The sequence below is a fragment of the Exiguobacterium sp. s46 genome, from assembly GCF_018618875.1.
Lineage (GTDB): Bacteria > Bacillota > Bacilli > Exiguobacteriales > Exiguobacteriaceae > Exiguobacterium_A > Exiguobacterium_A abrahamii.
The window spans coordinates 287,755-332,666 of the sequence record NZ_JACSMY010000002.1; the positions used below are offsets into that span (position 1 = coordinate 287,755).

The following is a 44,912-nucleotide window of genomic DNA, read 5'->3' on the forward strand; positions in this document are numbered from 1 at the left end:
TCATAGAGATGAATCGTCGCGTTGTCCTGAATACTGCATCGTTTCCCAATTGTAATCGGTCCTTCGTCACCGCGTAAGACAGCGTTGAACCAGACGGTAGACTCGGAACCGATCGTGACGTCTCCGATCAGATAAGCACCAGGAGCGATGAATACATCGGAGGCAACGTTCGGATGAATCGATTGATACGGAATCTTCATAACAGAATGACCTCGTTTCTATAATAAGATGAACTGCTATTCATTCCATGTCAGTATAGCATGTGAGTGAAGTCGAGAACGGAGGAAAGATATGTTTCCGATTTGTGAGCTCTTTAAAATTCGATATCCTTTAATCCAAGGAGGAATGGGTAACATTAGTCATGCGGCGCTCACGGCAGCGGTGTCGAATGCCGGAGGACTCGGAACGCTCGGGTGCGGGACATTGTCGGTCGATGAAGTGTCGTCGCGGATTCACGAGACACGAATGCTGACGGATCAACCATTTGCCTTGAACATCGCGATTCGTGTGTCTCCCTATACGGAAGCACTGATTGATCTCGCGATCGCAGAAAAGATTCCGGTCGTCTCCTTGTCGGCAGGAAATCCGGCACCGTACATAGAGCGACTTCAAACTGCTGGCATCAAAACGATCGCTGTTGTCGCTTCAGTCAAACAGGCGTTAAAGGCAGAACAAGCAGGCGCTGATGTACTCGTAGCGGAGGGAGTTGAAGCGGCAGGCATCAATTCACCGCTCGAGTTGACGACGCTGACCTTGATTCCGCAACTCGTCGATCGGGTCAACATTCCGGTCCTGGCAGCGGGTGGGATTGGTGACGGGCGTGGATTGGCAGCTGTTCTGTTACTTGGTGCGGCGGGTGCCCAGCTCGGAACACGATTGATCGCGACGGAAGAGGCGAAGGTTCATTCGGCATACAAGGCGCACTTAATGGATGCGACCGATACCGATACACGCATCATCGGACGTTCCGTCGGATTCGTCCGACGTGTCCTTGATGGTCCTTACGTCGAACGACTCACAGCAGAGACACCTGCTGCTTTTCTCGATCAGACGAATGAGTCGTATCATATTACGGGCGCTCTTGAGGGCGATGAGGAGAAAGGGTATGTCAACGCTGGACTGGTTGCCGGATTGATTCATGATGTGCCGACTGTTGCGGAGTTGTTTACGCGCATGATGACGGAAGCAGAGGAACAGCTGAAGCAAACGACGACTCGTTTTACGACATGAGCATATAGTGAGGGACCCGTGATTCTACTTGTGGACAGCGGGTTTTTTCATGTTTTTTTGAAAATGGGACATTTGTCCTTTTCAAGTAGGGCACGAGTAAGGTCTACTCTAGTGTAGAGATTAAAGGAGGAGATGACGTGCAAGGAGTCGTGTTTGCTTTGATGAGCGGTCTGTTCATCGCCCTGCAAGGCATATTCAATGCGCGCCTTGCGACAGGCGTCGGACCGTGGTTGTCCGTATTGATCGTCCACTTTGTGGGTCTGATGGGTTGTTTAGTCATTTACAGTTTCGTACGAGATCGGAAAATCGGTGGCTTCCGTCAGTTACCGTTGATTTATGCGAGCGGCGGTTTGATTGGCGTGCTAGTCGTCGTAACGGAACTGACAGCAATCCAAACACTCGGGATGACATGGGCGATGTGTTTATTACTCGTCGCACAGATTTTATGTGCGTTTGTGATTGATTTAAAGGGATGGTTCGGTGTCTTAAAAAAACAAGGAAATCGTGGTCAGTGGGTTGGTGTGGGTCTCATGCTTGCAGGAGTTGCGATTTTCTCACTTGCCTAAAGGGAGGGAATAAACATGAAAACCGTCATTCAACAGTACGGACTGGATACGATTTTGACGGAAGAGACGCGCGCTTGGTTGCGTCAAGAAACCTTCCAGAAAGGGGAACTCCTCTGTACGACAGGGACAGCGATCGACCGGATGTACTTCATCGTCGCAGGCAAGGTCAAGATATCTGCTGCCTCGTCAGAAGGGAAACAACGGATTCTGCGATTCAAGACACCACTGACAGTGATCGGTGACGCTGAATTCATCAACGAACGGGAAGTGCTGAATACAGTCGAAGCAGTGACCGATGTCGAGGTGTTGAGCGTACCGTATGCGATTTTACGCGAGCACAATACAACGAACGTCTTTCTGCAATTCTTATTACGCACGATCACAGCGAAGTGGTATGCCGACTCGAAATCAGCGTCGCACCATGTGTTGTATACAGTTGAAGAGCGATTTGCAGGGTATTTGTTGTCGATCGCTTCTGAAGCCAGTGACAGTTTATTTTATCAGGAGATGCGGACGTCGAACTTACATGACGTCGCCGACTGGCTTGGAACGAGTTATCGCCATCTCAATCGGATCATCACGAAATTGTGTGAAGAGGAGATTCTCGTTCGACGACGCGGGAAAATCATCATCGTCGATCTGGAGCGGATTCGCGAGAAGGCGAACGGCAACAGCTATGAGTAGGGAGGAACGAACATGATAATAGGCATCGTGTGTGCCGTGTTTGCAGGGATGTTAATCAGTTTACAGACGGTATTGAATGCTCGGATGAGTGACGCGTTTGGCGCTTGGGCGACGACGACGCTGGTCTTCTTCGTCGGTTTCATCGGAGCAAGTGTCACGTATGTTCTGTTTCGTGGTGGAACAATCGGACAGATTCAAAACGTATCGCCACTCTATTGGTTTGGTGGACTTGTCGGTGTCGGCGTCGTTTTTTGTGTCATGCGTGGGATTCAGTTACTTGGTCCGTCCGTCGCAATCTCTGTCGTTCTGATTTCGCAGTTAAGCTTTGCTCTCGCTGTCGATACGTTCGGCTGGTTCGGTTTACCACAAATTGATTTATCGTTCGGTCAACTCGTCGGTCTCGCTGTCATGGTATGTGGGATTTTCGTCTTGAAGCGGTATCAAGTCGTGGCGCCGGAAGAGAGGGCGAAGGATATACCGAAGCAAGTCTCTTAAAAAATCTGATACTAGTTCGATCGACTGACGAACGTTTCTGTCATCCTCGCTTTCCGCAGGCGGGAGGTAAGCCGCGTCATCCCGCATTCTATGCGATTTGCCGGGTCTTACCTGACCCTGACGAAAGCGCGACTCGCGCTTTCTTTCCCTGCAGGAGTCGAGGATGAACACTCACGTTCTAGATTGACTAAATAAAACATGCGCGTTTCTCGCTAATTCGATCGGGAGATTCGCATGTTTTTATGTGTTGTGACTTGATCTCAATCGAATAGATGAACCATTCGTCTTCTGAAGTAAAGTGAGAGAACAATAATGAGAAGACCACAGTACAATATGATTGTCGTGATCGAAACGTGAAACGACAGTAGAAACGAGAGGAGCGCGTAAGATAATGGAATGAGACCATTTGACGCGGCATTCACGACACTCATGACACGTCCCATCGTCTGTTCCGCACACTGAGACTGGATGAACGTAATGAAGCGAATATTGATGATCGAAGAAAGGACACCAAGTGATAACAGGATGATCAGGTACAACAAGATCTGCTGCGCTTGACTAAGCAGGAAGAGAAGCAGACCTAAGGCGCCAATTAATCGGACCGATGAGGTAAGCCCATTTACTTTCGTTTGCGTAAAACCACTCCAGAGCGCCCCTCCGAGCATTCCCATTTGATAAGCACCTTGCATATAACTTAAATCCATCGCATCTCCTTGGAGCACATCATGAACGAGTAAGGGGATTCCGAGTAAGAGTGGTCCAAAGAAAAAGAAATTGACACAGATGACAAGAAAAAGTGTCTGCTTGAGTTGCTGAAAGTGAAAAACGTAATGCAGCCCTTCTTTTAGTTCAAAGAGAGCTGAATGCTGAAGCGATCGCTTGATCTTAGATTCACGAATACCATACGTGAAAAGGAGCGTCAGACAGAGTGTCCCGAAAATTACGAGAAAGACGTGCGAGTAAGAAGAATAGCTGAGAATGACTCCACCAAGAATCGGACCTGAAAAGAGGGCGATTTGATTAGATGTCTGAATCAGTGAATTGGCTTTAGTGAGTTGTTCTTTCGGAACGAGCGTAGGAAGTAAGGAAGCATTCGCCGGCGAAAAGAATGCATCCACACTACCGAATAGAAAGGCGAATCCTAAAATCGTCAGCAATGTAAGCTGATCGGTATGAAGTAATGCGAGAAGACAGAGAATGAAACTGATTCGTAAAGCGCTCGAGATGCGCATGATCGTCGAACGTTTATAGCGATCGGATAAGACGCCACCGAATAACATGAGAAAAATACGGGGTAACAAGGTGGCCATGAGGACGAATCCAAGATATGACGCCTGGTTTAGCGTATGGATGACATACCATTGTTCAACAAACAGATAGGTTGATAGGGAGAGGGCAGAGCACATACCGGACCCCCATAAAAATAAAAAAGATCGATTTTTAAACAGCGATTGTTGCGTATCCATTTCAATAGGCAGCATGTGGCACCTCCGGTTTAGACGTCGTCATTCTCAAATAGTGGTTCATCAATTGCAAAGGCAGTCGTCATGATATAGAAGTGTTTTTTATCTTTTTTGTCTAGTGAAGGGGACCGTGTGAACTCGTCCAATAGAGCACGATATTTTGTAGCAAACTGCCGAAAATCGGCTTCAGACATCGCCAGTTCCTTTTGAAGTGATAAGCTCATCCAGTCCTCGATGTTCGAAGATGAAGGAGAAAAAGTAGCTGTCGGAGCCGTAAGAACGCGTGTCTTTGCCCGGTCTAGTACCTCAAGATACGACTGCCGGGTCGCTTCATTCGTCTCGACGAAGTTCAGTAGATGATCGGCAGGAATGTATCCTCGAGCAATCGCTTGATAGTATTTCAATAGATTGCCGCCCTGTTCTTCCGTACGGACGAGACGAATCAAGTCATGCTTTTCAAGTTCCCGTACGTGATAGAGGACCTTCGCGCGGGATAACGTCAGCAAGTGGGCTAACTGATGTACCGTGTGTGGTTTTTCGACGAGAAACATGAGGATTTTTGTTCGTAACGGATCACTGATCACTTTTAACTGTTCATAGTTCTCTAACATGTGAATCGCTTTTTGTTCCATGCACTGATCTCCTTTTTAACCGGTTAATTTTTATTAACCGTAAAACAAAAGGCTTCTTTTGTAAACGATTACAAATTTATGTAAGGGTGTTGGTAAAGAAGACATCATTTTTTTACATACAAAAAAAACTGATTCCACGACATCTCGATCATCCTCCACTTTTTACTGAAAGTAGGGTAAGAACGAGATGTTTGAAATCAGTTTCAGCTACTGTATATGGTTCGAAGTGATTAGACCGTCGTCGTATCTTTCCATTCCTGCTCGATGAAAGCATCGCGACCAGAAGCAGCACGATCTTTTTTATAGTGTTCTGGATTTTTCTTATGGAAGTCTTGATGGTACTCTTCCGCCGGATAAAATTCAGAAGCGGCATCGATCCGCGTCACGATCGGTTGTTTGAAACGATTGCTTGCAGCAAGGGCGTCACGGGAAGCGATCGCTGCTTCGTGCTGTGCATCCGTATGATAGAAGATCGCTGGTGCGTACTGCGTGCCGCGATCTTGGAATTGACCTTCTGCATCCGTCGGATCCGTTTGTGGCCAGTAGAGTTCGAGCAGACGCTCGTACGGGAACAGGCTCGGATCAAACGTGATTTGGACGACTTCGAGATGTCCCGTCGTTCCTGTTTTGACTTGCTCGTATGTCGGATTGTCGACGTGTCCGCCCATGTAACCTGATACGATTCCCTCGATTCCTGGTAATTCTTCAAACGGTGTCACCATGCACCAAAAACATCCACCTGCAAATGTTGCTTTTTCCATCTGTCTCTTCCTCTCCGTGGGAAATCCCCATTGTATGTCTGACAGCGAGAAAACGAAAACGACTCCTTCGCTTGGTTGCAAAAGGAGTCGCCGCTTTTTATCAACCAAAGCTTTCGCTTTGCTGGTCGTAGCACCTTGCTATGCGCAGGTTGCTGGGACGTCATCGATCCAGATCTCTCGGTCCACTCTTGATAAGGGTATATGAAGTTGATGTCATTCGTTATCATTGTTGTGATGATACCATTCACACAGAAATAAAGTCAATCCTTAGGTTTTAAGGCACGTAAAACCGTCGCTCCGAGTGTCTTCGCACCAATCAACAACGCCTGTTCGTTGATTTCGTACTGCGGATGATGCTGTGGATAGTTGACGCGACCGTCCGTATATCCGGAGCCAGTGAAGAAATAACTTCCCGGGACATGTGTTAGATAATGCGCGAAGTCATCCGCAGCCATCATTGGTGTGAGTGCCCGGACGGATGCTTCCGGTAAGAAAGAAGCGGCTTCCTGAACAAGTTTTGTCTCGTCCGGATGATTCCAGAGCGCCGGGTAACCCGTCGTGAAGTCGATTGAATAGGTAGCACCGATGCCGGCACATGTCGTTTTGGCGACAAGATCGACTTCTTGCCGGAGCTGATGCCGCAATGTCTCATTGAACGTCCGAATTTCACCGACGATGCGTGCTTCACCCGTGACGATGTTCGGCGCCGTTCCCGCATGGAAAGAACCAATTGCAAGAACTGCCGGCTCGAACGGGTCGACCCGTCGACTAACGAGATGCTGTAAGTTACAGACGAGCTGCGCTCCAGCGACGAGCGCATCTTTTGTTTTATGTGGTGCTTGGGCATGCCCGCCTTGACCATGAACGATGATTTCGAATTCGTCGATCGCACATAATGTATGTCCTTCCCGAAACCCAATCGTACCAACCGGTAAATCATTTTCGAGATGTGTCGCAAAAATCGCATCGACACCTTCGAGGACACCGGCTTCAATCATTTGGATGGCTCCACCGGGAAAGACCTCTTCACCATGCTGGTGAATGATTCGAATCGTTCCTTGCAATTGATCACGTAACGGATAGAGCGTAGCAGCCAGGGCCATCACCATTGCCGTGTGACCATCATGCCCGCAAGCATGCATGACACCGGGATGGATCGACCGGAAGGCAAGCGTCGTCTCTTCTTGAAGTGGTAAAGCATCGAAATCTGCACGGACCGCAATCGTCGGACCAGGCTGTTTGCCTTCGATCGTCGCGACGACACCACGACCTCCGACGGCTGTTTGATAAGGGATGCCCTGCTCCGCGTAAAAGTTTGCAATTCGTTCTGGTGTGCGGACTTCCTGGAAAGAGAGTTCCGGATGTCGATGAAAATCACGACGTAACGCGATCATCGTCGGTTCGAATTGTTCAAGTGCTTCAAAAAGTTGAGTTTGCATCTTCAAGCTCCTTTGACGTGTGTCTTTTCGTGAAAATGGGTACAGATACAGGTAATCACGAAAGGGGATAATGAAACATGGGAGAAATCGTCGTCAACGCTGTACTTACAATCAAAGCAGGACTTGCGGATCAAGTCTTCCCGATTCTACAAACGGTCTATCATGCCTCACAAAAAGAAGAAGGGTGCTTACGTTATTCCTTACATCAATCGATCGAGGATGAGCATCAATTCATGCTGTATGAAGTGTATCGGGATGAAGAGGCACTTGAAGCGCATATCGCATCCGATCACTATAAAGCCTACCGTGAACAGATCGAGTTATACTTGATGGATCGACAAGTAACGAAATACGTCGAGATGACATTTTAACGTATTGCGATAAGAAGAGACGAACCCGTCGATTTCGACGGATTCGTCTTTTTTTGTCTTACATCGATTTAAATCCGAGGAAATGCTCTTGCCAACGCGGTTCATAAATCGAGTTGATTTGAAGTTGTGAACCGCCCGCATGGATGAAGTGTTCGCTATCGAGCATGATCCCGATATGCGATGGACCATCCGTGTAGGTATTCTGGAAGAAGACGATATCCGAGCGTTTACCACTCGAGATACTCGTCCGGCGATTCGTAAAGAAAGCACCGTACCAGTAGCCACGAACGTTCGTCCGACCACCGTATTTTCCAGCCTTGTTCGTCGCATAGTGAATCAAACCGGAACAGTCAAAACCACCGTTCACGGCATCTTGCGAACCCCATGTGTATGGTGTGCCGATATGTTGAACGGCTGCTTGGATCAGCTTTTCACCACGCGTATTATTCTTTTTAACGACCCGTTTATCGGACGTGATCGTCACAGCGGATACAGGAAGATAAACAGGTGTCCAGCCTGACTGGATGACATAGAAGTTTCCGACTCGATGACGCGGATAAACCCGTTTGCCTTGTTCAACGAGTCCGTTGCCTTTTGGACTTGTCGGACTCGCAAAGAACGACGTCGTCTGTTTGACCGTATAGATTTTCGCCCGGTCGATCGCTTTTTGTGTCATTCCCATATCGGGTTTGCTCGTGCTGATATAAGGGTTGAGGACATAACCGGTTTGACCATTTGCCAGGCGAACTTGCCAAAAGTCATCATCAATCGATTTCAGACCAATCAGTTTTGTTCCTTTCTTCAAATAGGCAGCTGGGCGACTGTAAGCAACGTCGGCAGAGAAGAGTGGCGTCTGGTCCAGGTGGACATAAAATGTCGTGCCTTTTTTTGCTTTTGCCGTCGGCTTGTTCAGTCCGATACGACTCGAATCGACGAAACCAAAGGCATTTTTATATTTGACGCGTGTATAATAACCGCTTTTTCCGTAGATCGAAATCGAGGTACCTTTTTTTAGTGTGCCGATTTTTTTGCTCGAAAGTTTTGCCTGCGAACGAATGACGACATCGTCTTCCGTCACATAGCGTTGACCAGTGACGTCATACAGATCCGGCTTTTTCGTCACGAGATCCGTCGTCTTGACGTAGCCGTAGACCGATCCTTTTTTCAAGCGTGTGTAACTACCGCTTGTGCCGTAAACCGTTAGTTTGTCAGCTCGTTTGACGGAATACATAATTTTGCTCTTCGTCGAAGCAGACGTGTAGACGGACAAGTTGCGTTTCGCGTATCGTGTCCCGGTTGATGCATAGACTTTTCCAGTACCGAGATCAGCTGTCTTGACGTAAGCATGAACTCCACGGAAGATGATCCGGCTATAGGTACCGCTTGTGCCATACACCGTCAGCAGCGTATTCGTTTGGTGTTGCTTCAAGACAGGACTTGAAGATTTGGCGTCCGAATAGATTGGCGTAACGCGCTGAACATAGAGGCGTGCAGTCTTCGGATAGTATTTCAACGTACCGAGATGTGCCGTCAACACATAGGCATACTCGTCGTTTCGTTTGATTCGTGTAAATGACCCCTCGATGCCGTACGTCTGAAGCGAAGTATTCACAGGAATCGATTGTACGACTTTTCCTTTCGTAGTCGCAGTAGCATAGACCGTCGTCTGCTGTTGGACGTAACGTAGCCCGGTTTCCGGATGGTTCACGACCGGCGCATCAGCTAAATCAGCCGTCAATACGAAGGCGTAACCCGTCTTAGTCGTAACACGCGTAAAAGTACCGATCGTACCGAACGTTTCGAATGCTTGATTTTGAGTGACAGCTGTCTTCGCGCTCGTCGTCTTCGGTTCAACGAAAAGAGAAGTCGTTCGTTTGGCATAACGCAGTCCTGTTTCCGGATAATTTTCGACCTGCGCATCAGCTAAATCAGCCGTCAATACGAAGGCGTAACCCGTTTTAGTGGCCACGCGTGTAAAAGTACCCGTCGTACCGAACGTTTCGAATGCTTGATTTTGAGTGACAGCTGACTTCGCGCTCGTCGTCTTCGGTTCAACGAAAAGAGAAGTCGCTCGTTTGGCATAACGCGTTCCAACTAATTTTGGAAGTTGCTCGAGTTGTGTCGTAGAGACGTAGACGTATTGCTCGTTCCATTTCAGACGTGTGAACGTGTCGAAAGTGCCGTATGTATCGATTCGCTGATAGGCGGGAAGTGTCGTCACGACGGTGGAATCAAATGGTGAAGCAACTAATGAGAGTGGACTTTTCGACGTCAGTGTTGCTTGTTTTTGAAAGACAGGTGCTGTTTGCGTTAACGCGTTGGTTGCGACATAAGCAGCGCCTTCTTGCCAACTGACACGGGTAAAGTCACCGTCCGTGCCGAGTGTCTTGAATGCCGTTCCTGCTGGTAGTTGTTGGATGACCGTTGCGGAATCAGCCGTTTGTAGCAACGCAGCATCCTCTTTCAAATAAGCCGTTCCGATCGTCTCGGTGACTGTTTGTGTTTCTGCCGTCGGTTGAGCAGGTGGCGATTCAGCGAAAGCGGGTGCGGGTAAAACCGAGCTCAACATTAACGTTGCGGCAAGTCCAGCAACATGAGCAGTCCATTTTTTCATCAAGAGGTTCACTCCAATTCTTAAAATTTGTCATTATGAATAGTGTAGCATGCGCTTGTTTAAAAATTGATAAAAATCAAAAAAATAGGAGATTGTCCATAAAAAAACGGTATGCCTCGGCATACCGTTTGAAGTCATATGTTAGTTATCTTCTTCGTGATCCACTTGCCATTCCCAGTCAAGCATGCCGTAAATCAAGGAATCGCGCCAGTGGTCTTCGAGATAGACCGTCTCGCGAAGCTGTCCTTCCTTCGTCATGCCGACCTTTTGCAACACGCGTTCGGAAGCGACGTTCCGTGGGTCACACGTTGCCGTGATGCGGTGTAGTTCTAGTTTTTCGAAACCGAATTGGAGAAGGAAAGAGGCGATTGACGTCGCGTATCCGTTCCCCCATTCATCAGGCGAGAGGACGTATCCGATTTCGGCGATTTTATTATCAACGTCTGTGATGACGAGTTCACCGGCACCGATGACGACGTCACTTGGAAACGTCACGGCAAAGACATAACGACGTCTTGGTGTCTCGAGTTCACTTTCAAGCGCATCGTGTAGGAATTGTTTCGTATCCGTTTCGGTATTCGGTCCCCATGATTGGAATTGACTGACGATGGGTTGTGAGGCATAGGCGTGAACCGCTTCTACATCTTCTGGTGTAAAACGACGAATCCGAAGTTGATCATTGATTTTATAACGCATGCAGCATCCTCCTCTTTCAGATGAAGTCACTTTGATTCTATTTGACAGATGGGGAACGGATTCCTGTTTGACACGGGAAAAAGGGCGTGCTAGGGTGGTTGTATCGAATGGAATAGGGAGTATCCTCTAGGGTTCCGTACGGCTGGACCGAGGGAGGAACATGGACGTTTGTCCATGCAACGGAGGGATAAAAGCCCGGGAGTAAAGCGAATCATCTCGCTTACTCCCGGGCTTTTTCATTTGAATTTACCTATCAGGAGGCAATTACTATGGCAAAGTATTGGATTGGGATCATCGTCGCGGCATGTTTTGAAGTCGGCTGGGTCATTGGATTAAAACATGCGGCAACACCACTTGAGTGGACTGCAACGATCGTCTGTATCATCGTTAGCTTTACCGTGCTGATCAAAGCGAGTAACCATTTACCGGTCGGAACGGTCTATGCTGTCTTCGTCGGTCTCGGAACGGCAGGGACGGTCGTGACGGACATCGTGTTATTCGATCAAGCGGCTTCCGTGATGAAATTAGCATTGATCGCTGTCTTACTGGTCGGCGTCATCGGTCTGAAGTTAGTCAGTGGAGAGGAGAAATCAGCATGAGTTGGATTTATTTAATCATTGCCGGAATCTTTGAGATGTTTGGTGTCGTCTTGATCAATACGTTCAATCAAAATAAGAATGCGAAGAATCTACTGTTGATGGGAACAGGATTCGGACTCAGTTTCCTATTCTTAACGCTTGCAATGAATGGTTTACCGATGGGAACGGCGTATGCGGTATGGACGGGAATCGGAGCGGCGGGCGGTGCGATTCTCAGCATGGTGCTCTATAACGAATCAAAAGACTGGAAGCGACTGGTTTGTATCGGTCTCGTCTTAAGTGCGACGATTGGTCTGAAACTCGTCGGCGAATGATTGTTTACATGTCAAACAGATGACGTTTTAACGGAACGCATATTTTTTGGCATATTTTAACGCAAAAGAGGAAATACTCCTTATAGAAGTCACGCATGACAAATCGTGTTAATAAGGGGAGAACATCCATGAAAACAAAACAATATATCGGAACGTTCTATTCAGAGGAAGAATTGATTTCAAAAATGGACGAACTGCATATTCAAGGACACCGGGAGGAAGACTTCTACGTCATCGTCAAGGAGAAGTCGAACATCGCACTCGTCCGTAGCCAAATGGACGCAGAAATCGCGACGACGAAACCGTCTTGGATTGATCGGATTCGTGGGAACAAAGGTCGTGATCAAGAAGTCGATGATCTGTTCGGGTCACTTGATCTATCAGACAATGAGATCGAACAACGCAAAACGGAAGTCGAAGGTGGGGGCTTCGTTCTGTTACTTGAAGTCCAAGACATCCAGTTCGATCCACATTTAAATACAGACAATACGCATCCTGATGTAAAAGTCCGTTATGGTAGTGGCGAAGAGACGCATACGTCATCAGATGCGAACTCCAATGCACAGCTCGGCTCCGGTAATCCGCTTGATGTTGATAAAGATTCGAAGGAAGAGCATGCAGAGATTGATTTGCACCGTGCCGGTACGGACAAGATGCCGCAAGACGAGCAGGCAATCGATCATTCAAAAAAACTCGACGGGAACCGGGAACCGGACATCGCGATGCGTCGGGATGACGATTTCCGCCGGCCGGAAACAGAACGCGAGGAAAAAGAACATGATGCAACGCAAGACGGCGAAGAACGTCGTCAATCGAAACATCAATCGGATGACATCGCCAAGCAAGATCATGGAAATAATTTAGACCGCTAAAATAATAGATTAGAATCACGCATCAGGGTCATCATCAAAGAAGGTACCTTCCGGATCAATTCCGAAAGGTACCTTCTTTTTGTATGGAGATTAGACGAGAATCGTCTCGTCTTATTTATGATCCGGATTTGATCCTGTACGCACGTTGGCGTTCAATTGATCAATCGCTTGCATATCAACGTCTGATAAGCTGAAGTCGAAGACATCAAGATTTTCGCGAATGCGGCTTGGCGTGACGGATTTCGGAATCGCGACGATGTCGTGTTGCAAGTGCCAACGGAGGACGACTTGAGCTGGCGTTTTCTGATGACGATCGGCAATATCGACGATGACCGGATGCGTTAACGCGTCGCGTCCTTTCATCAATGGACTCCAAGCTTCAACGACGATACCGTGCTTGCGGCAAAAGTCTCGGATCGCTTCTTGGCTAAGGAACGGATGGAGTTCAATCTGATTGACGGCAGGAACGATTGATCCTTCGGCTAAAATTCGTTCCAAGTGCGGAATATGGAAGTTCGAAACACCGATGGCACGCGTCTTTCCTTCTGCATAGAGATGTTCGAGCGCCCGCCATGTCTCGACATAACGATCTTCTTTTGGCATCGGCCAATGAATCAGATACAAGTCAACATAATCGACACCAAGCTTTTGCAGACTCGTCTCGAAAGCGGCAAGTGTCTCTTCATAGCCGTGATCGGAATTCCAGACTTTCGTCGTTAGAAAGATCTCTTCTCGGGGAATGCCCGAGTCACGCAGCGCGCGACCGACACCTTCTTCGTTCTCGTAAATCATCGCCGTATCGATTGAACGATACCCGGCGCGGAGTGCTTCGCTGACCGCTTCATATACTTCTTCTTCCGGTACTTTAAAGACACCATATCCGAGTTGGGGCATGCTGATGCCGTTATTTAACGTAATCTGTTGCATCGATTCATCGACTCCTTTGTAGTAAATTCTTCTCTTTTCTAGTGTACGCGCTCCTCCTGTAAAAATCGAATGATTGCCGAAGTGAGTTCTTTTGCGTATACTGAGCGATAACAAATATTAGGAGGCGATCCTGTGATTCGACAAGCTGTTTTACAATACATACATGAGCAACACGCACTCGATCAACTCGAAGAAGTGATAGGTGATCGTTCAGCAGTCCTGATTCATGGACGTCAAGCCTATGAAGCAGCCGCTTTTGCTTTACCAGCATTACCACGTTTTTTATTTGAAGGGCATTGTACGGATCAACAGGTGGAAGCTTTCAAACAGGTATGTGCTCCATACGATGTGATTCTCGCGCTCGGAGGTGGGAGTGTCATCGATACGGTAAAACAAGTCGCGTTTCAATTGAGACGCCCGATCATCATCATTCCGACGATCGTCTCGAACTGTGCTCCGTGGACTCCGCTCAGTGTCATGTATAACGAAGAGGGACAGTATATCCGATTTGATACGTTCCCCGTCGTGATTGAAGCCCTTTTACTCGATCATCGGATCATCGCAGCGAGTCCGTATGATTATTTTGTAGCGGGGCTCGTCGATACGCTAGCGAAGTGGTATGAAGCACGTGCCTTAAGCGGATCATCGGCTGAAGATCCCGTCATCGAGATGGCGCTTCGGACAGCTGAACGTTGTAAGGATCTTATCTTGTCGACGAATATAACGGAAACGCGTTTTCGTGAGTATCCCGTTGAAATGCAACATCTCGTCGAAACCGTCATTCCGTTAGCCGGAAGCATTGGTGGTTTTGGTGACGCGGCGACGCGTGGTGCAATCGGACACGCAGTGCATAACGCGTTATCGCCTCATCCAGAAACGCATGCGTTCTTGCACGGGAGTAAGGTCGGTTACGGACTACTCGTTCAAGAGAAGTTACTCGGACATGATGATGATTATGCAGAGTTGCGTGACTATCTTCTTGCACAAGAACAGCCGACGGCACTCGCAGACTTCGCATTATCGCTCGATGTCGTCGAAACACTTGCTTTACGGACATCGAAAGAGGAATTGTGTCGTCTGTTGCGTCCGATCGTGTCAATGGAACAACTAGTGGATGCTATTACACGGAACGAGATGGTTTTCGTTTCGACGACTTAACATAAAAAGACGCACATGTGCCGAATAATCATCAAACGGTCCATGTGCGTATTTTTATTGTGCTTTCGCAAAGCGAGCATAAGGAGCAGGGCGACCGAGTAGGTATCCTTGACCAAGATCGAAGCCGAGTTCGCGGCAAAGATCGAGTTCTTCTTGCCGTTCGATGCCTTCCGCTAAGATTTGAATCCCCATTTCTCGTGTCAGATGACGGGCTTTTCGTAAAAAGGCTTCGTTTTCTGAGTTCGTATCGCAGTGATCGATGAAGGAACGATCAATTTTAATATAATCCGGTTGAAGCAAGGACAACATATCGAGTGTCGAGAAACCAGCGCCTACATCGTCCAGTGCTACTTGAATGCCTTGCTTCTTATACTGTTCGAAGACGTGTTTCAAATGGTTGACGTCTTCAATTTTTTCCGTTTCGACGACTTCGAAGACGAGCCGACTCGGATCGACTTGATAACGTTCGACGATCTCAAACGTATGGCGCAGGCAGTACTCCGGATTATAGATCGTCGAAGGGAGAAAGTTGATGAACGTTTTTGTTGTGCCACCGATATGATGCGTCGCACGGATGGCTTCTTCACGCGCCCGCTGATCAAGACGGGAATGAAGTCCCATCTTCGAGGCCGTCGAAAACAAGACACCAGGCGAGATCGGCGTGTTATCATCTGCTGCTCGCAATAAGGCTTCGTTCGCGACGAGCACGTTGCGCTGGATATCATAAATCGGTTGTAAATGGCTTGTCATGACCCCATGCTGGATGAAATCAATCGCAGACCGATGCTTCAGTTGTTCTAGAAGTGCTGAAGCTAGGATGGGTGCTGTCACATAACGCGATTGTGTGGCGCGACACGACACCGGATAATCCGCTACACGTAAGAGCGATGTCAGTAGCTGTTCGAGCTGTTCGAACGATTGATAGGAATAAATTTCTGGCGTTGGTGATTGAATATGGAGTGCTCCCGCTTCAACGAAACGGATTGATGTCGTACATTCGGCGCAAGGATGCCACATAAAGGGATGTCCACCTCTCAGTACATCAAAAAAAGATGTATTTATTAAATTGGTTAATTTCTTTACCCTAAGAGAAAAAGAAATTAAACCTGTTCTTCATAATCATTGACCTCATACAAAAAAGAGAAGGGAACGACGGACACAATTCCGTACGTTCTCTCCTCTATCGGTCACATTCTTTCATTGTGAAGTGTAAACAAACCAGAAAGTGAGATGCAAGACAGCAACCATTGGAACGAGCCATTGGAACTTCGTTTTCCGTGTCTTGTGCCGAACTGTGTACATACCGATCCAAGAACCGAGCGCACCACCGAGGAAAGCAATCGTCAATAGTGTCGCTTCGGGTGTTCGGTAAGCATGTTGCCGCGCCCGACGTTTATCCTGCCACATCGTTACAAATCCGATGAGTGTCAGGAGGAGGTAATACCCTAAGATGATCCTCATGAAAAAACGACTCCTTTTCTACCGTTCGGCACCACCACCGCCGGAACTTCCGCCACCACCGCGACTGCCACCATTTCCACCGCCACCACGCATGATCGCGGAGAAGATGTTCAAAATCGCAAAGAAGAACATACCACCGGTGAACTTCATATCGAGGAACAATAAGATCAGTAATCCAGCACCGATCAGAATCTTCGTCCAAAGCGGAAGTCCGTCGTCATTTTGTGTTTTCGGAGGATCCTGTGACTCAAGCGACTGGTCCTTTGAAATGACACTGACGACCGCTTTATATGTTTCGGATGCTGCTTTTCCATACTCACTGTTTTCCTTGTAAGGAACAGCATACTGATCGAGAATACGTCCGGCTGTGATGTCTGTCAAAATCCCTTCGAGTTTATAACCGACCTCGATCCGGAATTGGCGATCCTTTTCGTTCGGAGCGACGACGACAAGAACACCATTGTCTTTTCCTTCTTGACCGATGCCTTGGCGCCGGAACGTTTCATTGGCGTAAGAGCTTAAATCCTGTCCCTTTAGATCGGGAACCGTCTTGAGGACGACTTGTGCTGTCGTATATTGTTCGAGTTCCTGACCGAGTTGCGCGAGTTCGGCTTCTTCCGAAGGGGTGAGCAGCTGAGCATCATCCTGAATGAAGAAGGCTGCTCCCGTCCGTTCTGAAACGGCACTAGCTGTTGGAACGAAGAGGAAGAAGACGAGGAACGCGCTCAACAGAAGTCGCGTCCACCGCCGAATCATTTCGAATCACTGTTAAAGTCGACGGTCGGATTTTCCCGGTCGCTGTCTGAAATCTCGTAATACGGCTTTTTCTCGAATCCGAAGGCGGATGCGTAAAGTGTCGTTGGGAAGCTCCGACGTTTTTTGTTGTAGAGGGTTACAGCATCATTGTAATCCTTGCGGGCGATCCCTAGACGATTTTCTGTTCCTTCCAGCGTGTCCATCAAGGATTGGAATCGTTCGCTTGATTTAAGTTCCGGGTAAGTCGTCTGCAAGGCAATCAATCCCCGAAGCGAAGACGTGACTTGTTGGTCGGCTTCGATCCGTTGTTCAGTTGACGCAGCACGCGCAAGACCCGCTTGGGCTTCTGCGACTTTTCCATATACTTTTTCTTCTTGACCCGCGACACCTTTAACAGTTTCAACGAGGTTCGGAATCAAATCCGCACGACGCTTGATTTGGTTGTCGACTTGCGACCATTTATTCGATACATCTTCTTCTACATTGACGAGGCTGTTGTATTGTCCGATTGCTAAAAAGGCAATCACGGCGACAACAACGACTCCGATGATTAATGGGAGTTTTGATGTACTCCGACTTCTGCGTGCCATGTGGCATTCACTCCTTTAGTTATGTCTCATCCCTATATACCCTTAAGCGACTGAATTAGTTTCAAAAAAATGAAAAACCGTCAGCTAAAATAGCTAACGGTTTGAACTTACATGTAGACGATGACAGCTAAGATAGCTGCTAAGACAAGACGGTAGATGGCGAACGGAACGAGTTTGATCTTGTTGATCAGCTTCAAGAAGAAGCGAATCGATAAGAGGGCAAACACGAACGACGCAACGAAACCGACAGCATAGAATGCGAAGTGGTTCGGTTGAATGTTCTCCCAGTTCTTAACGAGCGAAAGGAAACTAGCACCGAACATGATCGGTACAGCCATGATGAACGTGAAGTCGGCTGCCGTCCGGTGATTCATCCCGAGGAAGACCCCTCCGGAAATCGTTGAACCTGAGCGGGAGAAGCCAGGCCAGAGTGAAATACATTGGAACAGACCGACGAGTGCTGCTTGGCGATATGTAATCTGATCAAGCGATGTCGTTTTTGGTTCCTTTGGTCCGAATTTATCGGCTGCGATCATCAAGAGGGCACCAACAGCAAGACCGATGATGACCGTTTCAATCGAGAAGAGGTTCTCATCGATGAAATCTTCGAATAACAATCCGAGAACAGCTGCTGGTAGAAGACCGATCAAGACGTGACGTAGCTTTAATTTGTGTGTCCCTGATGCGTCGTGTTCGCCTTCAATCTTATACAAACCGATCAAGCTGAAGAGGCGTTTCCAAAAGACGACGACGACCGCAAGAATCGATCCGAGCTGAATGACGATTTTAAAGGTGTTCGCCGAATATTTACCGAGAAAATCGGTCGTTTGCAACCACATGTCATCGACGATGATCATGTGACCTGTGGAAGAGACCGGTGCAAATTCCGTCATCCCTTCGACGAAACCGAGTAAGAGCGCTTTTAAAAGTTCAATGATTGTCATGATAATCTCCTTCTATATGATGTGCTAGTTAAAAACATATCATGTTTTATTCTTGTGAGATAGAACTAATTGGAATATCGGGCGCAGGTCTGAGAGACGATCGTATGTGTAAGACGCGTTGTCCGATTTAAATTCGTTTGGATAAGATAATAGATGGATTTAGGTATCATCGGATAGATCAGGAAATCCGGTCATTTTCATTCATACTAAAACGGCATGAAGGAAAAGGGAATCTTTCTGTTAGGACACAAGGTCAGAAAAACTTCAAATCGATTGGTTTCACTGGAATATGTCTGGATCTACAAACAGAAAAACGAGCAGGAGACAGTATCGTCCACTACTCGTTTTGAAACGGGATCATCCTAAAGCGACGTCAAGAATCATCATGACCGTAAACCCGACCATCAGACCAAGCGTTGCTAAATCGGATCCGTTTTCTGCTTGTGATTCCGGAATCAATTCTTCGACGACGACGAAAATCATCGCTCCGGCAGCAAACGATAACGCATACGGTAGAAGCGGTTGAACGAAGAAGACCGCGGCTGCTCCGACCATCGCGGCAATCGGTTCGACGATTGCTGACAATTGACCGTAATGGAAGGCGCGCCGACGCGACATTCCTTCACCGCGTAGTGGAATCGATAGGGCAGCTCCCTCCGGCATGTTTTGTATCCCAATACCGAGTGCGAGCGTCAAGGCACCGGCGACGGTCGCCCCGTCCATGTTTAAGGCAGCGGCGCCAAAAGCGACACCAATCGCAAGACCTTCGGGAATATTGTGCAACGTGATCGCAAGAAATAGTAACGTCGTTTTCTTGAGTCCTGTCGAAGGACCTTCCGCTGTCTCGAGTGGTGCAGATAAGTGCAAATGCGGCGTAACGAAGTCGAGGAGACGGACGAAAAATCCACCAGCGAGAAAACCGATGGCGGCAGGAATCCAGGCGATTCCTCCATCCTGCTCCGTGAACTCGATCGCAGGAGCAAGCAGCGACCAAAACGACGCGGCAATCATGACGCCGGCAGCAAAACCGAGCATCATGTTCATGACGCGTTTTTCAATCGTCGTAAAGACGAAGACGAGTGCCGCACCAAGTGCGGTTAACCCCCACGTCATCATTCCGGCAAGCAATGCTTGCACGACGACGGGGAGGGAAGTAAACCAATCCAACATGACTATTCCTTCTTTCCGGGGACGATTTAAAGCATCCATCTGTATGAGAGCTTACCCGTTTTCGATCCGGACGATTCGTGTGAAGGGAATTTCAATGACTTCACGTCCGCGCAGAAAGAGAACGGAACGTTCGGGTTCTAGTCGTTCCACGAAACCGACGACCGTCACGTAGCTACTTTCCTTATAATACGTGATTTCAAGTTCGTTTCCTTCTATTAAAGCTTCTTGAAGCAGAAAGTGCCATGATTCTTGCAACTGTTCATCAATTTCAGGCAAGTCGAGCTGATGCATCTGGACATAATATTCCCGCAACAGTTGCAAATGTTCCGGCATGAGAAAAGGAATCCATTTTAAATTTCCTCGATCACGATACGCTGTCATGAAGATCACCTCCCGGATGACCGCCGACGAAACGAAGACGACGTTTGGCGACACTCGTATCAAGAAACGAGACAGCGAGGCGAATCGTTCCTTTTCCGTAGCGGAGGTTGACGACATCCATTGCTTTTAATAACCGTCGTCGTTTCCAGAGCCGCGCATTATCCTCGAACAAAGACAACTGTAAGGTGCCTTGATCGGCAGTCAAATGCCCCACTGCGACGGATAAAAAACGAACAGGTTCTCCGTCGAGCCAATTCGGTTCGAACAATTGTAAGACGTGACGCAGAATGATTCGTTCATCGGATGTCGGATAAGGCAACCGCACTTGACGGGAGAAACCACTTCGGACGACGTTTCGAGAATAGCGGACGCCGATGTGAACGGTCCAGCCGACTTGATTCGAAAAGCGACAACGTGCGGCAACATCCTGCACGAGTTCATTGAGCACATTCCGAATGCGTTCGAACTGATAATAGTCCTGCATTAAGGTCACACCGTGTCCGATCGTCCGTTGAGGGGCTTTCTCGAACAGATGACGAGGCGCAAGAAGTGTCGGTGACGCGTCGAGTCCCCAAGCGTGGTGCCATAGTTCGGCACCGATGACACCGAATCGTTCGTGCAACTCTTCGACAGGGCGCATGGCAAGATCACCGATTGTTTCAATCCCCATCATCTGCAGATGTTGTTCCATACGGTGTCCGACCCCCCACATCTTCCGAATCGGAAAATCATGAAGACGTCGTGCGACATCAGCATATCCACATCGCGCGATGCCTTCTTTTTTCCCGATTAAATCAAGCGTCAGTTTCGCGATGACGTTATTTGGACCAATCCCGATCCGGACGTGGATGCCGGTCTGTTTCAGGATTGCTTCTTTAATTTTGAGGGCAGCTTGCAGGTCGGAACCAAATAGGCGATCGGTTCCGGTCATGTCAATGAAACTTTCGTCAATTGAATAGACGCGGATGGCTTCAGGTGGGGCGAATTGGTGCAGGACATCCAGGACACGAATCGACGTCTTCATATAAGCGAGCATACGTGGTTCGACAAGTCGAATCGTACGACGAACAGCGTATGGCAATTGCTCGATTTCATATAATCGACCGGCTGTCTTGATTCCAAGTGCTTTTAAGGCAGGGGTGGCAGCGAGAATGACGGACCCGCTTCGTTTTAAATCGGAGACGACCGCTAGGCGTGTCGTCAAGGGGGGGAGATTGCGATACTGGCATTCACAGCTGGCGTAGAAGGACACACTGTCGACGCAAAAAATCCGTTTATCTTGTGGTAAAACGACGGAAGGAAACATCTGAATCACTCCTTTACACAAAAGAACGTATGTTCTTATTTTGATTTTCCTTGACTATAGCACGGTCTCAAAGTGTCTCAAAATAAAAACTGTTGAAAAAAGGGGAATTCGAACGATTTCTCCTCATATAAAAGGAGTTTGGTACACTAAGGGAGAGAAAAAAGGGGGAACCTTCATTGAAAGAGACCGTTATCCGTTTACCAGAATTACCGAAGACGCTTCAGTCAGAGACGTTCGATCAAGTCGAAATCGATGATCCGTATCTGAAAGGAGCGCGTTATGAGAAAGAGTCGATGCCGAGTGAACTGACAGAACGCATCGATGCCTATCAAGTGTGTTTTCAAAATGTCTCGTTCGCGAATCTTACCTTTGACCGTGGTTCGTTCGAAGATATTCGTTTTGAGCAATGCGACTTAACCGGATGTCACTTCCAAGAAACTCGTTTTCACCGTGTGTCCTTCGTCGGATGCCGGATGACGGGTGTTCAGTTCGAAGATTGTACGCTGGACCATTTAACGATTCAGGAAGGGCTTGCGGATTACGTACAGTTCATTCGCAGTACGGTCCGTCATCAACACTGGAGCGAAACGACGATGAAAGAAGCACAGTTCTTCGAAGTGAAGCCGACCCAGTGGAAACTCGAAGCGGTCCGACTTACGGATAGCCAATGGATTGAAACACCGTTAAAAGGTCTTGACCTCCGGCAGACGGAACTCTCTGGTATTACGATCGATCCGCGATTTTTACCAGGTGCTGTCATTACGGAAGAGCAAGCAGTTGCCTTTGCTCGTTTGTTAGGTCTCGTCATCCCATAACAAAAAGAAGCCCTTGTTTCGATGGATATTCGAAACAAGGGCTTCTTTTTAATGAAAGTTACTGTTCTTAAAATGACATCGTTTCGCCATCCTCCGGAATCAGGAAATGGGCAGAGAGATGGAAAGCAGTTAAAAAGTCAGCAATCATATCACGTCGCAAAAGACAGTGGTTGACGGACTCGAGGTGCGAGACGATGATCGTCGCTTCCGCCGCCGCTTCATGAACCGCAAGGAGATCACGCTGTGACATCGTGATCGGCTCTCCGGTCAAGAACTGGGCGGCGCCACTGTTGACGACGATGATATCGGGCGTATGTTGTTCGATCGCATGCGCGACCTCGTCACACCAGATCGTATCACCTGCGATATAAAGTGTCGGTTCGTCCGGATGGGTGAGGACGAGCCCAGACACACGTCCCATCCGTTCGCCGATTTCACCGACACCATGCTGTCCACCTGTTCGATGGACCTGGATATCACCGATCGTTACACCGGAATCGAAGGAAGAGACGTTCGTGAAGCCGGCTTCTCGGATTTGCTGCGCGTCTTCTTCTTGCTGCGCATAGAGTGGCAAATGCTTGGGTAGAAGTTGTTTTGCAGAATCGTCGAAATGATCGGCATGCAGGTGTGTGACAAAGACAGCGTCAGGATCGAGCAGTGTGTTGACATCGACCGGTAAGTCGACGAGTGGATTGGCGACGGCATTTGGTGTTTGACCGAAGGGAGGCAAGCTGCCTTTTTCGCCGAGGAACGGATCAATTAGTAAGACTTGATTGGCATACGTGACAACGAGTGTTGCATTACGAATTTGTTGAATATCCATTAGGTTCATCCTCTCTCAATGACTCGGATTGACTATTCCCTGTCTGGCATTCAATGAATCCTATCGCAAGCGTTTCTCCATCGCCATGACGTCGACATATTCGCCGTTCAACTGTCCTTGTTCCTTAAACGTTCCGACGATCCGGAACCCGGAGCGGATATAGAGTTTTTGTCCGATTTTATTGAACGGGAAGGTAAAGAGGATCAGCTTATGCATATGATGATCACGGGCATGTTGTTCAATCGTTTCGAGCAAACGTGTGCCAATCCCTTGTCCACGATGTGTCCGAGTGATATAAACCGAAATCTCACCGACGGATGCGTAGACAGGACGCGGATTATACGGATCGAGGGAAATGAAGCCGAGGACACCTGTGTCATCTTCAGCGACATATCCAGCATATCGATCGGTGCGTTCCGCATACCACTGGGTCATGAAGGATAAGTCCTTTTGGTCGGTCTCAAGCGTTGCGATCCGATCTTCGATACCTTCGTTATAGATGGCGAGAATCGCTGGTAAGTCGTGTTCCATTACGGGACGAATATGCATGACGCTCACTTCCTCATCGCTTTTCCTCCATTATATCGGTTACGTATCAATGTAGTGATATGTTTGTGCGATAAGAAAAGCGCTGATTCCCTTCATATGAAGGAAAACAGCGCTTTTATCGATCTTAAGAGACCGTTGACGTCTCATTCTCGTAAATCGGAACCCAGCCGTCTGTCGTGACGAAGATCCGAACAGCGACGACTTTACGATCGTCTTGAAGCGTAAAGTAGTGGCGTGTGTTAACAGGAACGGAAATCAAATCACCAGGATTGAGTTCGATGTTATAGTAGCCGACTTCTTCGTCTTTGATCGCGAAGACGCCATGACCGCTGACGATGAAACGAACTTCATCATCCGTGTGATGATGTTCTTTCTGGAAGTTGACGAGCAACTCATCAAGGTTCGGTGTCGTATCCGAAAGTGAGATGATATCAGCTGTCTGATACCCACGACGTTCTGATACGTCTTTGATTTCGGGAGCGAACGTATCGAGAATCGTTTGTTTGTCTGCATCCGTCAGTGTGAAGTTCTCAACGAGAGGCGCTGGAAGTTTCGAAACGTCCCACTGTTCGTAAAGAACGCCGCGTGACGCAAGGAAGTCAGCGACTTCCGTTTGATCCGTATACCGTGTGTTTGTTTCTTGGAATAAGACTGTTGCCATGAGATGATTCCTCCTTTTAATGAATGGATTGACGGCATGATTGCAACGTCAACGTGTAATTGAATAAAAACTCGAAGGCTTCGAGGTGTTTCTTTGCTTCAAAGGCGGTCGGTGCCCAGACCGTGATCCCGTGATTGCGGATCAGGACGGCACCACTGTCCGCTGTGACATGCGGTGCAAAAGCAGCGGCAAGCGTCGGAATGTCCGCATGATTCGGAATGATCGGTACCGTGACCGTCGCATCCTCTTCCCAGTGTCCGAGTGCCTTGATGATTTCTTGACCGGAAAAGGTGATGCTGCCTTGATCGCCATAGAGTTCCGAAATCACATTGTTCGCAATCGTATGGACATGCAGAGAACAACCGGCGTCCGTTCGATTGAACACTTCGACATGGAGCAATGTCTCAGCGGAAGGACGCCCGGATTGCTCACCAATCAATTGACCGGTCGCATCGACATGAACGAAGTCGTCAGGAGTCGTCTGCCGTTTATCTTTTCCGCTTGCCGTCACAAGGAATTCAACCGGGACACCGGACGTCCGAATGGCGAGATTGCCACTCGTACCAGGGAACCAATCGCGCGCCGCAAGCTCTTGTTTGATGGCGCGTAGCTCTTCATACCGTCGCATGAATGTCATGTTGTCACCTCCGCTCGTGTTAAATCATGAACGATGTCGTGGAACGTCTCAAACGGTGTATAGGCGATATCGTTCTCTTCACACAACGTGATCAGATAATCACGGGCATAGACACGATCCGCTTCTTTCGCGAGTTCGAAGTCCGTCACCGAGTCACCAATGACGATGATGACGTCATCGTCTTTGCGCAATGCCCGGGCAACGGACGTTTTACAACAGCCGCACCCGTTCGTGCAATGGGCATCGCAGGCGTTTGGCCAATCGATATGGACGAATGGACCACTGAAATCGGCGACGTTACAGTAAATCTGTTCTTGTTCAAGGAATGGCGCTAAGATCGGTTCGACGAAAAAGTCCATTCCACCGCTGACGATCGAAAAATCGATTCCTTGACGACGACTGTACTGAAGTAACTCCGAAAATCCGTCGCGAATGACTGCACGCTCCAACAAAAAGTCAAGATAGGCTGTTTTTCCGTCAGACGGCAGAAGTGCGAACATTTGCCCGACACCACTCTGAATCGATAACGTCCGGTCGAGTACACCGCGTTTTAACGGTTCGAAGTCACTAGCTGGCGCAAATGCCTGCATGAGTGCGATGATGTTATCTTGCGTCGTCACCGTACCGTCGAAGTCACAAAGAATCCGTACGGTCATGACTTGATCCCCCAAGCGTCAAGGGCGATCCGTAATTCTTCATGACGCGATGCTGCCGCCGATAGGGATTCATTTGCGAGTGCCGCATCGAGCGCCTGGCGGAAAGCAATGACACCAGCCGCAGCACCTTGCGGATGACCATGTACGCCGCCGCCGGCGTTGATGACGGAATCGATACCGAAGTCCCGTACGAGTTGAGCGACGAGTCCAGGATGAATACCGGCTGAAGGAACCGGGAAGATCGATTTCGTCTGACCGAGACGGGTCGCTTCGACCGCGATGCCACGGGCGACATCCTTTGGCAAAGCGACATTGCCGTAAGGAGACGGGAATAGCGTCAAGTCTGCTCCAGCAGCACGCGGTAATGTGCCGAGTAAGACAGGAGCTGCGACTCCGTGATTCGGGCTAGCGATCAACGCACCGCTATATGCTGGATGATTGAAGATCGGAACGTTGATTTCCGGATCACTCACCAGTTCGCGTAAGACGTCGAGTCCGTATGTGAAGGTATTCAGCAAGAATGCGGTCGCTCCAGCATCAATCAATCGCTTGGCTTGATCCTTGAGCGTAAAGACGGGACCGCTGAGTGTGATCGCATATAACGCACGTTTACCGGTCCGGTGGAAGTGAGCATCGATGACCTCACGTCCGATTCGTGCCCGGTCAATCGTCGGTGTCAACGGATTGTCGTATAGGATCTCATCGTCTTTGACGAGATCAATCCCACCAGCGAGTTGTCCTTCGAGTTGATCACGAAGGAACGATAAATCCCGTCCGATGACTCCTTTGAAGATGCTCATTAACAATGGACGATCTTCGACACCGATCAAGGAACGGACCCCTTCGATCCCGAATTTCGCACCTGGAAAGTCCGACGTAAATGTATCGGGTAATAGCAATTCCGTTAGTTTGATTTCACCGTCGAGTGAGAGTTTCCCGAAGACGGTCGTCAGAATCGCAGAAAAGTCGCGCGACACGTTATGTTCCGGATAACGAATCGTGATATATCCTTTGCCATCGCGCTCTTCGGTATGTACGACTTCCCCTTTGAACGAGGCGAGTTGTTGTTGTTCGAGATGATTCAGTTCCGTCCAAGAACCGACTGTCAGACCAAGCGCGAGTTGTTCAGCGCGTTGCTCGAGTCGATCACGGGCGGTCAATTGATAAGTAGCAGTGATATAAGCCATGTCTTTCCTCCTTCAACAAAAAAATGGTCTCTCGTCAGCGACAAGAGACCATGAATGATTCGAACGTGGACTCTTATCTGTCAGCTTAGTAGCTGCAAGAATTAGCACCGTGCCAAAAGGTCGGTTGCTGCGACATCGTAGGGCTTGTCCCTCCGTCTGCTCTTGATAAGAATTGGATGAAATTGTGAAATCTAATTGCAATTTTTACATGAGAATCGCCACTTGTCAAACTATTTTTAGAAAATTTATTTTTTTGAAAATACTCTTTCTATAGATGGCATAAAAATGATATCCGTTTCTGCTTGATTTCGATTTGACAGCGAGGAAGTCGATTGCGTAAGATTCAAATCAATATCACACACGACAACTACATACGACTCTTATCGCGAGTTGGCAGAGGGAATTGGCCCGATGACGCCGCAGCAACCGACCACTGGGCACGGTGCTACATCCAACAGACGTTTCGTCTGAGAGATAAGAGGACGCAATGACTTTCCTGCGCCTCTTTTCGATGACGAAAAGAGGCGCTTTTTCGTGTATCACATAGGGGGAAACTGATATGACATACAAAGCATTCACAGAACAGGACGCGATTGATCGTGTTCGGACACTAGGACTGATCGGCGATGGAGCCGTCGAAGCAGAAGAGATTGGCGACGGGAATCTCAACCTCGTTTTCCGAATTCGAGAGGGGGAACATCGATTGATTCTAAAACAAGCACTCCCGTACGCAAAAGTCGTCGGTGAGAGCTGGCCGTTATCACTCGAACGGGCGTGGATCGAGCAATCCGCACTCCGTGAATTCGCACGGCATGCCGTGCCGTTCGTACCACGTGTTTTTCATGCTAGTCACGAAGAGGCGTATACGGTCATGGAAGATCTTTCACATCTGACAATCGTTCGAAGCGGTTTACTCGTAGGTGAACAGTATCCGTTGCTTGCGGAACATATTGGTTCTTATCTCGCTCGGACTTTATTCCATACATCGGACTTTGCGCTTGGTCCGGTTGAAAAGAAACGTGTCGCCCGAACGTACTACAATCCAGATTTGTGCGACATCACGGAAAAATTAATCTTCACGGATCCGTTCCATGACGCGGAGACGAACGAGATTGAAGCCGGGCTTGAAGAAGAGGTGGCATATTTATGGGCAGACGATGAGTTAAAACGCGAAGTCGCAAAACTTGAAGCGCTCTTCATCACAAAAGGCGACGCCTTATTGCACGGCGATCTACATACAGGAAGCATCTTCGCCTCGGCGACAGAAACGAAGGTCATCGACCCTGAATTCGCCTTTTATGGTCCATTCGGATTCGATGTCGGGCAGTTCATTGCGCATCTATTCTTCGCAGCATATCCGGATTACCCTACACGACGTGACGCCCGAATCAAGGATATCGATACGTTCTGGCTGACGTTCGCTTCAACGTTCCGTGCATTATGGGAACGGGAAGCCGTCGAACCGTTCCGGGCATCAGGACTCGTCGATGATTTACTGAGCACGATCTTGCAGGATGCCCTTGGCTTTGCCGGTTGCGAATTGATTCGGCGGACGATTGGTCTTGCACCGGTCGCTGATTTAGAATCAATCGATTCAACGACGGAACGCTTAGAGCGGAAACGTCACGCTCTTCGTCTAGGAGCGGCGTTAATCAAACGCCGTACAGAATGCCGGACATTCGATGATTTACGAAACTTTGACGTAACGGAGGAACTCAGCCGATGACTACATTCGTCCAAAGTATTCGTTACGAAGACCGTGTCTTGACGATTCTCGATCAGACACGTCTACCGCAAGAAGAGCACTATGAAGTCATTGCTGATCTCGCGCAAGCGGTTGAGGCGATTAAACAACTACGTGTCCGGGGCGCGCCTGCGATCAGTTTATTCGGTGGATTCGTGCTCGTTCAAGAAGCATACCGGTTTGAAGCGGCGCTACCGGTCTACAAGCAAGCCTTGCTTGAGACATCGGCGACGTTACTCGCGACACGACCGACGGCCGTCAATTTGCGAAATGTACTCAATCAGTTGAATCCAATCATTCAAGACGGGACGTCGGTAGAAGAGATTCGCGAACGGTTGGAAAAACGGACGGTCGCCTTATACGACCAGGATGCGCAGACGTCACGTCAAATCGGGATTCATGCACTGGAATTGTTCCAGTCAGGCGACCGGATCCTAACGATTTGTAATGCTGGATCGATTGCGACCGCTGCTTATGGAACGGCACTTGCGCCGTTCTACATCGCAAAAGAACGCGGTATCGAATTATCCGTTTTTGCGAGTGAGACGCGACCGTTACTGCAGGGAGCACGATTGACGACATGGGAGCTGCAACGTGCCGGCATCGATGTCACGTTAATTACGGACAACATGGTCGCCCATACGCTGAAAGAAAAACAGATCGATGCGATCATCGTCGGTGCCGACCGCATTACACGAAACGGAGATACCGCGAATAAAATCGGGACGTTCCAATTGGCATTGCTCGCGCAAGCTTTTGGTATTCCGTTTTACGTCGCAGCACCGCTCTCGACGTTCGACTTCTCGCTCGTTTCCGGAGACGCGATCGAAATCGAAGAACGTGATCCGCAAGAAGTGACGACTGTCCAAGGTGTCGCGACAGCACCGGAAGGCGTCGCTGTCTTCAACCCGGCGTTTGATGTCACACCACACACATTGATCACGGGCATCATCACCGAACTTGGTGTCATCACGCAACCGAATGAAGAAACGATTGAACAATTAACAGGGCTTCAACCCCTCGGATAAGGAGATATGTCATGAAAAAACTAGCTTACGCCGTCCTAGCACCGGCACTGTTACTAGCGGCTTGTGCGAATGGAGAAGCCACGACGACGAAGGTCGTTAAGGATGTACCAAAAGGGGTTCAATCAGACGTCAAGATCGCCGTCATCCGCAACCTAGCATCGGACGACCATACGAAACAATTCCTTGATGGCGCACGAAGTGAAGGCGAAGCGCTTGGCTTTAAAGTCAGCACGTTCATTTCGGAAGGTAACGACGTCAAGTTCAAGGAGCTTGTCGCGCAAGCGATTCAGCAAGATTATGATGGGCTCATCATCTCGCATGGTAAGGAAGACTACGCCTATGACATGATTAAACCAGCGGTCGACAAAGGGCTGAAGGTCGTGACGTTCGATACGGTCACGAAGAAAAAAGGAACGGCGTTAAAAGGTGTGACGGAAACATTCCAAAACGATCATCAACTCGCGAAGCTATCGCTTGATGAAGTGACGAAGGTGACGGACAAAAAGCCGGTCCGTGTCATCAAACTTTGGTTCGGACCAGGTTTTGCCCCGCTCGATCGTCGTCAGGAAATCTATAAGACGTACGAAGCAGACGGTAAGATCAAAACGCTTGAGACGGTTGGACCGACAAACTTCCAAGATGTCCAAGGGGATATCGCAACGAAGATGAATGCGATTCTCGCGAAATATCCGAAAGGAAGCATTGATGCGGTTTGGGGAGCGTGGGACGAAGTCGCAAAAGGGGCTTACAAATCGCTCAAGGATAATAAACGTCAAGAAATCCCGCTAATCTCGATCGATGTCTCGAATCAGGATATCAACCTGATGCGTGAAAAAGGCAGTAACTGGGTCTCGACGAGTGCGGTGGATCCATTCTTGATTGGACAAACGGACATGCGATTACTGGCTAAGAAAATCGCTGGCGAGAAGACACCAGATAGCTTTGATCTCGACGCGAAACTCGTGGAGCAGAAGGCGTTGAAGCAGGATACGACGATGTACAATCTCGATACGATCATCAAAGGATGGAGTACATCGGACAAATTCAATGAACCGTGGATGGACCGGTTGCGTGACGTCCATAAAAAACAATGACGTCTACCAATCATCACTTGAAGATGACTGGGATTTCACTGGCGTTTCCAGGAGTGCAAGCCTTAAAACAAGTCTCGTTTGAAGTGAAATCCGGTGAAATCCACGCGCTTGTCGGTGCGAATGGTGCCGGTAAGTCGACGTTGATGAAAGTCTTATCCGGAGCGGAAACGGCGGACGAAGGAACGATCCGTCTCGACGGGAAGGAGTTGTCCATCACGTCACCACGTGATGCGAAACAGATTGGAATCGACCTCGTCCAACAAGAGGTCGATGTGGCGCTTGTCCCGTATTTGACGGTCGCTGAGAATATCTGTCTCGATCTGTTGACGGACGGAACGATGACTGGCTTCGTATCCCAACGCCGTTACATACAGCGTGCCAAGGAAGCGTTAGCGACATTACAGGCGGATATTTCCGTCAAGACACGTGTCGAGGAGTTGCGGCTTGCTGAAAAGCAACTCGTACTGATTGCTCGCGCCCTCGTCCAAGAACGCCGTTTTTTGATTTTAGATGAACCAACGGCACCTCTCAGTCAGGCGGAAACAAGCCATCTCTTTTCAGTCGTGCGTCGTTTAGCCGAACGAGGGCTTGGGATCATCTTCATCTCGCATCGTTTACAGGAACTATATGAGATTTGCGACTCCATCTCGGTCATGCGCGACGGTCAACTCATCTCGCGACATCTTTTGGCAGACATCACGAAGGAAGCTGTCGTTGAGCAAATGCTCGGGCGTCAGCTTACGTCTGTTGCGAAAACGTCACGGGTAAATGCAACGAACGTATTGACGGTCGAGAGTGCTACGAATGCGGACGTCCACGATATCTCCTTGACGGTTCAAGCAGGTGAAGTCGTTGGTATCGCGGGTCTTGTCGGTGCCGGTAAAACGGAATTATGCAAAGCATTGTTCGGTGATCGTCCGTTTCAGGAAGGGGAGGTTCGGATAGGTGGAAAAGCCCATCGCCTTCGCAATCCACAAGCTGCGATTCAAGCGGGGATCGGTCTCGTTCCAGAAGAACGACGAAAAGAAGGGATCCTCGTTGCCGATTCTGTCGCAGAAAATCTAACAGCAGCGGCAGCTCATGATTTCGTCAACCGCTGGGGGCTGATGGATCGTCGCAAAGAAGCAAATCAGGCATCGCAATGGGTCAAGGAGCTGGGCATTAAAGTGGCAGACGTGAAACAGGAAGTAGGTCAACTATCCGGTGGGAATCAACAAAAAGTCGCCATCGGAAAATGGTTACTGACCGATGTTTCTGTACTCGTCTTGGACGAACCGACAAAAGGTGTCGACGTCGGAGCCAAACAAGATATCTATCGTCTGATTGACGGACTCGCGCAACAACAAAAAGGGATCCTTTACGCGACGAGTGAATGGGATGAACTTTTGACCGTCACGGACCGAATCTACGTCATGTTCGATGGACGGATCGTCCATGAAACGAAGACGGCGGACACATCAGAAGAAACCTTGTTGTGGTATGCGACAGGAGGAGGGCAACGATGAATGAGGTAGTATCAAAACAAACGAACCGAGGGAAGGGTTTACGTCCTGTCCTCGGATTCTTGAACGACTGGGGGATCGTCCTCGCGATCCTTGCCCTCGTCCTGTTTTTTGCGACGACGGCTCCAACATTCCTACAAGGGACGAATTTGATTAATATTTTACGAAGTATCTCCATCGTGACGATTATCGCGATCGGCTTGACCGTTTCTTTGACGGTCAATGGATTTGATTTATCGGTCGGGTCAACCGCGACGCTTGCGAGTTCTTTCGTCGTCTCGTTCTTCGTCTGGTACAGTCTACCGCTCGGTGTCTCGATTGGTTTAGCACTTCTCTTATCTCTTAGCGTTGCTCTGGTGAACATCTTACTCATCGTCTGGTTTAAGATTCCGGATTTGTTTGCGACGCTTGCGACGATGTTTATCGTCGAAGGTGTCGCGATGACGTATACCGGTGGTGGTTCAATCAGTGCCGGAATGCCGCGCTTGGACGGTACACCAACAGTCGGCACGATTCCGGAGGCATTCGCGAAAATCAGCCAGGCACCTTGGATCATCGTCATCATGCTCGTCGTCGTCGCTGTGACACACGTCTTCTTAAGCCATACGCGACACGGTCGTTTTCTCTATATCATCGGAGGGAATCCGGAAGCCGCACGACTGACAGGAATTCGTGTCAACCGCTACCGGGCACTCGCGTATCTGATTGCTGGGTTACTTGCGGCGGTCGGTGGGATTTTGCTTGCGTCACAAGTCGGATCGTCACAAATCAATGCCGGTTCCGGTTATCTGATGCCAGCGGTCGCAGCCGCATTCATCGGCTCGTCGTTCGCAGGACAAGGGAAGCCGAATGCGCTTGGCACACTCGTTGGGGCTTGTCTCGTCGGGATTCTTGAAAATGGTCTCGTCATGCTGTCTGTTCCATACTATTCGTTAAATATCATCAAAGGGCTGGTCCTTGCGGTCGCACTCGCGACGACCTATGCGCGGTATCGAAAAAAATAATTAAAATTCGACGTTTCGTTTATAACATATTTGGTAATATTCAATATATGAAAGGATGGTGATGCACATGAATGATTACCAATGTAGAGGGAACGATCGCATGTCGCTTCTGAAAGAAGAGGATCACCGGACTTGACGAACGTTGTCCATTGACACGGATGTATTCGTGTTTTACGTGCAACTGCACGGTTCAAGAACGGATCACGGCATGTGTTCGTTCCTGAAACAAATAAGGGGGAAACGCTACGGCGTTCCCCCTTTTTCATGTGCTAGAAACTGCTCGTATTTCTTTAAAAGCGTAGCGGAATATGAGATGATATAAAAAGTCAGAAAATTCAACTACTACGAGAGCAAGGGGCCTGACAATGCGAACATACACTAAGGAGATTCAAGCGATTATCGACAACGTAGAGAAAGTTATCATCGGTAAGGAAGATGTCATCACACAATCATTGGCAGCATTACTAGCGGGCGGTCACGTCCTATTAGAAGACGTACCGGGAGTCGGGAAGACGATGCTCGTCCGTGCGTTCAGCCGATCGATCGGGTTGACCTTCAAACGTGTTCAGTTCACGCCAGACCTACTTCCGTCAGATTTGACGGGTGTATCGATGTATAACCAGAAAACAAGCCAATTCGAATATAGACCGGGTCCTCTAATGGGGAACATCGTCTTAGCCGATGAGATCAACCGAACATCACCAAAAACTCAATCTGCCTTACTCGAGGGAATGGCGGAAGCGAACGTCACCGTCGATGGTGAGATTCATACGCTTCCGAATCCCTTTTTCGTCATGGCGACACAAAACCCGATTGAACACGAAGGAACGTATCCGTTACCAGAAGCACAACTCGACCGTTTTCTCGTCAAAGTCAAAATGGGTTATCCTGATTTCCACCAGGAAATGAAGCTACTGACACGTTTCGAACGGGATGAACCAATTGAAACGCTCGAAGCGGTGATTGGTCGCGAGCAATTGCTCCAGATGAAAGAAGAAGTCAAGAACGTCCATGTCTCACAGCCTGTCAAAAAATATATCGTCCATCTCGTCCAAGCGACCCGGACGAACGGTTCACTTTATCTCGGCGCGAGTCCCCGTTCTTCGATCGCCTTGATGAAAGTCGCGCAAGCGTGGGCATACATGGAAGGACGCAGTTTCGTCTTACCGGATGATGTCAAACATCTCTTGATTCCGGTCCTGTCACACCGCTTGATTTTGACAGCGGACGCGCGTTATCACGGTCAATCGTCTGAACGGATTTTAGAACAAATCAAAAAAGAGGTTGCTGTACCAATCCAACAAGACGTGGAGTCCCTATGACGAAGTGGCAAATTGGTTGGCGTTACGCTGTACTCCTTTTGACGACGGTTGCCTTATGGACATATGCGCGCGTCGATGGCGGAAATGTCGCTTCCTTGCTGTTTTATGTCATGGCTGGTTTGACCGTCTACTGGACGCTCTTCCTCGTTTGGCCCGTCACGCAGGCACTGGCGACGCGCGAAGTATCGAATAAGATGCTCGTTGCCGGAACGGATATCCCGGTTTCCTTACGTGTTCGCCGGCGTTTCCCGTTCCTGGTCGGAGCCGTCGAGGTGACGGAGGCGATTCCAAACGAACTCAGCGAAGAAAAACTCGATATCAGCCGTCCGCTCCGTGCCCACTACCGGAAGACAGAGCACATCGACTACACGATTCCATCGATTCGTCGAGGGGTGTATCAGATTCCTGGCTGTATCGTTGAAATCACGGATCCGTTCGGGCTGTTCAAACGAAAGCGGATGTTTCCGGTCAAGACGTATCTTGCGATCGAACCGGCACGCCTTGCCGTTCAACTTCCGCATGAGGAGGATCGCGGCGATGGAGGAATCTCCCCTGTGTCGCTTGATCTTCGTCAGTCGTCCTTTACTGTCGTCGGGGTCCGGGAATATGTCAGTGGTGACCGGATGAATCAGATCGACTGGAAAGCGACAGCGAAACGTCAAGGCTTAATGACGAAGACGTTCGAGCGAGAGCAGGAACGGGAGACGACGATCGTCTTTGATGAGGGTACGGAAGCGGGTGAAGCTTTCGAACGCGTCATCTCGATGCTGGCAGAAGCGACGGATCAGTTGAACAAGCGACGGCTGAGCTACCGCATTCACCTCGTCGGACATGCTGTTCAATCGTTGTCGTTACCTCTTGAAGGAGCGAAACTGACGCATTACCTGATGACGGCGCAACCGAGTCGGACGCGGACGTTCATCGAGTCATGGGAGTATTCGTCAAAAGCACTTCGATTGAGTGGCAACGTCCTTTTCATCACACCGGATCTTGAATCGAACAATGAACTATGGATTTCGAAGATTAATCAAGAAGCCACCGTTCATGTCTATACACCAGAACGGAGGGGAGTGCGATGATGCGACGCTTGATTTGGAACGCCATCGCGGCAGCCGTCCTGACTTGTTTCATGCCACCACTTCTCGAACTGACGACGTTCGAGCATCTCTGGTCCTTCTTACCGATGCTGTTTCTGCCGTTGCTGTTGTCGCATCTATCGCGGCGTTACTTTTTACTCGGAAGTCTCGGTGGATTACTGCTGTCGTTCTATCTGATTTTGACGCCGGGAGCAGCACCATGGGGCATCTTTACGGAAATCAGTTCAGATATTCAGAGTGTCATCAATGGTGAATTACCAGGACGACCCGCTTTCGCGCTCTCGATCGGATTGATTAGTTTTTTGATCGCGTATCTCGCGCGTCGGACATTCCCGAATCGTGGGTTCGTCTTCGGGCTTGCCTTCGGAGTCATCGGGTTCATCGCCTATTGTGATACATGGACGGATTACTCGGGAGAGACATTCATTCTCTATCCGATCATCTTATCCTTGCTATTGCTCTATGCGACGGAAGTCAACGAACGACCACGCGCTTCTTACGTTCGTCCGCTGAGTGCCTTATTCATCATGGGTGCCGTCATCGTCGCTGCTGTCCAAAGTCCTGTCATCAATGCGACATGGCAAGACAGTTGGTACGATTTGACGTCCGGGCTTGAAGGTGAAGGAGAGCCGACGAATGCGATTCAAAAGGTTGGCTACGGTAACAATGACGAGCAACTCGGAGGACCGTTCCAGATGGACGATCGGGAAGTCTTCCAGGTCGAAAGTGAAGGGAACCGATACTGGCGAGTCGAGACGAAAGACATTTATACCGGCAAAGGCTGGGTGCTGTCGGAATCGAATCCTGAAATCGATGGACGGGGTTTCTTCTCGCACTTCGGGCGAGAAGTCAAGACACGTGAGGAAACAGCGACGTTTGAGATGGCACGTGAATTACCGTTCGTGCCATATAACGGAGATAACGTCCGGGTCTCGGTCGATCAACAACGACAAAATGTACTGGTTGATCCAGAGAATCAAAAAATATCGTATCTAGACGAGGCGGATCGTCAACGCAATTATCAAATTGACTACTCGTATCCGCTCTTTACGGAAGAACAACTCCAGACAGATGAACCCGTCAATTTATCGGAGAATGAAACAGAGCGGTATCTCCAACTGCCGGATGGTTTACCACAGCGTGTCCGTGATTTAGCGGAACAAATCGTTGAGGGTGAGGAGACACCGTGGGACAAAGCACGGGCGATTGAAAATTATTTCGAAGAAGAGAACTTTGAATACAATACGGAGGAAGTTGCCGTACCAGGAGAAAATCAAGATTACGTCGATCAATTCCTATTCGAGACGAAGCTCGGATACTGTGATAACTTCTCGACGTCGGCTGCTGTTTTGCTACGGGCAGCCGGGTTACCCGCACGCTGGGTGAAAGGGTTCACGGGAGGCGAATCCGACGTCATCGGAGCTGCCGTGACGAGTTATACAGTGCGAAATAAAAATGCGCACTCGTGGGTCGAAGTGTATATCGAAGGACCAGGCTGGGTACCGCTTGAGCCAACAGTCAGTTTCGATGGAGCAGGACAATACACGATCGATCGGGAAACGGATAATGAGACGGAACAAGCAAATCCGCAACGTGAGACAGAAGATAATACGGAGACAACGACGCCAAATCGTCCGCAAGAAAATCTTCTTGATGAAGAACAGACGACTAGCGCTGGACAGACGGAGCAGAAGTCAATTCCATTTTGGCCGATTTTCCTGACGGCACTTGCTCTCTTATTCCTGTACTTGTTCCGAAAACCAATCATTCGAACACTCGCGATTCTCTTCTTCCGGAGACAAATCGAGCGACCGGAAGGATTCCGCCGGATGTACCGGTACCTCTTACGACGTCTTGATAAAAAAGGATTCCATTATCAAGATGGTCGGACGCTTGCGGAACTCGCTCACGAAGTCGATGGGTACTACGAGACGTATGCGATGCGACCGTTGACGGATGCTTACGAACGGATGGTCTATGGTGGAGAATCACTATCGGCTGAGAAAAAACGTGAATATTTCGAAAATATCATTCGTCATGTAGAGGGTTGATATTTACGAAACGATACAGTTACAATGGGAACAACGTAAATCACACACATGCAATCTCCTTTGTATATACTCGCGAATATGGCGCGAGAGTCTCTACCGGGTCACCTTAAACGACCTGACTATGAAGGAGCAGACCCTTCGTATACATTTTTTTGTGAAGCGGCCTGCTCTTTTTCCATTTTATCCATGGGCGAAGAGTGGGCTTTTTTCATAGGGTGCGCATGAAATCAGAAAGGCGGGAACAGATTTGGAAGCACATTTGGACCAGGAAATGATTCTCGTCCTCGATTTTGGAGGACAGTACAATCAATTGATCACACGTCGTATTCGGGACCTTGGTGTCTACAGTGAATTGCATTCGCATAAAATCACTGCAGCAGAAGTAAAAGAAATCGCACCTGCTGGTATCATCTTCTCAGGTGGTCCACGTAGCGTCTACGCAGAGGATGCGTACCGGTGTGACCCAGAAATCTTCGACCTCGGTATTCCAATCTTCGGGATCTGTTACGGCATGCAGCTCATGTCACAACATTTCGGCGGAACAGTAGAACGTGCGGGACATCGTGAATATGGAAAAGCCACATTGACGTTACAAGACCCGTCACCGATGTATGCAAACCTACCGCTTGAACAAACGGTCTGGATGAGCCACAGCGACCTCGTCACATCTGTGCCAAACGGATTCGTCGTCGATGGAACGAACGTGTCATGTCCGATCGCTTCGATCAAGAACGAAGAATTGAAAATGTACGGTGTGCAGTATCACCCGGAAGTGAACCATACGGTCTTCGGAAAAGAATTGCTCAAGAACTTCCTCTTTGAAGTCTGTAAATGTGCAGGCGATTGGTCGATGGAGAACTTCATCGAAATCGAAGTAGCGAAGATTCAAGAACAAGTTGGCGACAAAAAAGTCCTCTGTGCACTTTCTGGTGGTGTCGACTCGTCTGTCGTCGCAGCCTTGATTCACAAAGCAATCGGTGATCAATTGACATGTATGTTCGTCGATCACGGTTTATTGCGTAAGGGTGAAGCGGAGAGCGTCATGAAGACATTCGCGGATCACTTCCACATGAACGTCATCAAGATTGATGCCCAGGACCGTTTCCTCGACAAACTCCGTGGTATCTCAGATCCGGAGCAGAAACGTAAAATCATCGGCAACGAGTTCGTCTACGTCTTCGACGAAGAAGCTTCGAAGCTGACGGATATGGACTTCCTTGCGCAAGGTACACTCTATACGGATATCATCGAGAGCGGTACGGATACGGCACAAACAATCAAATCACACCACAACGTCGGTGGACTGCCGGAAGACATGCAGTTTGAATTGATCGAACCGATCAACACGTTGTTCAAGGATGAAGTCCGTGAACTTGGGAAAGAACTCGGTCTTTCTGATGAAATCGTGTGGCGTCAGCCGTTCCCAGGACCAGGTCTCGGAATTCGTGTCCTCGGTGAAATCACAGATGAGAAACTCGAAATCGTCCGTGAATCTGATTTCATTCTTCGCGATGAAATCAAAAAAGCAGGACTCGAGCGCGAAATCTGGCAATACTTCACAGTCCTTCCTCCAATCCGTTCGGTTGGTGTCATGGGCGATGAGCGGACATACGACTATGCGGTCGGAATCCGTGCTGTCACGTCAATTGACGGAATGACATCAGACTGGGCACGTATCCCATGGGACGTGCTGGAGAAGATCTCGGTCCGAATCGTCAATGAAGTCCAGAACGTTAACCGCGTCCTGTACGATGTGACGTCGAAACCACCGTCAACGATTGAGTGGGAATAAGTACTGGACTTGCTGAGAAAAAAATCGTCTCATGAAACCTGTCTTACCAACGTGTTAAAGGGGAGAGATGAAAGGAAGTCTGTCTCACCTTCAACAATTCGATTTTAAAATGAAGCTCACTTCTATTCACATGATTTATGAATGGAAGTGAGCTTTTTTTTGTAACTAATCGTATCGAACTGTTAGATGACATTAGACAAAACCAATTTATTCGAGAGATTCAATTAAGATGTATCAAGATGTTCTGTTAGCTTTTGCTGAAATATATAATAAATCATTAAACGGATAGGAGGCACGCTCTCATGATAGATTGGACATGGGCTGAAGTGGATCGACTAGAAAAACAAAAGAAATGGAATGAAGCCAAAGTATATCTTTTAAAATCTTGGAGACAACATCCTGAAGATATTAAAACAGTTATTCGACTTGGCTTTTTTTGTTGGTACGTCACCTTTGAACATGGACCATTAGAAATTACAGAGAAAGATATAGATATTGAAGAATTGGAATCTTTATTAAAGGAAGTTACGCATGATGGTTTACGTCATTTTATGAACCATGAGGATTTTCTATGGTGTTTTGGTTATATGATTTCGATGACTCCTTATTATTTTGGAGAGGATGACGAGTGGGAAGAAAAAGCTATATCCATGTTACGACGTGCTTATGAATTGTATCCAGATGAACCGATCTATACATATTCTTATTTCGGATCTTTCCTTAATACTCATGGACTACTTGAAAATGAATCACAACATATACAACAGGTTCTAGAAGATCGATTTAAAGGTGAAAGACTATTATCCGAATACTTTAAAAGTATGGTGTTTAACATTAGACTTGATTTGAAATAGTAACGAATAGTCATCAAAAAAACTTTTAATTCCGAACCTTCGGATGATGTGAGTAGTTAAGTTTTGTTTTTATGGTTTAGTCATAAATTTGACCGTGCTATGATGTGTCTTTCTTTATTTTTCATCCTACTAAAAAATAATGCCGTATAATTCTGGGATTAGGGTTTGGAAGGCTTTACAGGAACACCGTAATGATTTCTACTACTGTGCACATACAACATCGTACGTTTATTGAAACGGCTTTTACTTCTTAGGTAAGGGTCTTTTCTTGTTGTGTAGCATGACTAAAACGTTTTAAACAGGAAAAATTTTAATAATGAGCATGCTCTAGTAAACAGGATCAATACATTCCAAAAAGGCTTCAGTAATTAAAAAAGATGTACAAAAAATTCAGGTTTAATCAGAAAAAAAGTAGGGGAAATTCAAACTATTGGCATATAAGATTGATTTTCAAGAGCTAATTATTATTTTTTGTGGCATTTATTAAAAAGGAGGAAGAGATCATGACGAGAAAAGAAGATACATTTATCCAAGTATTTAATACCCAAGCGGAAGTACTGAGTAAAGTAAACGAATTAAAAGCGCAGGGATATGACGAAAGAGATATGTATGTCGTGGCTCAAGATAAACATTCCTTCTCTATGGTAGAGAATCAGACAAACGTCAATGTAGACACTGCCGGTGAACAAGAGCACCAAGGATTTATGGGGAAATTCATGGCTGCCTTTTCAGACGACTCTTCTACAGAAGCATTCCGCGGAATGGGCTTATCGCATGATGAATCAGAAGAATACCGTCGTCAGGTAGAAAGCGGCAAGTTGGTTTTATATGTAGACAGCGACTACGGCGATTCTTACGAAAAGCATAATCAAAGCTACAACCAAACTTCTGGAGTAAACAATAATCAATATGATCGCACTGGAGTCGAAGCAAATCGGGATCACAACGACCATCTTTCTGATAATGGTTCTCTTTCCGGTATAAATCGAGACCTAGGCTACGACAACACTCTAGGTGCAAATCGAAGCCGAGACTATGACGATACTTCAAGCATCGATCAGTCTGATGTAGATCGTACTGGCGTTACTGGAACGAACAGTGATACAGAAGAAGAGCGTCTTCGCCTGCATGAAGAACGGTTAAATGTAGATAAAGAAAAAGTGCAGACCGGGGAAGTAAACGTCAGCAAACACGTAGTCGAAGATCAACAATCGATCGAAGTACCGGTAGAGCGGGAAGAAGTTTACGTGGAACGACGTAAAGTGGATCAAAATGCGTCGGGAACAGATGCATTTGTAGATGAAAACGACTCCATCCACGTACCGCTTTCAGAAGAAAAAGTAGTAGTATCAAAAGAAGATGTAGTCTCTGAAGAAATTGTTGTCGGAAAACGTAAAGTGCGAGATACAGAAACTGTATCTGAAACGGTCCGACGCGAGGAAGCAGATATTGATGAAGGTACGGATACAAGAACGGACGTAGATCGTGACGATCATAAACGACTGTAATGGATCATATAAGAGAGGGGATAGCGAACAGCTATCCCCTTTTTTTAAGGGATTTAAAAAGAATAACAGTTGTCTCATCCATTAGGTCTTTTTACTGCAGCTCAAAGATAGCTCTTAAAAAAACGCTTCCAAAGACGAACGTTCGGATAAATTAAGTGGTTAAATTTCGTTTTTATGGTTGACCCATGAATTTGACCGTGCTACGATGTGTCTGTTCTTATTTTTCATACCACTAAAAAAACATAAATAATGCCGTATAATTCTGGGGATAGGGCCCGGAAGTCTCTACAGGAACACCGTAAAGGTTCCTACTACGGCGCACACGCAGCATCGTGCGCTTATTGAAACGGCTTTTACCGCTTAGGTAAGGGCCGTTTTTTGTTTTCAAGGAGACGGCTTATTTGGAAGGAAGGCAATCATGAGCACACAATTGAAACAGCCACACCAACCGAAAGCAAAAGAAAATGCGATTGCGCGTTTCTTTGATTTCAATGGGCTTGGTACGAACATGCGTACAGAGTTCATCGCCGGCATGACGACATTCTTCGCGATGGCGTATATCTTATTCGTTAACCCGAATACATTAGCCGAAGCAGGAATGGACGCAGGAGCAGTCTTCGGTGCCACAGCACTCGTTGCGATCATCGGTTCCGTTACGATGGGATTACTAGCGAACTATCCAATCGCGCTCGCACCAGGAATGGGACTAAATGCTTTCTTCGCCTACAGCGTCGTCATCGGAATGGGTATTCCATGGCAAACCGCACTTTCAGGCGTTCTCGTCTCAGGTCTCGTCTTCATGGTATTGACGGCTTCAGGTATTCGTGAGGTCATCATCAACGCAATTCCAGAACCGTTGAAAATGGCAGTTGCAGCAGGTATCGGATTGTTCATCGCGTTCATCGGATTAAAAACAGGTGGTCTCGTCGTTGCGAATGAAGCAACACTCGTCTCGCTTGGTGATTTAAGTAAAGGAACAACGCTTCTCGCGGTATTTGGTCTTGTCGTATCTGCGGTCCTAATGACGCGTGGTGTCAAAGGGGCGATCTTCTTCGGAATGATCCTAACGGCAGTCGCTGGAATGATCTTCGGTTTGATTCCGATTCCAACAAGTCTTGGTGAAGTCATTTCAGCACCACCAAGCATCGCACCTACATTTGGACAAGCATTCCTTCACTTCGATGAAATCTTCACGGTTCAAATGATGATCGTCATCTTAACTTTCTTCTTCGTTGATTTCTTTGATACAGCAGGTACACTGGTTGCGGTAGCAAACCAAGCCGGTCTGATCAAAGAAAATAAAGTACCACGCGCTGGTCGCGCATTGATCGCTGATTCAACAGCAACAGTAGCAGGTTCGATCCTTGGAACGTCGACGACGGTTTCTTACATCGAATCAAGTGCAGGGGTTGCAGCAGGTGGTCGTTCAGGAATGACGGCGATCGTCACAGCTTTATTCTTCGGTCTCGCTTTATTCTTCTCACCATTGCTCGCAATCATCACCGCACCGGTCACAGCACCCGCATTGATCATCGTTGGTGTGTTGATGGCAGCTTCACTGCTCCAGATCGATTGGAAAAAATTCGAGTACGCCGTTCCGGCTTTCTTGACCGTCATCATGATGCCGTTGACGTATTCAATCGCAACAGGGATTGCATTCGGTTTCCTTTTCTATCCGGTCACGATGATCGCGAAAGGACGAGCAAAAGAAGTGCATCCAATCATGTACGTGTTGTCACTCGGATTCCTCGGTTACTTTATCTGGTTGCATTAATCCAAACTGCGTCTTTCTTCTATATAGAAGAAAGACGTTTTTTTATTGGGAGAGGGTAAGGAAGAAGAGAGAGGGTGATTCAGATGTTACAACAGATTACTGGACCTGTATTTGAATACTTGGCTGAGAACAGACTGTTGATTCAACTAGCTAGAAAAGTCGGATTACCACTTGGTGGGACGTTATTCGTTGGAGGGCAGGGCGCTGAAGAGACACTCGACACGGTCAAACAATTCAATCAAGATGGACGAGCCGCCACAATAGATTGTTTAGGCGAGTTCGTCGAGACAGAACAGGACGCGGTAGATATCGCGGATGAATGCATCAAAGTCATCGGACAGATCAAAGCATATGATCTAGACGCGCAAGTATCTTTAAAGCTGACATCGATCGGATTAAGAATTGATCCGGATATCGCCTATCAACAGTTAAGTCGTATTGCAGAGGTTGCAGATCAACAAAACATGCGCGTAACAGTCAATATGGAAGAAGCGATGATGGTCGAGTCGATCGTCCGAGTCTTCGAACGCGTACATGAACACTATCCAAACGTCGGGATTGCGCTACAAGCAAACGTCTATCGAAGTCGTTTTGATTTAGAGTATCTTCACGCAACAATACGTGTCGTCAAAGGGGCATACGATGGAGACGATGAACTCTATATTCAACCGAAGAAGACAGTCGATGAGACATACCTTCAATTAGTAAAAGTCAATTTGTTAAATGGGAACTACACGCAAATCGCGACACATGATGAACAGATCATTCAGCAAATCATTGACTTTACTAAAATGAAACAGATTGATCCATCACGGTTTGAATTTCAAATGCTTCAAGGCATGCGACCGAAACGACAACAAAAGTTAGTTCGACAAGGTTATCGTGTCGTTATCTACGTTCCGCATGGTGTGGACTGGTATACGTATTTGATGAGACGGTTAGCAGAACGTCCAGCGAATATCGCGTTTACAGTAGGAGCCATGTTAAGAAGGTAAAGACTTTGCGAAGAGGATTTAAACTCTTTGCAAAGTTTTTTTAAAATAATGCTTGTGTTTGTCGAATTTTGTTGTTATATTAATAAATGTTCCAGCGAGACGCCTTTTATAAACGGTTCGTTGGGGCTGAAAAGTTTTTTAAAAAGCATGGTTGACATAATCAAAACAACCTGTTAATCTATTAAAGTCGCTAAGGCGGCAGACGAACTTTGAAAACTGAACGATGAGGCAAAAATCGTATTCTACGGAATACAAAAACGAATGAAGCGCAAGCTTCGTCAATCGTGACTTCGGTCACAAAAACGAGCAAGTCAAACACTTCATGGAGAGTTTGATCCTGGCTCAGGACGAACGCTGGCGGCGTGCCTAATACATGCAAGTCGAGCGCAG

The 44,912-nt window shown here is 47.9% G+C and carries 45 protein-coding genes, 1 rRNA gene and 6 riboswitches (1 of these 52 running past the window's edge); of the genes, 24 read left to right on the forward strand and 22 right to left on the reverse strand.

The features are described 5' to 3' along the window. A protein-coding gene (locus KNQ08_RS12995) for a gamma carbonic anhydrase family protein (protein WP_035399020.1) crosses the window boundary here: on the reverse strand, nt 1-200 show its beginning. Its footprint begins 340 nt before the window's first position; 200 of the gene's 540 nt are visible here — the first part of the coding sequence; it begins with the start codon at nt 198-200; its stop codon lies off the left edge, out of view. Between the two features lie 91 nt (nt 201-291). Between KNQ08_RS12995 and KNQ08_RS13000 the strand changes: the two genes are divergently transcribed. The 4 genes from KNQ08_RS13000 to KNQ08_RS13015 all read left to right on the forward strand — a co-directional run bounded on the left by KNQ08_RS13000 (nt 292) and on the right by KNQ08_RS13015 (nt 2,975). Beyond that, complete coding sequence (locus tag KNQ08_RS13000; RefSeq protein ID WP_214725035.1) at nt 292-1,230, forward strand: NAD(P)H-dependent flavin oxidoreductase; 939 nt, start codon at nt 292-294, stop codon at nt 1,228-1,230. Nucleotides 1,231-1,367: 137 nt separating this feature from the next. Then, nucleotides 1,368-1,796 carry a DMT family transporter gene (locus tag KNQ08_RS13005; RefSeq protein WP_214806079.1) on the forward strand — a complete coding sequence of 143 codons (429 nt, stop codon included), beginning with the start codon at nt 1,368-1,370 and terminating at the stop codon, nt 1,794-1,796. 15 nt (nt 1,797-1,811) lie between these two features. Beyond that, a complete protein-coding gene (locus tag KNQ08_RS13010; protein WP_214806080.1) occupies nt 1,812-2,480 on the forward strand; it encodes a Crp/Fnr family transcriptional regulator in 669 nt (222 codons plus the stop codon). A gap of 12 nt (nt 2,481-2,492) precedes the next feature. Continuing rightward, nucleotides 2,493-2,975 (forward strand): DMT family transporter, encoded by a 483-nt coding sequence (locus tag KNQ08_RS13015; protein ID WP_149426772.1) that lies wholly within the window; start codon nt 2,493-2,495, stop codon nt 2,973-2,975. 260 nt (nt 2,976-3,235) lie between these two features. Here KNQ08_RS13015 and KNQ08_RS13020 read toward each other — a convergent pair whose 3' ends face one another. The 4 genes from KNQ08_RS13020 to KNQ08_RS13035 form a co-directional block, all read right to left on the reverse strand. Further along, nucleotides 3,236-4,456, reverse strand: coding sequence for an MFS transporter (locus KNQ08_RS13020; protein WP_214725037.1), 1,221 nt, complete (start codon nt 4,454-4,456; stop codon nt 3,236-3,238). Nucleotides 4,457-4,470: 14 nt separating this feature from the next. Further along, entirely contained in the window at nt 4,471-5,070 is a 600-nt protein-coding gene (locus KNQ08_RS13025; protein ID WP_064300613.1) for a winged helix-turn-helix domain-containing protein, read from the reverse strand. A 230-nt stretch (nt 5,071-5,300) separates the two neighbouring features. Further along, entirely contained in the window at nt 5,301-5,831 is a 531-nt protein-coding gene (gene msrA / locus KNQ08_RS13030) for a peptide-methionine (S)-S-oxide reductase MsrA (protein ID WP_023467010.1), read from the reverse strand. A gap of 94 nt (nt 5,832-5,925) precedes the next feature. Beyond that, nucleotides 5,926-6,029, reverse strand: a riboswitch (SAM riboswitch). Nucleotides 6,030-6,091: 62 nt separating this feature from the next. Further along, nucleotides 6,092-7,270, reverse strand: coding sequence for a M20 metallopeptidase family protein (locus KNQ08_RS13035; protein ID WP_149426774.1), 1,179 nt, complete (start codon nt 7,268-7,270; stop codon nt 6,092-6,094). 77 nt (nt 7,271-7,347) lie between these two features. On the opposite strand from KNQ08_RS13035, the gene KNQ08_RS13040 reads away from it, so the two are divergent. Beyond that, nucleotides 7,348-7,641 carry a putative quinol monooxygenase gene (locus tag KNQ08_RS13040; RefSeq protein WP_029340705.1) on the forward strand — a complete coding sequence of 98 codons (294 nt, stop codon included), beginning with the start codon at nt 7,348-7,350 and terminating at the stop codon, nt 7,639-7,641. Nucleotides 7,642-7,699: 58 nt separating this feature from the next. On the opposite strand, the gene KNQ08_RS13045 is transcribed toward KNQ08_RS13040, so the two are convergent. Together KNQ08_RS13045 and KNQ08_RS13050 are read right to left on the reverse strand one after the other, a co-directional pair. Then, nucleotides 7,700-10,255: a C40 family peptidase gene (locus KNQ08_RS13045; protein ID WP_251133416.1), complete on the reverse strand. Its 2,556-nt coding sequence runs from the start codon at nt 10,253-10,255 to the stop codon at nt 7,700-7,702. 141 nt (nt 10,256-10,396) lie between these two features. Then, nucleotides 10,397-10,951 carry a GNAT family N-acetyltransferase gene (locus tag KNQ08_RS13050; RefSeq protein ID WP_133208350.1) on the reverse strand — a complete coding sequence of 185 codons (555 nt, stop codon included), beginning with the start codon at nt 10,949-10,951 and terminating at the stop codon, nt 10,397-10,399. 269 nt (nt 10,952-11,220) lie between these two features. On the opposite strand from KNQ08_RS13050, the gene KNQ08_RS13055 reads away from it, so the two are divergent. From KNQ08_RS13055 to KNQ08_RS13065, 3 genes are all read left to right on the forward strand, one after another. After that, nucleotides 11,221-11,550, forward strand: coding sequence for a DMT family transporter (locus KNQ08_RS13055; protein WP_149426776.1), 330 nt, complete (start codon nt 11,221-11,223; stop codon nt 11,548-11,550). Continuing rightward, the gene (locus tag KNQ08_RS13060) at nt 11,547-11,864 is read left to right on the forward strand and encodes a DMT family transporter (RefSeq protein ID WP_023467016.1); all 318 of its coding nucleotides are present in this window, start codon (nt 11,547-11,549) and stop codon (nt 11,862-11,864) included. Before KNQ08_RS13055 ends, KNQ08_RS13060 begins: the two co-directional genes overlap by 4 nt. 128 nt (nt 11,865-11,992) lie before the next feature. Beyond that, nucleotides 11,993-12,736, forward strand: coding sequence for a general stress protein (locus KNQ08_RS13065; protein WP_133208351.1), 744 nt, complete (start codon nt 11,993-11,995; stop codon nt 12,734-12,736). A gap of 111 nt (nt 12,737-12,847) precedes the next feature. On the opposite strand, the gene KNQ08_RS13070 is transcribed toward KNQ08_RS13065, so the two are convergent. Next, nucleotides 12,848-13,663, reverse strand: coding sequence for an aldo/keto reductase (locus tag KNQ08_RS13070; protein WP_050678975.1), 816 nt, complete (start codon nt 13,661-13,663; stop codon nt 12,848-12,850). Nucleotides 13,664-13,795: 132 nt separating this feature from the next. Between KNQ08_RS13070 and KNQ08_RS13075 the strand changes: the two genes are divergently transcribed. Beyond that, on the forward strand, nt 13,796-14,821 hold the full coding sequence (locus KNQ08_RS13075; protein WP_214806081.1) for an iron-containing alcohol dehydrogenase: 1,026 nt from the start codon (nt 13,796-13,798) through the stop codon (nt 14,819-14,821). A 54-nt stretch (nt 14,822-14,875) separates the two neighbouring features. Here the strand turns inward: KNQ08_RS13075 and KNQ08_RS13080 are convergent, their stop codons facing one another. The 8 genes from KNQ08_RS13080 to KNQ08_RS13115 all read right to left on the reverse strand — a co-directional run bounded on the left by KNQ08_RS13080 (nt 14,876) and on the right by KNQ08_RS13115 (nt 21,429). Continuing rightward, the gene (locus tag KNQ08_RS13080) at nt 14,876-15,838 is read right to left on the reverse strand and encodes an EAL domain-containing protein (protein WP_055970200.1); all 963 of its coding nucleotides are present in this window, start codon (nt 15,836-15,838) and stop codon (nt 14,876-14,878) included. 180 nt (nt 15,839-16,018) lie between these two features. Continuing rightward, nucleotides 16,019-16,282 carry a DUF1294 domain-containing protein gene (locus KNQ08_RS13085; protein ID WP_251133710.1) on the reverse strand — a complete coding sequence of 88 codons (264 nt, stop codon included), beginning with the start codon at nt 16,280-16,282 and terminating at the stop codon, nt 16,019-16,021. Between the two features lie 18 nt (nt 16,283-16,300). Further along, nucleotides 16,301-17,038: a TPM domain-containing protein gene (locus tag KNQ08_RS13090; RefSeq protein ID WP_149426780.1), complete on the reverse strand. Its 738-nt coding sequence runs from the start codon at nt 17,036-17,038 to the stop codon at nt 16,301-16,303. Continuing rightward, a complete protein-coding gene (locus KNQ08_RS13095; protein ID WP_050677130.1) occupies nt 17,035-17,628 on the reverse strand; it encodes a LemA family protein in 594 nt (197 codons plus the stop codon). Before KNQ08_RS13095 ends, KNQ08_RS13090 begins: the two co-directional genes overlap by 4 nt. 107 nt (nt 17,629-17,735) lie before the next feature. Continuing rightward, the gene (locus KNQ08_RS13100; RefSeq protein ID WP_149426781.1) at nt 17,736-18,572 is read right to left on the reverse strand and encodes an undecaprenyl-diphosphate phosphatase; all 837 of its coding nucleotides are present in this window, start codon (nt 18,570-18,572) and stop codon (nt 17,736-17,738) included. A 357-nt stretch (nt 18,573-18,929) separates the two neighbouring features. Then, nucleotides 18,930-19,742, reverse strand: a complete 813-nt coding sequence (locus tag KNQ08_RS13105; protein ID WP_023467025.1) for a ZIP family metal transporter — start codon at nt 19,740-19,742, stop codon at nt 18,930-18,932. Nucleotides 19,743-19,793: 51 nt separating this feature from the next. After that, the gene (locus KNQ08_RS13110; protein WP_023467027.1) at nt 19,794-20,123 is read right to left on the reverse strand and encodes a YolD-like family protein; all 330 of its coding nucleotides are present in this window, start codon (nt 20,121-20,123) and stop codon (nt 19,794-19,796) included. Next, entirely contained in the window at nt 20,107-21,429 is a 1,323-nt protein-coding gene (locus KNQ08_RS13115; protein WP_149426782.1) for a Y-family DNA polymerase, read from the reverse strand. The genes KNQ08_RS13110 and KNQ08_RS13115 overlap by 17 nt, the downstream gene beginning before the upstream one ends. A 176-nt stretch (nt 21,430-21,605) precedes the next feature. Between KNQ08_RS13115 and KNQ08_RS13120 the strand changes: the two genes are divergently transcribed. Continuing rightward, entirely contained in the window at nt 21,606-22,244 is a 639-nt protein-coding gene (locus tag KNQ08_RS13120) for a pentapeptide repeat-containing protein (protein ID WP_149426783.1), read from the forward strand. A gap of 67 nt (nt 22,245-22,311) precedes the next feature. Here the strand turns inward: KNQ08_RS13120 and KNQ08_RS13125 are convergent, their stop codons facing one another. The 6 genes from KNQ08_RS13125 to KNQ08_RS13150 all read right to left on the reverse strand — a co-directional run bounded on the left by KNQ08_RS13125 (nt 22,312) and on the right by KNQ08_RS13150 (nt 26,757). Then, nucleotides 22,312-23,067, reverse strand: coding sequence for an MBL fold metallo-hydrolase (locus tag KNQ08_RS13125; protein WP_149426784.1), 756 nt, complete (start codon nt 23,065-23,067; stop codon nt 22,312-22,314). Between the two features lie 60 nt (nt 23,068-23,127). Beyond that, nucleotides 23,128-23,616 carry an arsinothricin resistance N-acetyltransferase ArsN1 family A gene (locus KNQ08_RS13130; RefSeq protein WP_149426785.1) on the reverse strand — a complete coding sequence of 163 codons (489 nt, stop codon included), beginning with the start codon at nt 23,614-23,616 and terminating at the stop codon, nt 23,128-23,130. 124 nt (nt 23,617-23,740) lie between these two features. Next, nucleotides 23,741-24,277, reverse strand: a complete 537-nt coding sequence (locus tag KNQ08_RS13135; RefSeq protein ID WP_023467032.1) for a 1,2-dihydroxy-3-keto-5-methylthiopentene dioxygenase — start codon at nt 24,275-24,277, stop codon at nt 23,741-23,743. A 16-nt stretch (nt 24,278-24,293) separates the two neighbouring features. After that, nucleotides 24,294-24,914: a methylthioribulose 1-phosphate dehydratase gene (locus tag KNQ08_RS13140; protein ID WP_023467033.1), complete on the reverse strand. Its 621-nt coding sequence runs from the start codon at nt 24,912-24,914 to the stop codon at nt 24,294-24,296. Continuing rightward, the gene (locus KNQ08_RS13145; protein ID WP_214806082.1) at nt 24,911-25,570 is read right to left on the reverse strand and encodes a 2-hydroxy-3-keto-5-methylthiopentenyl-1-phosphate phosphatase; all 660 of its coding nucleotides are present in this window, start codon (nt 25,568-25,570) and stop codon (nt 24,911-24,913) included. The genes KNQ08_RS13140 and KNQ08_RS13145 overlap by 4 nt, the downstream gene beginning before the upstream one ends. Next, a complete protein-coding gene (locus KNQ08_RS13150) occupies nt 25,567-26,757 on the reverse strand; it encodes a 2,3-diketo-5-methylthiopentyl-1-phosphate enolase (protein ID WP_214806083.1) in 1,191 nt (396 codons plus the stop codon). Before KNQ08_RS13150 ends, KNQ08_RS13145 begins: the two co-directional genes overlap by 4 nt. 70 nt (nt 26,758-26,827) lie before the next feature. Then, nucleotides 26,828-26,929, reverse strand: a riboswitch (SAM riboswitch). Between the two features lie 205 nt (nt 26,930-27,134). After that, nucleotides 27,135-27,238: riboswitch (SAM riboswitch) on the forward strand. Between the two features lie 78 nt (nt 27,239-27,316). On the opposite strand from KNQ08_RS13150, the gene mtnK reads away from it, so the two are divergent. From mtnK to KNQ08_RS13220, 14 genes are all read left to right on the forward strand, one after another. Beyond that, nucleotides 27,317-28,483, forward strand: a complete 1,167-nt coding sequence (gene mtnK / locus KNQ08_RS13155) for an S-methyl-5-thioribose kinase (RefSeq protein ID WP_214806084.1) — start codon at nt 27,317-27,319, stop codon at nt 28,481-28,483. Continuing rightward, complete coding sequence (gene mtnA, locus KNQ08_RS13160) at nt 28,480-29,529, forward strand: S-methyl-5-thioribose-1-phosphate isomerase (RefSeq protein WP_214725043.1); 1,050 nt, start codon at nt 28,480-28,482, stop codon at nt 29,527-29,529. Before mtnK ends, mtnA begins: the two co-directional genes overlap by 4 nt. 11 nt (nt 29,530-29,540) lie before the next feature. Then, entirely contained in the window at nt 29,541-30,623 is a 1,083-nt protein-coding gene (locus tag KNQ08_RS13165) for a sugar ABC transporter substrate-binding protein (RefSeq protein WP_029340727.1), read from the forward strand. After that, nucleotides 30,620-32,128, forward strand: coding sequence for a sugar ABC transporter ATP-binding protein (locus tag KNQ08_RS13170; protein WP_214806085.1), 1,509 nt, complete (start codon nt 30,620-30,622; stop codon nt 32,126-32,128). The genes KNQ08_RS13165 and KNQ08_RS13170 overlap by 4 nt, the downstream gene beginning before the upstream one ends. Next, complete coding sequence (locus tag KNQ08_RS13175; RefSeq protein ID WP_029340729.1) at nt 32,125-33,129, forward strand: ABC transporter permease; 1,005 nt, start codon at nt 32,125-32,127, stop codon at nt 33,127-33,129. Before KNQ08_RS13170 ends, KNQ08_RS13175 begins: the two co-directional genes overlap by 4 nt. A 365-nt stretch (nt 33,130-33,494) precedes the next feature. Beyond that, a complete protein-coding gene (locus KNQ08_RS13180; protein WP_023467045.1) occupies nt 33,495-34,451 on the forward strand; it encodes an AAA family ATPase in 957 nt (318 codons plus the stop codon). Beyond that, complete coding sequence (locus KNQ08_RS13185; RefSeq protein WP_214806087.1) at nt 34,448-35,530, forward strand: DUF58 domain-containing protein; 1,083 nt, start codon at nt 34,448-34,450, stop codon at nt 35,528-35,530. Before KNQ08_RS13180 ends, KNQ08_RS13185 begins: the two co-directional genes overlap by 4 nt. Beyond that, the gene (locus KNQ08_RS13190; RefSeq protein ID WP_149426791.1) at nt 35,527-37,599 is read left to right on the forward strand and encodes a transglutaminase TgpA family protein; all 2,073 of its coding nucleotides are present in this window, start codon (nt 35,527-35,529) and stop codon (nt 37,597-37,599) included. Before KNQ08_RS13185 ends, KNQ08_RS13190 begins: the two co-directional genes overlap by 4 nt. 40 nt (nt 37,600-37,639) lie before the next feature. Further along, nucleotides 37,640-37,741: riboswitch (purine riboswitch) on the forward strand. 129 nt (nt 37,742-37,870) lie between these two features. Next, nucleotides 37,871-39,391, forward strand: a complete 1,521-nt coding sequence (gene guaA, locus KNQ08_RS13195) for a glutamine-hydrolyzing GMP synthase (protein ID WP_051353615.1) — start codon at nt 37,871-37,873, stop codon at nt 39,389-39,391. 302 nt (nt 39,392-39,693) lie between these two features. Next, the gene (locus KNQ08_RS13200) at nt 39,694-40,245 is read left to right on the forward strand and encodes a hypothetical protein (RefSeq protein WP_214806089.1); all 552 of its coding nucleotides are present in this window, start codon (nt 39,694-39,696) and stop codon (nt 40,243-40,245) included. 122 nt (nt 40,246-40,367) lie between these two features. Further along, nucleotides 40,368-40,469: riboswitch (purine riboswitch) on the forward strand. 279 nt (nt 40,470-40,748) lie between these two features. Beyond that, on the forward strand, nt 40,749-41,753 hold the full coding sequence (locus KNQ08_RS13205) for a YsnF/AvaK domain-containing protein (RefSeq protein ID WP_214806090.1): 1,005 nt from the start codon (nt 40,749-40,751) through the stop codon (nt 41,751-41,753). A gap of 232 nt (nt 41,754-41,985) precedes the next feature. Then, a riboswitch (purine riboswitch) is annotated at nt 41,986-42,087 on the forward strand. A 135-nt stretch (nt 42,088-42,222) separates the two neighbouring features. Continuing rightward, nucleotides 42,223-43,527, forward strand: coding sequence for an NCS2 family permease (locus KNQ08_RS13210; RefSeq protein WP_214806098.1), 1,305 nt, complete (start codon nt 42,223-42,225; stop codon nt 43,525-43,527). Nucleotides 43,528-43,610: 83 nt separating this feature from the next. After that, the gene (locus KNQ08_RS13215) at nt 43,611-44,522 is read left to right on the forward strand and encodes a proline dehydrogenase family protein (protein ID WP_214725049.1); all 912 of its coding nucleotides are present in this window, start codon (nt 43,611-43,613) and stop codon (nt 44,520-44,522) included. 319 nt (nt 44,523-44,841) lie between these two features. Continuing rightward, nucleotides 44,842-44,912: ribosomal RNA gene (locus KNQ08_RS13220) — 16S ribosomal RNA — on the forward strand; the annotation flags it as partial.

Coding starts and splice junctions, on each gene's coding strand:
- KNQ08_RS13000 (WP_214725035.1), top strand. CDS start 292: ATGTTTCCGATTTGTGAGCTCTTTAAAATTCGATATCCTTTAATCCAA.
- KNQ08_RS13010 (WP_214806080.1), top strand. CDS start 1,812: ATGAAAACCGTCATTCAACAGTACGGACTGGATACGATTTTGACGGAA.
- KNQ08_RS13015 (WP_149426772.1), top strand. CDS start 2,493: ATGATAATAGGCATCGTGTGTGCCGTGTTTGCAGGGATGTTAATCAGT.
- KNQ08_RS13020 (WP_214725037.1), bottom strand. CDS start 4,456: ATGCTGCCTATTGAAATGGATACGCAACAATCGCTGTTTAAAAATCGA.
- KNQ08_RS13025 (WP_064300613.1), bottom strand. CDS start 5,070: ATGGAACAAAAAGCGATTCACATGTTAGAGAACTATGAACAGTTAAAA.
- msrA (WP_023467010.1), bottom strand. CDS start 5,831: ATGGAAAAAGCAACATTTGCAGGTGGATGTTTTTGGTGCATGGTGACA.
- KNQ08_RS13035 (WP_149426774.1), bottom strand. CDS start 7,270: ATGCAAACTCAACTTTTTGAAGCACTTGAACAATTCGAACCGACGATG.
- KNQ08_RS13040 (WP_029340705.1), top strand. CDS start 7,348: ATGGGAGAAATCGTCGTCAACGCTGTACTTACAATCAAAGCAGGACTT.
- KNQ08_RS13045 (WP_251133416.1), bottom strand. CDS start 10,255: ATGAAAAAATGGACTGCTCATGTTGCTGGACTTGCCGCAACGTTAATG.
- KNQ08_RS13050 (WP_133208350.1), bottom strand. CDS start 10,951: ATGCGTTATAAAATCAATGATCAACTTCGGATTCGTCGTTTTACACCA.
- KNQ08_RS13055 (WP_149426776.1), top strand. CDS start 11,221: ATGGCAAAGTATTGGATTGGGATCATCGTCGCGGCATGTTTTGAAGTC.
- KNQ08_RS13060 (WP_023467016.1), top strand. CDS start 11,547: ATGAGTTGGATTTATTTAATCATTGCCGGAATCTTTGAGATGTTTGGT.
- KNQ08_RS13065 (WP_133208351.1), top strand. CDS start 11,993: ATGAAAACAAAACAATATATCGGAACGTTCTATTCAGAGGAAGAATTG.
- KNQ08_RS13070 (WP_050678975.1), bottom strand. CDS start 13,663: ATGCAACAGATTACGTTAAATAACGGCATCAGCATGCCCCAACTCGGA.
- KNQ08_RS13080 (WP_055970200.1), bottom strand. CDS start 15,838: ATGTGGCATCCTTGCGCCGAATGTACGACATCAATCCGTTTCGTTGAA.
- KNQ08_RS13085 (WP_251133710.1), bottom strand. CDS start 16,282: ATGAGGATCATCTTAGGGTATTACCTCCTCCTGACACTCATCGGATTT.
- KNQ08_RS13090 (WP_149426780.1), bottom strand. CDS start 17,038: ATGATTCGGCGGTGGACGCGACTTCTGTTGAGCGCGTTCCTCGTCTTC.
- KNQ08_RS13095 (WP_050677130.1), bottom strand. CDS start 17,628: ATGGCACGCAGAAGTCGGAGTACATCAAAACTCCCATTAATCATCGGA.
- KNQ08_RS13100 (WP_149426781.1), bottom strand. CDS start 18,572: ATGACAATCATTGAACTTTTAAAAGCGCTCTTACTCGGTTTCGTCGAA.
- KNQ08_RS13105 (WP_023467025.1), bottom strand. CDS start 19,742: ATGTTGGATTGGTTTACTTCCCTCCCCGTCGTCGTGCAAGCATTGCTT.
- KNQ08_RS13110 (WP_023467027.1), bottom strand. CDS start 20,123: ATGACAGCGTATCGTGATCGAGGAAATTTAAAATGGATTCCTTTTCTC.
- KNQ08_RS13115 (WP_149426782.1), bottom strand. CDS start 21,429: ATGTTTCCTTCCGTCGTTTTACCACAAGATAAACGGATTTTTTGCGTC.
- KNQ08_RS13125 (WP_149426784.1), bottom strand. CDS start 23,067: ATGGATATTCAACAAATTCGTAATGCAACACTCGTTGTCACGTATGCC.
- KNQ08_RS13130 (WP_149426785.1), bottom strand. CDS start 23,616: ATGCATATTCGTCCCGTAATGGAACACGACTTACCAGCGATTCTCGCC.
- KNQ08_RS13135 (WP_023467032.1), bottom strand. CDS start 24,277: ATGGCAACAGTCTTATTCCAAGAAACAAACACACGGTATACGGATCAA.
- KNQ08_RS13140 (WP_023467033.1), bottom strand. CDS start 24,914: ATGACATTCATGCGACGGTATGAAGAGCTACGCGCCATCAAACAAGAG.
- KNQ08_RS13145 (WP_214806082.1), bottom strand. CDS start 25,570: ATGACCGTACGGATTCTTTGTGACTTCGACGGTACGGTGACGACGCAA.
- KNQ08_RS13150 (WP_214806083.1), bottom strand. CDS start 26,757: ATGGCTTATATCACTGCTACTTATCAATTGACCGCCCGTGATCGACTC.
- mtnK (WP_214806084.1), top strand. CDS start 27,317: ATGACATACAAAGCATTCACAGAACAGGACGCGATTGATCGTGTTCGG.
- mtnA (WP_214725043.1), top strand. CDS start 28,480: ATGACTACATTCGTCCAAAGTATTCGTTACGAAGACCGTGTCTTGACG.
- KNQ08_RS13165 (WP_029340727.1), top strand. CDS start 29,541: ATGAAAAAACTAGCTTACGCCGTCCTAGCACCGGCACTGTTACTAGCG.
- KNQ08_RS13170 (WP_214806085.1), top strand. CDS start 30,620: ATGACGTCTACCAATCATCACTTGAAGATGACTGGGATTTCACTGGCG.
- KNQ08_RS13175 (WP_029340729.1), top strand. CDS start 32,125: ATGAATGAGGTAGTATCAAAACAAACGAACCGAGGGAAGGGTTTACGT.
- KNQ08_RS13180 (WP_023467045.1), top strand. CDS start 33,495: ATGCGAACATACACTAAGGAGATTCAAGCGATTATCGACAACGTAGAG.
- KNQ08_RS13185 (WP_214806087.1), top strand. CDS start 34,448: ATGACGAAGTGGCAAATTGGTTGGCGTTACGCTGTACTCCTTTTGACG.
- KNQ08_RS13190 (WP_149426791.1), top strand. CDS start 35,527: ATGATGCGACGCTTGATTTGGAACGCCATCGCGGCAGCCGTCCTGACT.
- guaA (WP_051353615.1), top strand. CDS start 37,871: ATGATTCTCGTCCTCGATTTTGGAGGACAGTACAATCAATTGATCACA.
- KNQ08_RS13200 (WP_214806089.1), top strand. CDS start 39,694: ATGATAGATTGGACATGGGCTGAAGTGGATCGACTAGAAAAACAAAAG.
- KNQ08_RS13205 (WP_214806090.1), top strand. CDS start 40,749: ATGACGAGAAAAGAAGATACATTTATCCAAGTATTTAATACCCAAGCG.
- KNQ08_RS13215 (WP_214725049.1), top strand. CDS start 43,611: ATGTTACAACAGATTACTGGACCTGTATTTGAATACTTGGCTGAGAAC.